37 protein-coding genes and 1 pseudogene are annotated in these 41,188 nt (G+C 71.0%); 10 read left to right on the top strand and 28 right to left on the bottom strand.

Annotation, left to right across the window (positions count from 1 at the left end; all coding sequences use genetic code 11):
- Window positions 1-61: 61 nt before the first annotated feature.
- From ACRWNP_RS32010 to ACRWNP_RS31975, 8 genes are all read right to left on the bottom strand, one after another.
- Window positions 62-403 carry a metal-sulfur cluster assembly factor gene (locus ACRWNP_RS32010; RefSeq protein ID WP_431967597.1) on the bottom strand — a complete coding sequence of 114 codons (342 nt, stop codon included), beginning with the start codon at window positions 401-403 and terminating at the stop codon, window positions 62-64.
- Window positions 400-864, bottom strand: coding sequence for a Fe-S cluster assembly sulfur transfer protein SufU (gene sufU / locus ACRWNP_RS32005; protein ID WP_326576995.1), 465 nt, complete (start codon window positions 862-864; stop codon window positions 400-402). The genes ACRWNP_RS32010 and sufU overlap by 4 nt, the downstream gene beginning before the upstream one ends.
- Window positions 865-883: 19 nt before the next feature.
- The gene (locus ACRWNP_RS32000; protein WP_431967594.1) at window positions 884-2,143 is read right to left on the bottom strand and encodes a cysteine desulfurase; all 1,260 of its coding nucleotides are present in this window, start codon (window positions 2,141-2,143) and stop codon (window positions 884-886) included.
- Window positions 2,140-2,904: a Fe-S cluster assembly ATPase SufC gene (sufC, locus tag ACRWNP_RS31995; protein WP_431967592.1), complete on the bottom strand. Its 765-nt coding sequence runs from the start codon at window positions 2,902-2,904 to the stop codon at window positions 2,140-2,142. The genes ACRWNP_RS32000 and sufC overlap by 4 nt, the downstream gene beginning before the upstream one ends.
- Before the next feature lie 7 nt (window positions 2,905-2,911).
- Window positions 2,912-3,241, bottom strand: a complete 330-nt coding sequence (locus ACRWNP_RS31990) for a non-heme iron oxygenase ferredoxin subunit (RefSeq protein ID WP_431967590.1) — start codon at window positions 3,239-3,241, stop codon at window positions 2,912-2,914.
- Window positions 3,238-4,410 (bottom strand): Fe-S cluster assembly protein SufD, encoded by a 1,173-nt coding sequence (gene sufD / locus ACRWNP_RS31985; protein WP_431967588.1) that lies wholly within the window; start codon window positions 4,408-4,410, stop codon window positions 3,238-3,240. The genes ACRWNP_RS31990 and sufD overlap by 4 nt, the downstream gene beginning before the upstream one ends.
- Before the next feature lie 198 nt (window positions 4,411-4,608).
- On the bottom strand, window positions 4,609-6,030 hold the full coding sequence (sufB, locus tag ACRWNP_RS31980; protein WP_431967586.1) for a Fe-S cluster assembly protein SufB: 1,422 nt from the start codon (window positions 6,028-6,030) through the stop codon (window positions 4,609-4,611).
- Window positions 6,027-6,776, bottom strand: coding sequence for a helix-turn-helix transcriptional regulator (locus ACRWNP_RS31975; protein ID WP_431967584.1), 750 nt, complete (start codon window positions 6,774-6,776; stop codon window positions 6,027-6,029). Before ACRWNP_RS31975 ends, sufB begins: the two co-directional genes overlap by 4 nt.
- Window positions 6,777-6,992: 216 nt before the next feature.
- Between ACRWNP_RS31975 and ACRWNP_RS31970 the strand changes: the two genes are divergently transcribed.
- Window positions 6,993-7,919, top strand: a complete 927-nt coding sequence (locus ACRWNP_RS31970; protein WP_431967582.1) for an ABC transporter ATP-binding protein — start codon at window positions 6,993-6,995, stop codon at window positions 7,917-7,919.
- A gap of 50 nt (window positions 7,920-7,969) precedes the next feature.
- Window positions 7,970-8,686 (top strand): ABC transporter permease, encoded by a 717-nt coding sequence (locus ACRWNP_RS31965; protein ID WP_431967601.1) that lies wholly within the window; start codon window positions 7,970-7,972, stop codon window positions 8,684-8,686.
- Here the strand turns inward: ACRWNP_RS31965 and ACRWNP_RS31960 are convergent.
- Window positions 8,673-9,953, bottom strand: a complete 1,281-nt coding sequence (locus ACRWNP_RS31960; RefSeq protein ID WP_431967580.1) for a glycosyl hydrolase family 28-related protein — start codon at window positions 9,951-9,953, stop codon at window positions 8,673-8,675. The two genes, ACRWNP_RS31965 and ACRWNP_RS31960, sit on opposite strands and share 14 nt — an antisense overlap.
- 60 nt (window positions 9,954-10,013) lie before the next feature.
- Between ACRWNP_RS31960 and ACRWNP_RS31955 the strand changes: the two genes are divergently transcribed.
- Window positions 10,014-11,030: a COX15/CtaA family protein gene (locus ACRWNP_RS31955; protein WP_431967578.1), complete on the top strand. Its 1,017-nt coding sequence runs from the start codon at window positions 10,014-10,016 to the stop codon at window positions 11,028-11,030.
- Window positions 11,031-11,159: 129 nt separating this feature from the next.
- Here the strand turns inward: ACRWNP_RS31955 and ACRWNP_RS31950 are convergent.
- The 4 genes and pseudogenes from ACRWNP_RS31950 to ACRWNP_RS31935 form a co-directional block, all read right to left on the bottom strand.
- Window positions 11,160-12,268: pseudogene (locus ACRWNP_RS31950) on the bottom strand (amidohydrolase family protein).
- Entirely contained in the window at window positions 12,265-13,617 is a 1,353-nt protein-coding gene (locus ACRWNP_RS31945) for a glutamine synthetase family protein (protein ID WP_431967576.1), read from the bottom strand. Before ACRWNP_RS31945 ends, ACRWNP_RS31950 begins: the two are co-directional and overlap by 4 nt.
- Before the next feature lie 72 nt (window positions 13,618-13,689).
- Window positions 13,690-14,052, bottom strand: a complete 363-nt coding sequence (locus ACRWNP_RS31940) for a hypothetical protein (RefSeq protein WP_431967574.1) — start codon at window positions 14,050-14,052, stop codon at window positions 13,690-13,692.
- A 24-nt stretch (window positions 14,053-14,076) separates the two neighbouring features.
- Complete coding sequence (locus ACRWNP_RS31935) at window positions 14,077-15,027, bottom strand: heme o synthase (protein WP_431967599.1); 951 nt, start codon at window positions 15,025-15,027, stop codon at window positions 14,077-14,079.
- A gap of 341 nt (window positions 15,028-15,368) precedes the next feature.
- Between ACRWNP_RS31935 and tkt the strand changes: the two genes are divergently transcribed.
- From tkt to pgl, 5 genes are read left to right on the top strand one after another with little or no spacing between them, the layout of a single operon-like run.
- The gene (tkt, locus tag ACRWNP_RS31930) at window positions 15,369-17,447 is read left to right on the top strand and encodes a transketolase (protein ID WP_431967572.1); all 2,079 of its coding nucleotides are present in this window, start codon (window positions 15,369-15,371) and stop codon (window positions 17,445-17,447) included.
- A gap of 40 nt (window positions 17,448-17,487) precedes the next feature.
- Window positions 17,488-18,606: a transaldolase gene (tal, locus tag ACRWNP_RS31925; protein WP_431967570.1), complete on the top strand. Its 1,119-nt coding sequence runs from the start codon at window positions 17,488-17,490 to the stop codon at window positions 18,604-18,606.
- 5 nt (window positions 18,607-18,611) lie between these two features.
- Window positions 18,612-20,135 carry a glucose-6-phosphate dehydrogenase gene (zwf, locus tag ACRWNP_RS31920; RefSeq protein ID WP_431967568.1) on the top strand — a complete coding sequence of 508 codons (1,524 nt, stop codon included), beginning with the start codon at window positions 18,612-18,614 and terminating at the stop codon, window positions 20,133-20,135.
- Window positions 20,132-21,145: a glucose-6-phosphate dehydrogenase assembly protein OpcA gene (opcA, locus tag ACRWNP_RS31915; protein WP_431967566.1), complete on the top strand. Its 1,014-nt coding sequence runs from the start codon at window positions 20,132-20,134 to the stop codon at window positions 21,143-21,145. The genes zwf and opcA overlap by 4 nt, the downstream gene beginning before the upstream one ends.
- Complete coding sequence (gene pgl / locus ACRWNP_RS31910; protein ID WP_431967564.1) at window positions 21,142-21,924, top strand: 6-phosphogluconolactonase; 783 nt, start codon at window positions 21,142-21,144, stop codon at window positions 21,922-21,924. Before opcA ends, pgl begins: the two co-directional genes overlap by 4 nt.
- 104 nt (window positions 21,925-22,028) lie before the next feature.
- Here the strand turns inward: pgl and pgi are convergent, their stop codons facing one another.
- From pgi to uvrA, 15 genes are all read right to left on the bottom strand, one after another.
- Window positions 22,029-23,690 carry a glucose-6-phosphate isomerase gene (gene pgi / locus ACRWNP_RS31905; RefSeq protein ID WP_431967562.1) on the bottom strand — a complete coding sequence of 554 codons (1,662 nt, stop codon included), beginning with the start codon at window positions 23,688-23,690 and terminating at the stop codon, window positions 22,029-22,031.
- Between the two features lie 46 nt (window positions 23,691-23,736).
- Window positions 23,737-24,990: an MFS transporter gene (locus ACRWNP_RS31900; RefSeq protein WP_431967560.1), complete on the bottom strand. Its 1,254-nt coding sequence runs from the start codon at window positions 24,988-24,990 to the stop codon at window positions 23,737-23,739.
- 78 nt (window positions 24,991-25,068) lie between these two features.
- Window positions 25,069-25,836: a sugar isomerase domain-containing protein gene (locus tag ACRWNP_RS31895; protein WP_431967558.1), complete on the bottom strand. Its 768-nt coding sequence runs from the start codon at window positions 25,834-25,836 to the stop codon at window positions 25,069-25,071.
- A gap of 131 nt (window positions 25,837-25,967) precedes the next feature.
- Entirely contained in the window at window positions 25,968-26,948 is a 981-nt protein-coding gene (locus ACRWNP_RS31890) for an N-acetylglucosamine kinase (protein ID WP_431967556.1), read from the bottom strand.
- Between the two features lie 112 nt (window positions 26,949-27,060).
- Window positions 27,061-27,396: an RNA polymerase-binding protein RbpA gene (locus tag ACRWNP_RS31885; protein ID WP_361803309.1), complete on the bottom strand. Its 336-nt coding sequence runs from the start codon at window positions 27,394-27,396 to the stop codon at window positions 27,061-27,063.
- 162 nt (window positions 27,397-27,558) lie between these two features.
- Complete coding sequence (gene secG, locus ACRWNP_RS31880) at window positions 27,559-27,795, bottom strand: preprotein translocase subunit SecG (RefSeq protein ID WP_018557252.1); 237 nt, start codon at window positions 27,793-27,795, stop codon at window positions 27,559-27,561.
- 118 nt (window positions 27,796-27,913) lie between these two features.
- Window positions 27,914-28,690 (bottom strand): triose-phosphate isomerase, encoded by a 777-nt coding sequence (gene tpiA / locus ACRWNP_RS31875; RefSeq protein ID WP_431967553.1) that lies wholly within the window; start codon window positions 28,688-28,690, stop codon window positions 27,914-27,916.
- 4 nt (window positions 28,691-28,694) lie between these two features.
- Window positions 28,695-29,906: a phosphoglycerate kinase gene (locus tag ACRWNP_RS31870; protein WP_431967551.1), complete on the bottom strand. Its 1,212-nt coding sequence runs from the start codon at window positions 29,904-29,906 to the stop codon at window positions 28,695-28,697.
- Window positions 29,907-30,035: 129 nt separating this feature from the next.
- A complete protein-coding gene (gene gap, locus ACRWNP_RS31865; RefSeq protein WP_431967549.1) occupies window positions 30,036-31,040 on the bottom strand; it encodes a type I glyceraldehyde-3-phosphate dehydrogenase in 1,005 nt (334 codons plus the stop codon).
- A gap of 173 nt (window positions 31,041-31,213) precedes the next feature.
- On the bottom strand, window positions 31,214-32,191 hold the full coding sequence (whiA, locus tag ACRWNP_RS31860; RefSeq protein WP_319136625.1) for a DNA-binding protein WhiA: 978 nt from the start codon (window positions 32,189-32,191) through the stop codon (window positions 31,214-31,216).
- On the bottom strand, window positions 32,182-33,189 hold the full coding sequence (locus tag ACRWNP_RS31855) for a gluconeogenesis factor YvcK family protein (protein WP_431967547.1): 1,008 nt from the start codon (window positions 33,187-33,189) through the stop codon (window positions 32,182-32,184). The genes whiA and ACRWNP_RS31855 overlap by 10 nt, the downstream gene beginning before the upstream one ends.
- Window positions 33,186-34,109 (bottom strand): RNase adapter RapZ, encoded by a 924-nt coding sequence (rapZ, locus tag ACRWNP_RS31850; RefSeq protein WP_431967545.1) that lies wholly within the window; start codon window positions 34,107-34,109, stop codon window positions 33,186-33,188. Before rapZ ends, ACRWNP_RS31855 begins: the two co-directional genes overlap by 4 nt.
- A gap of 28 nt (window positions 34,110-34,137) precedes the next feature.
- Window positions 34,138-36,165, bottom strand: coding sequence for an excinuclease ABC subunit UvrC (gene uvrC, locus ACRWNP_RS31845; RefSeq protein ID WP_431967543.1), 2,028 nt, complete (start codon window positions 36,163-36,165; stop codon window positions 34,138-34,140).
- A gap of 39 nt (window positions 36,166-36,204) precedes the next feature.
- Window positions 36,205-36,624, bottom strand: coding sequence for a Rieske (2Fe-2S) protein (locus tag ACRWNP_RS31840; protein WP_431967541.1), 420 nt, complete (start codon window positions 36,622-36,624; stop codon window positions 36,205-36,207).
- A gap of 74 nt (window positions 36,625-36,698) precedes the next feature.
- Window positions 36,699-39,614, bottom strand: a complete 2,916-nt coding sequence (uvrA, locus tag ACRWNP_RS31835; protein ID WP_431967539.1) for an excinuclease ABC subunit UvrA — start codon at window positions 39,612-39,614, stop codon at window positions 36,699-36,701.
- Window positions 39,615-39,823: 209 nt separating this feature from the next.
- On the opposite strand from uvrA, the gene ACRWNP_RS31830 reads away from it, so the two are divergent.
- Window positions 39,824-40,555 carry a maleylpyruvate isomerase family mycothiol-dependent enzyme gene (locus ACRWNP_RS31830; protein WP_431967537.1) on the top strand — a complete coding sequence of 244 codons (732 nt, stop codon included), beginning with the start codon at window positions 39,824-39,826 and terminating at the stop codon, window positions 40,553-40,555.
- Between the two features lie 4 nt (window positions 40,556-40,559).
- A partial coding sequence (locus ACRWNP_RS31825) for an MBL fold metallo-hydrolase (protein ID WP_431967535.1) occupies window positions 40,560-41,188 on the top strand: 629 nt, incomplete at its 3' end.

Raw genomic sequence — 41,188 nt, 5'->3', positions numbered from 1 at the left:
CCCCGGCCCCCCCCCCCCCGCGGTCGTGGTCCCTCGCGGGCCCGGTGCGGGCCCGCGAGGGTCAGACGTTGAAACCGAGCGCGCGCAGCTGCTCGCGGCCCTCGTCGGTGATCTTGTCGGGGCCCCACGGCGGCATCCAGACCCAGTTGATCTTCAGGTCGTTGACGATGCCGTCGGTGGCCGACTTGGCCTGGTCCTCGATGACGTCGGTCAGCGGGCAGGCCGCCGACGTGAGCGTCATGTCGAGGGTGACGACGTTGCTGTCGTCGATGTGGATGCCGTAGATCAGCCCGAGGTTGACGACGTCGATGCCCAGCTCGGGGTCGACGACGTCGTAGAGGGCCTCACGGATCTCCTCCTCGCTCGCCGGCTTCGTCGTCGTCACTTCTGCGTTGTCGCTCATGCGGACTCCCTGACCGCGCCATCGCCCAGCGCCTGGGCGGTGGCGTCCTTCCACGCCATCCAGCTCAGCAGCGCGCACTTCACGCGCGCCGGGTACTTGGAGACGCCGGCGAACGCGACCGCGTCCTCCAGGACGTCCTCCATCGCGTCGTCGGGCTCCAGCTTGCCCTTGGACTGCATCAGCTCCAGGAAGACCTCCTGGACCTTCACGGCCTCGTCGACCTGGCGGCCGACGAGCAGTTCGTTGAGCACCGAGGCGCTGGCCTGGCTGATGGAACAGCCCTGGCCCTCGTAGCTGATGTCCCGGATGGACGTGCCGTCGAGCTTGACGCGCAGCGTGATCTCGTCACCACACGTCGGGTTGACGTGGTGCACCTCGACGTCACCGTCGCGCAGGCCGCGGCCGTGCGGGTTCTTGTAGTGGTCCAGGATGACTTCCTGGTACATCGAATCCAGCTTCACAGGCTTCGCCGTCCGTCCCTCAGCCGAAGAAGTTCCGTACGTGCTCCAGGCCCTCGACCAAGGCGTCGACCTCGGACGGCGTGGAGTACAGATAGAACGACGCTCGCGTGGTCGCGGGAATTCCGTACCGCAGGCAGACCGGCCGGGCGCAGTGGTGCCCGACCCGCACGGCGATGCCCTGCTCGTCGAGGACCTGACCCACGTCGTGCGGGTGGATGTCGCCGAGCGTGAAGGAGATCGCGGACCCGCGGCCCTCGGGGGTGTCCGGGCCGATGATCCTCAGCTCGGGCACCTCCTTCAGCCGGCGCAGCGCGTACTCGGTGATCGCGTGCTCGTGCGCGGCGATCCGGTCCATGCCGACGGCGTTCAGGTAGTCCACCGCGGCGCCGAGGCCGACGGCCTGGGCGATCGGGGGCGTGCCCGCCTCGAACTTGTGCGGCGCGGGCGCGTAGGTCGACTCGTGCATGGAGACGGTCTCGATCATCTCGCCGCCGCCCAGGAACGGCGGGAGGTCCTCCAGCAGCTCCTGGCGGCCCCACAGCACGCCGATGCCGGTCGGGCCCAGCATCTTGTGGCCGGTGAAGGCCACGAAGTCGGCCTGCAGTGCCTGCACGTCCAGCACCATGTGCGGCGCGGCCTGCGAGGCGTCGATGAGCACCAGGGCACCCACCTGCTGGGCGCGGCGGACGAGCGCCTCGACCGGGTTGATCGTGCCCAGGATGTTGGAGACCAGCGTGAAGGAGACGATCTTCGTCTTCTCGGTGATGACCTGCTCGATGTCGCTCAGGTCGAGCCGGCCGTCGTCGGTCAGGCCGAACCACTTCAGCTTCGCGCCGGTGCGCTGCGACAGCAGCTGCCACGGGACGATGTTGGAGTGGTGCTCCATCTCCGTGATGACGATCTCGGTGTCGCTGTCCACGCGGTAGGGCTCGTCGGCCCAGCCCAGCATGTTGGCGACCAGGTTCAGCGACTCCGAGGCGTTCTTGGTGAATATCACCTCGTCGCGGCTCGGCGCGTTGATGAAGGACGCGATCTTGTCGCGGGCACCCTCGTACAGCGCCGTGGCCTCCTCGGCGAGCGTGTGCACACCGCGGTGGACGTTGGCGTTGTAGCGCTCGTAGTACTCGCTGAGGGCGTCGATGACCTGGCGCGGCTTCTGCGAGGTCGCGGCGTTGTCCAGGTAGACGAGCCTCTTCCCGTCGTGGACCAGACGGTCCAGCACCGGGAAGTCCTTGCGGATCGCCTCGGTGTCCAGCAGGCCCGGCAACTGCGGTGTCACGCGGACGCGCCTCCCTTCACATAGGCCTCGTAGCCCTCGGCCTCCAGCTTGTCCGCCAGCTCCGGACCGCCGGACTCGGCGATGCGGCCCGCGGCGAAGACGTGGACGTGGTCGGGCTTGATGTAGCGCAGGATCCGCGTGTAGTGGGTGATCAGCAGGGTGCCGACCTCACCGCTCTCGCGCACCCGGTTGACGCCCTCGGAGACGATGCGCAGCGCGTCGACGTCCAGGCCGGAGTCGGTCTCGTCGAGGATCGCGATCTTGGGCTTGAGCAGCTCGAGCTGGAGGATCTCGTGGCGCTTCTTCTCACCGCCGGAGAAGCCCTCGTTGACGTTGCGCTCGGCGAAGGAGGGGTCCATGTGCAGGCGCTCCATGGCCTCCTTGACCTCCTTCACCCAGGTGCGCAGCTTGGGGGCCTCGCCTCGGATGGCGGTGGCCGAGGTGCGCAGGAAGTTGGAGACCGAGACGCCGGGGACCTCGACCGGGTACTGCATGGCCAGGAAGACGCCGGCCCGGGCCCGCTCGTCGACGGACATGGCCAGCACGTCCTCGCCGTCCAGGGTCACGGTCCCACTGGTGACGGTGTACTTCGGGTGGCCCGCCAGCGAGTAGGCAAGGGTCGACTTGCCGGAGCCGTTCGGACCCATGATGGCGTGGGTCTCGCCCTGCTTCACGGTCAGGTCGACGCCGCGGAGGATCTCCCGCGGACCGTTCTCGGCCTCGACGGAGACGTGCAGGTCGTGGATCTCAAGCGTTGCCATGGGTGTCTCAGGACTCCTGGGTGACGGAGACGAGCACATCGTCCCCTTGGATCTGAACGGGGTACACGGGGACGGGCCGCGTCGCGGGCAGCCCGGACGGCTTGCCGGTCCTCAGGTCGAAGGAGGAGCCGTGCAGCCAGCACTCGATCTGGCAGTCCTCCACCTCGCCCTCGGACAGCGAGACGTTCGCGTGCGAGCAGATGTCGTTGATCGCGAACACCTCGCCCCCGGTGAGCACGACCGACACCGGTACGCCGCCGAGCTCGACACGCTTGGGCGTGTCCTCCTCGAGCTCGCTCAGCGCACAGGCGCGGACGAAGCCTTCAGCAGTGGTCATACGACGGACGCCTCCAGCTCCGCGTCGATCTTCTCCAGCAGGCGTTCCTGCAGGTCGGCGACACCGATCTGCTGGATCAGCTCGGCGAAGAAGCCGCGCACGACCAGCCGGCGGGCCTCGTCGGCCGGGATGCCGCGGGCCATGAGGTAGAACAGCTGCTCGTCCTCGAAGCGGCCGGTCGCCGAGGCGTGGCCGGCGCCGACGATCTCGCCGGTCTCGATCTCCAGGTTCGGCACCGAGTCGACGCGGGCGCCGTCGGTGAGCACGAGGTTGCGGTTGAGCTCGTAGGTGTCGGTGCCCTCGGCCTCGGCGCGGATGAGCACGTCGCCGATCCACACCGCGTGCGCGTCCCGCCCCTGCAGCGCGCCCTTGTACGCCACGTTCGACCGGCAGTGCGGGGTGTCGTGGTCGATGAAGAGGCGGTGCTCCTGGTGCTGGCCCTCGTCGGTGAAGTACAGGCCGTACAGCTCGGCCTCACCGCCCGGGGCACCGTAGACGACCCGCGGGTGCAGCCGCACCACGTCGCCGCCGAAGGTGACGACGACGGACTTGAAGGTCGCGTCGCGGCCGACCAGGGCGGTGTGCTGGGCGGCGTGCACGGCGGTGTCGTCCCAGTCCTGGACGGAGACGACGGTCAGCTTGGCGCCGTCGCCGATCAGGTACTCGACGTTGGCGGCGAGGGTGGCGTCTCCGGTGTGGTCGATCACCACGACCGCCTCGGCGAACGCCCCGACCTCGATGACCTGGTGGCCGAAGGCCACCCCGCCCTGGCCGTGCACGGAGATCCGCACCGGCTCGGAGAGCACCGCGTCCTTGGGGACGGAGACGACGCCGGCCTTCTCGAAGGAGCTGTACGCCTGGGCGGCGACCCGGTCCACCGGCTTGCCCGCCTTGCCGACCCGGGCGTCGTCCCGGCCGACGGTCTCGACGGTGACGCCCTCGGGGGCGCTCACCTCGACCTTGACGCCGCCGGTGGCGACGGCGGTGCCGTCGTGCAGACCGCGCAGCCGCTCCAGCGGGGTGAAGCGCCACTCCTCCTCGCGGCCGTGCGGCACGGGGAAGTCGGCCACGTCGTAGGACGCGGGCGCGCTGACCCGGGCGTCCCGGGGCTGGCCGACCTGGATGGCGCCTTCGGTGGTGGCACCGGCGGCCGGGATGGTTTCAGCCATGGCTGTCTTACTGCCTCTTTCTGTGTTCGCTCGCCTCCGGGCGCTGCGACCCGCCGCCGACGTTCCTCGACACTTCGCTCCCTCGTTCCTCGGTCGCTCGGTCTCGCGTCACTTTCGGCGGCGGCGCGCCCTTCGGCTCGCTCACGAGCTTGTCGGGGTTGCCATGCCAGGGGGTGGCCCCGGGCGGAGGGGGCGGCGTCAGCCGACCGCGCCCTCCATCTGCAGCTCGATCAGCCGGTTGAGCTCCAGCGCGTACTCCATGGGCAGCTCTCGCGCGATCGGCTCCACGAAGCCGCGGACGATGGTGGCCATCGCCTCGGTCTCCTCCAGGCCGCGGCTCATCAGGTAGAAGAGCTGGTCCTCGCTGACCTTGGAGACGGTCGCCTCGTGGCCCATCGACACGTCGTCCTCGCGGACGTCGACGTACGGGTAGGTGTCCGAGCGCGAGATCGTGTCCACGAGCAGCGCGTCGCACAGCACGTTCGACTTGGAGCCGGCGGCGCCCTCACCGATCTCGATCAGACCGCGGTAGGAGGTGCGGCCACCGCCGCGGGCCACCGACTTGGAGACGATCGAGGAGGAGGTGTTCGGCGCCATGTGCACCATCTTGGCGCCGGCGTCCTGGTGCTGACCCTCGCCGGCGAAGGCGATCGACAGGGTCTCGCCCTTGGCGTGCTCGCCCATCAGGTACACGGCCGGGTACTTCATGGTCACCTTGGAGCCGATGTTGCCGTCGACCCACTCCATGGTCGCGCCCTCGTACGCCACGGCGCGCTTGGTGACCAGGTTGTACACGTTGTTCGACCAGTTCTGGATCGTCGTGTAGCGGCAGCGGCCGCCCTTCTTCACGATGATCTCGACTACGGCGCTGTGCAGCGAGTCCGACTTGTAGATCGGCGCGGTGCAGCCCTCGACGTAGTGGACGTAGGCGTCCTCGTCGACGATGATCAGCGTCCGCTCGAACTGGCCCATGTTCTCGGTGTTGATCCGGAAGTAGGCCTGCAGCGGGATCTCGACGTGCACGCCCTTCGGCACGTAGATGAAGGAGCCGCCGGACCACACCGCGGTGTTCAGCGAGGCGAACTTGTTGTCACCCGCCGGGATGACCGTGCCGAAGTACTCCTGGAACAGCTCGGGGTGCTCCTTGAGCGCCGTGTCGGTGTCCAGGAAGATGACGCCCTGCTCCTCCAGGTCCTCGCGGATCTGGTGGTAGACGACCTCCGACTCGTACTGCGCCGCCACGCCCGCGACCAGCCGCTGCTTCTCCGCCTCGGGGATGCCCAGCTTGTCGTAGGTGTTCTTGATGTCCTCGGGCAGGTCCTCCCAGGACTCCGCCTGCTTCTCCGTGGACCGCACGAAGTACTTGATGTTGTCGAAGTCGATGTCCGACAGGTCCGAGCCCCACGTGGGCATGGGCTTCTTCTCGAAGAGCTTCAGGCCCTTGAGACGCAGCTTGAGCATCCACTCGGGCTCGTTCTTCTTCGCGGAGATGTCGCGGACGACGTCCTCGTTCAGACCACGACGGGCGGCGGCACCGGCCACGTCCGAGTCGGCCCAGCCGTACTCGTAGTTGCCCAGACCCTCGAGTTCAGGGTGAGCCGTCTCCAGGGGGGCAGTCATGCGGGGTTCCTCCCGGCGTTGCTTGCGGTGTTGGTTGGTGCGTTCGATCCGGCCGGAGGCGCGGCCTTCGGCACGAAGGTGGTGCAGACACCGTCTCCGTGGGCGATGGTCGCCAGCCGTTGTACATGGGTGCCGAGCAGGCGGGAGAAGACCTCGGCCTCCGCCTCGCACAGCTGCGGGAACTGCTCGGCGATGTGGGCCACCGGGCAGTGGTGCTGGCAGAGCTGCTCGCCGGCGGAGGCGGGCGCGTTGCGCGTGGTGGCAGCGTACCCGTCCTGGCTGAGCGCCTTGGCCAGGGCCTGTGTGCGCTCCTCGGGGCCGGCCGCCTCGACGACCGCCCGGTAGCGTTCGGCCTGGGCGGCGACCCGGGCGCGGGCGAAGGCGGACACCGCGGCGTCCCCCTGCTGCCCACCGCCCGCGGACTCGGCGATCCAGCGCAGGGCGTCGGCGGCGAGCTGGTCGTAGGCCTGGTCGAAGGCATCGCGGCCGCAGTCGGTCAGCGCGAACACCTTGGCGGGGCGGCCGCGGCCGCGGTTCCCGTAAACCCGCTTCTCACGCGGTTCGACCATGCCCTCGGCGAGGAGCGCATCCAGATGGCGGCGTACCGCCGCCTGAGTGAGCCCGAGACGTTCCGCCAGGTCGGCGGCCGTCGACGGCCCATGGAGCAGGACGGACCTGGCGACCCGGTTGCGGGTGCTCCGCTCCCCGGTCGTCTGCTCCTCCTGAGCCTCGGACGCGTTTTTCACAAGGCCAGTGTTGCGTAATTCATCTCGGAGAGGCAAGCGGCGGCCCCTCGGGCGCATGTCTGCTGCGTCACTTAGGGGAACCTGACCTGGCCTGCGGAAACGATCTCCCCGGTGCCCGCGCCGCGCCCGCCGCCCACCAGGAGCGACCCTGCGGCGGCGAGGCCAGGCACCGCCCTCCCGGCAAAGCACCCCGCGCGGGTTCGTAGACTTCCCGTCATGCGAATGGACCCCGCGGTCGAGGTGACGGGACTGGTCAAGCGCTACGGCGCCAAGACCGCGGTGGACGGGCTCGACCTGAGCATCGCCCGGGGCACCGTGACCGCCGTGCTCGGACCCAACGGAGCCGGGAAGACCACCACCGTCGAGACCTGCGAGGGATACCGCCGTCCCGACGGCGGCCAGGTGCGGGTGCTGGGGCTCGACCCCGTACGGGAGGCCGCCGCGCTGCGGCCCCGGATCGGCGTCATGCTGCAGTCCGGCGGCGTGTACGCCGGCGCCCGCGCCGAGGAGATGCTGCGGCACACCGCCAAGCTGCACGCCGACCCCGTCGACCCCGCCCTGCTGATGGAACGACTCGGCCTGGAGTCCTGCGGCCGCACCCCGTACCGCCGGCTCTCCGGCGGCCAGCAGCAGCGCCTGGCGCTCGCGATGGCGGTCGTTGGCCGCCCGGAGCTGGTGTTCCTGGACGAGCCGACGGCCGGACTGGACCCCCAGGCCCGCCGCACCACCTGGGAACTGGTCCGCGAGCTGCGCACCGACGGGGTCACCGTCGTCCTGACCACGCACTTCATGGACGAGGCCGAGCAGCTCGCGGACGACGTCGCGATCATCGACAAGGGCCGCGTGATAGCGGGCGGCACCCCCGAGGAGCTGTGCCGCGGCGGCGCGGAGAACACCCTGCGCTTCTCCGGCCGCCCGGGTCTGGACCTGGCCTCCCTGCTCAAGGCGCTGCCCGCCGACTCCGCCGCGGTGGAGCTCACCCCGGGCAGCTACCGGATCGAGGGCAAGGTCGGTCCGCAGATGCTGGCCACCGTCACCTCCTGGTGCGCTCAGCACGGCGTGATGCCGGACCGCCTCGCGGTCGAGCGGCGCACCCTGGAGGACGTCTTTCTCGAGCTCACCGGCAAGGAGCTGCGTTCGTGACCGCCACCGGCACCTTCACCCCGGCCCCCGGCGCGGCCCCGCTGCCCCGGATGATCGGCGCGCAGACGGCACTGGAGACCCGGATGCTGCTGCGCAACGGCGAGCAGCTGCTGCTGACCGTCGTCATCCCCACGCTGCTGCTGGTCCTGTTCAGCGCCGTCGACATCGTCGACACCGGCGCCGGCGAGGCCGTCGACTTCCTCGCCCCCGGCATCCTCGCGCTGGCCGTGATGTCCACCGCCTTCACCGGCCAGGCCATCGCCACCGGCTTCGAGCGGCGCTACGGGGTGCTCAAGCGGCTCGGCGCGTCACCGCTGCCGCGCTGGGCGCTGATGACCGCCAAGACCGGCTCCGTGCTGGTCACCGAGATACTGCAGGTCGTACTGCTCACCGTGATCGCGTTCGCGCTGGGCTGGTCGCCGCACGGCGATCCGCTCTCGGTGCTCCTGCTGCTCGCCCTGGGCACGGCGGCCTTCTCCGGCCTCGGCCTGCTGATGGCGGGCACCCTGCGCGCCGAGGCCACGCTCGCCGCCGCGAACCTGGTCTTCCTGCTGCTACTCGTCGGCGGCGGGGTGATCGTGCCGCTGGACAGGTTCCCGGCGGCGGCCCGCTCCGTCCTGGAGCTGCTGCCGATCTCGGCCCTGTCGGACGGCCTACGCGACGTCCTCCAGCACGGAGCGGGCGTGCCGTGGGGCGACCTCGGCGTCCTCGCCGCGTGGGCCGTGCTGGGCCTCGGCGCGGCGGCGCGCTGGTTCAGGTGGGATTGACGCAGTCCACGAAGCGGGCGAAGCCGGTGCCCTGCCCCTCGTCGAGGGCGAGGAAGCCGCTCTCCGGAGCATGACTGGCCAGCAGGCACATGTCGTAGCGGACGGTCGTGGGCAGGTCGGCGGAGCCGTCGGTGCGGTACCGGTGGGCGCCGGTGAGCTGGCAGGAGTCGTAGCGCACCAGCGGCCCGCGCGGGCCCAGCGTGTAGCGGTGGGCCCGCAGCCCGGGGGCGAAGGACTTGAAGGCGTTGGCGGTGTCGTCGCAGTCGTTGAAGTGGACGGTGCCGGCGCCCCACTCGCAGTCGATGACGACCGTGTCGGCGTTGCGCAGTTCGAAGCGGATGTCCTCGGCGTGGAAGCGCTGCACCGAGCTGAAGTGCTGCTTGCGGGGGAAGCGGAAGAAGGCGCTCTCGTAGCCGTAGTCGGGGTGGGGGGCGGGGCGGCGCCCGGTGACGATGTAGCTCCCGGCGCGGCAGGTGACCGAGCCGCCGTAGGGGAACTCCAGGAAGTTGCCCCACTCGTAGGTGACGTTCATGTCGGTGAACCAGTAGTTGAGGAACTGGTCCTGCTGCTCCGGGTTCTCCGAGCGCTTCGACAGGCCCGAGTAGAGGAACGCCCTGCGGTAGGCGCCGCCCACCCGGCAGGCCTCCCAGCGCATCTCGGAGTTGGTGTTGGTGCCGTCGAGGGCGATGCCGTACTCCCACTCCCCCATCCACTCGCAGTCGGTGAAGCGGTAGTTCGCCGCTCCGCCGGTGGAGTAGGAGGAGAAGAAGGAGGCGCCCGGGGTGCCGGAGGTGAAGCGCAGGCCCTCGAAGGCGAGGTTCTGCCACATGTCGTCGTTGCGGCACAGGAAGGCGTCCGCGGGCTCCCGCGGCGCGAAGACGATCTCGCTGATCCGCAGACCCGCGCCGCGGAAACGCAGGCCGTTGGCGGCGTTGGCCGGGTCGTCGCCGTCCAGGAGCGCGCCGGGCTCGGTGATCAGGTACTTGCCGGGCGGGACGTCGATCACCGTACGGCCGGTGTGGTCGTCCAGACGCGACTCGGCGTACCGGTAGGCGTCCGCGAAGGCCTTGCTGTCGTCGGTGCTGCCGTCGCCCTTGGCGCCGAAGTCGGCGACGACGTCGACCACGCCTGGGTGCGTGGTGCTCCGCGGCTGCCGTACGGCCTCGGCGGCGGGCGTTCCGGCGGCGGAGTACGCGGCCGCGCCGATCCCCGTGAGCGCCGCGGCGGCTCCTCCGTAGAGCAGTTTCCGCCGGTCGACATCGGTCATGTCCCCATCCCCTCCCCTGGGCGTCCCCCTCGTGAAGGATTGCACAAGGAGGCGCCTACGATGGTGGTCGTGCCGAATCTCAGCCAAGCAGGCCAAGCCGTGCGAAACCCCCTGGCCTTCATCGCCCAGCGCTGGACCCCGTCCCCGGAGACGGTCCGGCGGGCCGCTCTGGCCGCGCTCGTGATGAGCGTCGTCATCGTGGTGACCGGCGGTGCCGTCCGGCTGACCGGTTCGGGCCTCGGCTGCCCGACCTGGCCCAAGTGCACCGACGAGAGCCTCACCGCGACCGGTGAGATGGGGCTGCACGGAGCCATCGAGTTCGCCAACCGCATGCTGACGTACGTGCTGTGCGCCGCCGTGGGCTGGGCGATCATCGCCGCGCGGGCCGCCAAGCCGTGGCGGCGCGGGCTGCCCCGGCTCGGCTGGGCCCAGTTCTGGGTCGTCATGGGCAACGCCGTGCTCGGCGGCTTCACCGTCCTGACCGGTCTCAACCCGTACACCGTCGCCGCGCACTTCCTGCTCTCCAGCGCGCTGATCGCCGTCGCGCTGCTGATGTGGCAGCGTGCCGACGAGGGCGACGCGGCACCGCGCCCCCTGGTCGGCAAGCCGGTCAGGCAGCTGGCGTGGGTGCTGATCGCCACCTCCGGGGCGCTGATCGCGGTCGGCACGCTCGTGACGGGGGCCGGGCCGCACGCCGGCGACAGCAGCGATGTGCCGCGCGTCCCGGTGAAGTGGGAGACGGTCTCGCAGCTCCACGCCGACCTGGCGTGGGTGGTGTGCGGGCTCACCATCGCGCTGTGGTTCGTGCTGCGCGCCGTCGACGCCCCCGCGGGGCCGCGGGGGCGGGTGCGGGACCTGCTGGTCGTGCTGCTGGCGCAGGGCGTCATCGGCTACGTCCAGTACTTCACGAAGCTGCCCGAGGTCCTGGTGGCCCTCCACATGCTCGGCTCGACGCTGGTGTGGATCGCGGTGCTGCGGGTGCTGCTCTCGATGCGCGAGCGTCCGGCGACCGAGCCCGGCGAGGCGCCGCTCCCGGTGTCCGCCGCGTCGGCCCCGGAGCCGGCACCGGCCGGGTAGGGGCCTGCCTGCCCCTAGCACCGGGGCTGGGGCAGCGGGCGGCTGTCCCGGTGCCTCGCCGCGGGACGAACCCGCACCCGCCCAGCGGCACTGGCACCGGCATACCGCAAACGCGCCCACCGGCGCCGCTCACGGGAGCCGGTACAACCGTCGCGCGTTGTCCGCCGCCACCATGGCCGCGACGCGCCGGGCGTCGGCCGCCGACCAGGCGCCGTCCGCGACCCAGCCGCCCAGTACGTCGCGCACCGCGCCGCGGAAGGCCTCGGCGCCAGTCACATAGAGTTCGGGCAGCCCGTAGGCGTCCGTCGAGAACAGCAGCTTCCCGAACGGCGCCAGCTCAAGGAACTCCGCGAGGATTGCGCCGGCCCGCGCCCCCACGTGGGTGAGGGCGAGGCCGACGTCCGCGTGCACATGGGGGAAGACGTTGGCCAGGTACGCCGCCTGACGGTGGTAGGGGTAGCAGTGCAGCAGCACCAGGTCGGTGCCGGTGCCCGCGGTCGCCCGGGCGAATTCCGTCAGCAGCGCCGGATCGGCGTGGTCGAGTCGCAGGTCCGGATCGCCGAAGCCGGTGTGCAGCTGCAGCGGCAGCCCGGTCGCGACGGCCGCCCACAGCAGGTGCCGCAGCAGAACGGGGTCGTCGAGCCGGGCGCGGCCGGCGCGGCGCGCGTCCAGCCAGGCCCCTGCGGCGTGCCGGACCTCGCCGGGCGCCGGAGGATCCGGGGCGAGGCCGAGGCCGTGGCGGTATGCCGCGATCGACTTGAAGCCGGCGGCGGTGCGCGCCGCGGCGTGGACGGCCTCGGCGATGCCCTCGACCAGTGCCCCGGCCGAGTCGCAGTTCGCGGCGACGTCCTCAGCGAGCCGCTCCAGCCGCACGATCTCCCGCTGCGCTCCCCCGCCCGCCGCGGCGAGCTCCGCGGGAGTCGTCAGGTCGCCGGGCAGACCGGTGTCGACGAGGTACGTGCCGATCCCGCTGCCCCGCAGCAGGCGGCGCGTGGTCTCGTACGCCCCGAGTTCGCGCCGCCGGGCGAGGTAGTTCACCGGCGGGCAGTGCGGCTCCAGACCGAGCAGCGGCGGGCACCAGCGGCGGACGGCGAAGCCGGTCTGGGTGTCGAAGAAGGTGGTCCGGGCGCCGCGGGCGCGTCGGACTCGGTGAGGTACCCCTCGAAGGCCGCGATGCCGGGCTCGCCGCGGACGACACCGTGGCAGTGGTGGTCGACCAGCGGCGGCGGCTCGATCACCACCGCCACCGGGTGGCCTCCGCGAGCTCGGCGGGACCGTACTCGGCCAGCGCCTCGGACTCGGCCCGCCGCACCGCGACCACCGCGCCGAACAGCGCCTCCCCCAGTGCCTCCTTCAGCGCCGCGCTGCGCACCAGGTGCGAGACGGCCTCGCTGAGCGAGGTCGGCAGCCGTTTCTGGTCACCGCGCTCGACCGGGTCCCCGCTGACCGGCGGGGGCAGGGTCCCCCCGCCGTCGCGCAGGCCGGCCAGGCCCGCCGCGATGACGGAGCCGACCAGCAGATAGGGGTTGGCGGCGGCGTCGAAGGGCTTCAGCTCGGCGTGGCCGCCGTCGGGGTCGTCGGATTCGCCCGGGACCAGGCGCAGCGCCGCCTCGCGGTTCTCCACGCCCCAGCAGCGGTGCACGCCGGCCCAGCGGGAGGGGACCAGGCGCAGGTAGCTGGCCGGGGACGGGGCGCCGATGCCGCAGAGGGCGGGCAGGGCGTCGAGCACGCCGGCCAGGAAGGCGTTCGCGGCGGGCGCCAGGCCGTACGGGGCGGTGGGGTCGCGGTGCAGGTTGTGCCCGTGCTCGCGCAGGCTCAGGTGCAGGTGGCAGCCGTTGCCCACCTGCCCGGCGACGACGGTCGGGGCGAAGGAGGCGCGCAGGCCGTGGGCGGCGCTGACCGCCCGTACGGTCTCGCGGACGAGGACGACCTCGTCGGCGGCGCGCACCGGGTCGGCGGGCGCGGTGGAGACCTCGAACTGGCCGGGCGCGTACTCGGGGTGCACCTGCAGGACCTCGATGCGCTGCTCGGCGAGCGCGTCGTGGAGTTCGAGCAGGTAGTCCGAGAGTTCGATCACCCCGGTCAGGCCGTAGGCCGGGCCGCGGGACGCCCAGTCGCCGCTGCCGTCGTCCTTGACCACGACCCATTCGGTCTCGAAGCCCATCCGCAGCTCCAGGCCGCGCTCGGCGGCCCGCTCCGTCATGCGGCGGGCGAACAGCCGCTGGCAGGCGGGGTGCGGGCGGCCGTCCTGGTCGTAGCGGTCGGCCGGGGCCCAGGCCCAGCCGGGCCGGGCGGCCAGGACGGTGAGCCGGTCCAGGTCGGGGAAGAGACGCAGGTCGCCGTCGGGGCCGCCGATGAGCGCGGAGGAGGTGATGGAGTCGTCGGAGGTGAAGACGTCGAAGACCGGCGACATACCCACGCCGCGGTGCGCCGCGTGCGGCAACCGGCCGGTCGGCACGGTCTTCGCTCTGCTGATGCCCGCGTTGTCGACCCAGCTGACGGCCACGGCGCGCACGCCCTCCGCGGACAGCCGCGCCGCTTCCCGGCGGGCCGTCAGCCGCCGCTCGTCGCGTTCCTCGGTCTCCACCGGCGCCTCCTCGTTCCCGCGCGTCAACCGGACCACTCCCATGGTCCATGGTCCCGGCGGACGGGCCCGGCGTCAGGTGTTGGCGGGGCCGCCGATCTGGATTCCGGCCATCCGCGACCACTCGTAGCGGCCGGTGCGCACCTTGGCGGCGAAGTCGCCGTCGAAGGACTCGTGCGCGGTGATCCCGGAGCGCTCCACGGCGCTGCGGGCGATGTCGTACGTGGGAGCCACCAGGTCGCCCCACTCGCCGTCCTCGCCGACGAGCACGATGCGGGTGCCGACCTCCCCGATGTAGGCGATCTGGCCCTCGGCGCCGCCGCCGTGGCTCTTGGCGAACGCGCTGATCTGCCTCGCCAGGCGGGCGGCGCGGCGCTCGGCTCGGGCCGCGGCCCTGCGGTCCGCGGCCTGGGTGACTGCTTCCTGGGTCTCTGCCATGGCAGGAATGCTACCCGCCGGTAATCAGCGCAGGAAGGGGTCCACGGCCACGGCGACGAACAGCAGCGTCGCGTAGGTGATGGACCAGTGGAACAGCCGCATCTCCTTGAGCTTGGCACCCACCACGCCGGCCTTGGCCCGCGCGTACAGGGCGTGTGCCTCGACCAGCCAGAAGGCGCCCAGCAGCACGGCGGCGGCCGCGTAGAACCAGCTCGCCGCGCCGAGCGGCCACCACAGGGTGAGCGAGACCAGCACCATCACCCAGCTGTAGATGACGATCTGCCGGCCCACCACGACGTTGCCCGCCACGACCGGCAGCATGGGCACGCCCACCCGCTCGTAGTCGTCCTTCACCTTCATCGACAGCGGCCAGTAGTGCGGCGGCGTCCAGAAGAAGAGGACGAGGAAGAGCACGAACGGCGCCCAGGCCAGCTCGTTCCGCACCGCCGACCAGCCGATGAGCACCTGCATGCAGCCGGCGATCCCGCCCCAGACGATGTTCTGGGCGGTGCGGCGCTTGAGGCCGAGGGTGTAGACGAATACGTAGTAGAGGATGGCCGCCAGGGACAGCGCCGCGGACAGGGGGTTGACCAGCACCCAGAACCAGGCGGTGGAAACCACCGAAAGCGTGACGCCGAAGACCAGGCACTCCCACGGCGCGACCATGCCGGTGACCAGCGGACGCTGCTCCGTACGGTGCATGAGCGCGTCGATGTCGCGGTCGATGTACATGTTGAGGGCGTTGGCGCCGCCCGCCGACATGTAGCCGCCGATCATCGTCGCCGCGACCAGCCACAGGTCGGGAACGCCGCCCGCCGCCAGGAACATCACCGGAACCGTCGTGATGAGCAGCAACTCGATGATGCGCGGCTTGGTCAGCGCCACGAACGCCATCACACGGGCACCGAACGGCCGGTGGCCGTGGCTCGACCCGATGGCTCCGGCGGGCCGGGATTCGACGGCCGTCACGAACACCCCTGAGGAAAAGTCCAGCAAGCGGCTCCGCTTGCGCGTACCACGCCACTTTAGACGTAGCGGATACTCCGGCCGCGCTCGGGGGTGCCACGTGTTGGCCTCCATAGCGCAAGAGCGCGGCAACCTGAAGGTGTTCCGTGTTCAACAGGCGAAGAAACGCTGACCAGGGCACGCTGGTCTCACCACCGGTGCCGGGGAGGGAATGCCGCTGCCCGGGGATCGGTTGCCGCAGCCGTCGAGCCCACACTCGAAAAGGTGCACGTACGTGCAGGGGTAGGCTCGGCAACGCCCGGTGTGCACTTCGTCACCGGCGTAATACATGTGGAGAGGAGCCCTCTCAGGTGAGCACCGAGCCGACCACCACCGAGCTGGAGTGGACCGAGCTGGACAAGCGTGCGGTTGACACCGCCCGGGTTCTGGCGATGGATGCCGTGCAGAAGGTCGGCAACGGCCATCCGGGTACGGCGATGAGCCTCGCCCCCGCGGCCTACCTGCTGTTCCAGAAGCTGATGCGGCACGACCCCTCGGACGCCGGGTGGACCGGTCGCGACCGCTTCGTCCTCTCGCCGGGACACACATCCCTGACGCTGTACACGCAGCTCTTCCTTTCGGGGTACGGCCTGGAGCTGGAGGACCTCAAGGCCTTCCGCACCTGGGGCTCGCGCACCCCCGGCCACCCCGAGCACGGTCACACGACGGGTGTGGAGACCACCACCGGCCCGCTGGGCCAGGGCATCGCCAACGCGGTGGGCATGGCGATGGCCGCCCGCTACGAGCGCGGCCTGTTCGACCCGGACGCGGCTCCCGGCGAGTCGGTCTTCGACCACACCATCTGGGCGATCGTCTCCGACGGCGACCTGGAGGAGGGCATCTCCGCCGAGGCGTCCTCCCTGGCCGGGCACCAGAAGCTGGGCAATCTGATCGCCCTGTACGACGACAACCACATCTCGATCGAGGGCGACACCGCGACCGCCTTCTCCGAGGACGTGCTGAAGCGCTACGAGGCCTACGGCTGGCACGTGCAGCGCATCGACCAGGACCCCTCGGGCGACTTCGACGTCCAGGCCCTGTACGCCGCCTTCGAGAAGGCGCGGGCCGTCACCGACCGCCCCTCGATCATCGCGGCCCGCACGATCATCGCCTGGCCCGCCCCGAACGCCCAGAACACCGAGGCCGCCCACGGCTCGGCGCTGGGTGACGCCGAGGTCGCGGCCACCAAGAAGGTGCTCGGCTTCGACCCCGAGCAGGACTTCGAGGTCGCCCCCGAGGTGCTGGCGCACGCGCGCAAGGTCGCCGACCGCGGCCGCGAGGCCCACGCGGAGTGGACCAAGCGGTTCGAGGAGTGGCGCTCCGCCAACCCGGAGCGGGCCCGGACCTTCGACCGCGTCCACGCGGGCGAGCTCCCGGCCGGCTGGGAGGACGCCGTCCCCGAGTTCCCCGCGGGCAAGGACGTCGCCACCCGCAAGGCCTCCGGTGAGGTCCTCAAGGCGCTGGGCAGCGTGATCCCCGAGCTGTGGGGCGGCTCCGCCGACCTGGCCGGCTCGAACAACACCACCATCGACGCCTCGTCCTCGTTCCTCCCGGCGGACAACCCGCTGCCAGAGGCGAGCCCGTACGGCCGCACCGTGCACTTCGGCATCCGCGAGCACGCCATGGGCTCGACGATGAACGGCATCGCGCTGCACGGCAACACCCGCGTCTACGGCGGCACCTTCCTGGTGTTCTCCGACTACATGCGCCCGGCGGTGCGCCTGGCCGCGCTGATGAAGCTGCCGGTCTCCTACGTGTGGACGCACGACTCCATCGGCCTGGGCGAGGACGGCCCGACCCACCAGCCGGTCGAGCACCTGTCCGCGCTGCGCGCCATCCCCGGCCTGAACGTGGTCCGGCCGGCCGACGCCAACGAGACGGCGATCGCCTGGGCCGAGATCATGCGCCGCCACACCGCCAAGCCCGCCCCGCACGGCGTGGCGCTGACCCGCCAGAACGTGCCGACCTACCCGGCCAACGAGAACGCGGCCAAGGGCGGGTACGTGCTGCTCGACGCCGAGGGCGGTCAGCCGCAGGTCATCTTGATCGCGACCGGTTCCGAGGTGCAGCTGGCCGTGGAGGCCCGCGAGCAGCTGCAGGCCGACGGCATCCCGGCGCGCGTGGTCTCCATGCCGTCCGTGGAGTGGTTCGAGGAGCAGGACCAGGCGTACCGCGAAGGCGTCCTGCCGCCGAACGTCCGGGCGAGGGTCGCCGTCGAGGCCGGCATCGGGCTGACCTGGCACCGCTTCGTCGGTGACGCGGGACGGATCGTGTCCCTGGAGCACTTCGGGGCAAGCGCCGACTACAAGGTCCTCTACCGCGAGTTCGGTCTGACCTCAGAGGCCGTGGCCGCCGCCGCACGCGACTCGATCGCCGCCGCCGCTCGCTGACGCACAGACGCATACGACGTACCGAGGAGATGCAGAACCCATGACAGACGCACTCAAGCGCCTCTCCGACGAGGGCGTGGCGATCTGGCTCGACGACCTGTCCCGCAAGCGGATCACCTCCGGCAACCTGGCCGAACTCATGGACCAGAGCCACGTGGTCGGCGTCACCACCAACCCTTCGATCTTCCAGAAGGCGATCGCCGGCGGTGACGGCTACGAGCAGCAGCTCGCCGACCTCGCCGCCCGGAAGGTGACGGTGGACGAGGCCCTGCGCATGATCACCACCGCCGACGTGCGCGACGCGGCCGACGTGCTGCGCCCGCTGTACGACGCCAGCGGTGGCCAGGACGGCCGGGTGTCCATCGAGGTCGACCCGCGCCTGGCCCACAACACCGCCGCCACCGTCGCCGAGGCCAAGCAGCTGGCCTGGCTGGTGGACCGGCCCAACACCCTGATCAAGATCCCGGCGACCAAGGCGGGCCTGCCGGCCATCACCGAGGTGATCGGCAGGGGCATCAGCGTCAACGTCACGCTGATCTTCTCGCTGGAGCGCTACCTCGAGGTCATGGACGCCTACCTGGCGGGCCTGGAGAAGGCCCGGGCCGCGGGCCTGGACCTCTCCCTGATCCGCTCGGTGGCCTCCTTCTTCGTGTCCCGCGTGGACACCGAGATCGACAAGCGCCTGGAGAAGCTGGGCACCGACGAGGCCAGGGCCCTCAAGGGCAAGGCCGCCGTCGCCAACGCCCGGCTGGCCTACCAGGCGTACGAGGAGGTCTTCTCCTCCGACCGCTGGCAGGCGCTGGAGCACGAGGGCGCGCACAAGCAGCGTCCGCTGTGGGCCTCCACCGGTGTGAAGGACCCGGCCTACCCGGACACGCTGTACGTGACCGAGCTGGTCGCCCCGGGCATCGTCAACACCATGCCCGAGGCCACGCTGGACGCGGTGGCCGACCACGGCGAGATCACCGGTGACACCATCCGCGGCACGTACGAGCAGTCCCAGGGCGAGCTGGACGCGATCGGCGCGCTCGGCATCTCGTACGACGACGTCGTCCAGCTGCTGGAGGACGAGGGCGTCGAGAAGTTCGCGGCGTCCTGGAACGAGCTGCTCGGCTCGACCGAGGCCGAGCTCAAGCGCCTGGCGCCGAAGGAGGCGTAAGCACGTTGAGCAGCGCCAACCCGCTGCGTGACGCATCGGACCGACGGCTCCCGCGCATCGCGGGGCCGTCGGGCCTGGTGATTTTCGGCGTCACGGGTGATTTGTCACGTAAAAAGCTGATGCCTGCCGTGTACGACCTCGCCAATCGCGGACTGCTGCCGCCGGGCTTCTCGCTCGTCGGCTTCGCGCGCCGCGACTGGGCGGACGAGGACTTCGCGCAGGTCGTCCACGACGCCGTCAAGGAGCACGCGCGCACCCCCTTCCGTGAGGAGGTCTGGCAGCAGCTCTCCGAGGGGATGAGGTTCGTCCCCGGCGACTTCGGCGACGACCAGGCCTTCGAGAAGCTGCGCGCGACCGTCGACGAACTGGACAAGGCCCGCGGTACGGGCGGCAACTTCGCCTTCTACCTCTCGGTGCCGCCCAAGTTCTTCCCGAGCGTGGTCCAGCAGCTGAAGAAGCACGGGCTGTCCGATCCTCCGGAGGGCTCCTGGCGGCGGGCCGTCATCGAGAAGCCCTTCGGCCACGACCTGGCCAGCGCCCAGGAGCTCAACCAGGTCGTCCACCAGGTCTTCCGCTCCCAGGACGTCTTCCGGATCGACCACTACCTGGGCAAGGAGACGGTCCAGAACATCCTGGCGCTGCGCTTCGCGAACACGATGTTCGAGCCGCTGTGGAACCGCTCCTACGTGGACCACGTGCAGATCACGATGGCCGAGGACATCGGCATCGGCGGCCGCGCGGGCTACTACGACGGGATCGGCGCGGCACGCGACGTCATCCAGAACCACCTGCTGCAGCTGCTCGCGCTGACCGCGATGGAGGAGCCCGCCTCCTTCGACGCCAAGTCGCTGGTGCAGGAGAAGCTGAAGGTGCTGCAGGCGGTCAAGCTGCCGGCGGACCTCGGCAGGCACACCGTGCGCGGCCAGTACGCGCACGGCTGGCAGGGCGGGGAGGAGGTGCTCGGCTACCTGGAGGAGGACGGCATCGACGCCAAGTCCAAGACCGACACCTACGCCGCGATAAAGCTGGGCATCGACAACCGCCGCTGGGCCGGCGTCCCCTTCTACCTGCGCACCGGCAAGCGCCTGGGCCGCCGCGTCACCGAGATCGCGGTCGTCTTCCAGCGCGCCCCGCACTCCCCGTTCGACAACACGGCCACCGAGGAGCTGGGGCAGAACGCCCTGGTCATCCGCGTCCAGCCGGACGAGGGTGTGACGATCAGGTTCGGTTCCAAGGTGCCGGGCACCTCGATGGAGATCCGGGACGTGACGATGGACTTCGCCTACGGCGAGTCCTTCACCGAGTCCAGCCCGGAGGCCTACGAGCGGCTGATCCTCGACGTGCTGCTCGGCGACGCCAACCTCTTCCCCCGGCACCAGGAGGTGGAGGAGTCCTGGCGGATCCTGGACCCGATCGAGGAGTACTGGGACCGGCACGGCAAGCCGGAGCAGTACACGGCGGGCACCTGGGGTCCGAAGGCGGCGGACGAGATGCTCGCACGAGACGGCAGGAGCTGGCGCCGGCCATGAACATCGACCTGACCGAGACCACCTCAAGCAAGATCAACTCCGCGCTGATCAAGGCACGCCGCGCGATCGGCAGCCCGGCCGTCGGCATGGTGCTGACCCTGGTCATCGTCACCGACGAGGGCAACCACTACGACGCCCTCAAGGCCGCCTCCGACGCCTCGCGCGAGCACCCCTCGCGCATCCTGGTCGTCATCAAGCGGCCCGGCCGCTCCCCCCGCGACCGCCGCGGCGCCCGCCTCGACGCCGAGGTCCGCGTCGGCGGCGAGTCCGGCACCGGCGAGACGGTGCTGCTCCGCCTGCACGGCGAACTCGCCGACCACGCCGAGAGCGTGGTCCTGCCGCTGCTGCTGCCCGACGCCCCCGTGGTGGTGTGGTGGCCCGAGGACGCCCCGGCGAACCCCGCCGAGGACCTGCTGGGCCGGCTCGCGGCGCGCCGGATCACCGACGCGGGGGCAACCGAGGACCCGGTCGCCGCCCTGGGCTTGCGGGCCGAGACGTACACCCCCGGCGACACCGATCTCGCCTGGACCCGGATCACCCCGTGGCGCAGCGTCCTGGCCGCGGCCCTGGACCAGAAGCAGGCCGCGGTCAAGGGCGCCGTCGTCGAGGGCGAGGCGTACAACCCGAGCACGGAGCTGCTCGGGCTGTGGCTCGCCCGGCGGCTCGGTGTGCCCGTCAAGCGGAAGATCTCCGACGGCCCCGGCATCACCGCCGTACGGCTGGCGACCGCGGACGGCGAGATCTGCCTGGACCGGCCGACCGGCTCGCTGGCCGAGCTGGCCATCCCCGGCCAGCCGGACCGGCACGTGGCGCTGCAGCGGCGGGCGACCTCGGACTTGATCGCCGAGGAGCTGCGCCGACTCGACCCCGACGAGGCGTACGCCGCCGCGGTCAAGTTCGGCGTGGACCAGCTGCTGCGGGCCGAGGACGCGACCGCCGAGCCGGCCGCCGCGGCAGCGGCGGGCCCGGGCCGGAACGGCGGCTCGGGCAAGAAGGCGGCCGCCCAGTGACCGCACCCCAGGTGGTCGTCCACCGGGACAAGGAACTGATGGCGCAGGCCGCGGCGGCCCGGCTGATCACGAAGATCGTGGACGCCCAGGCCGCCCGCGGCTCCGCCTCGGTGGTGCTGACCGGCGGCCGCAACGGCAACGCCCTGCTCGCCGCCCTGGCCGCCTCGCCGGCCCGGGACGCGGTGGACTGGGCGCGGCTGGATCTGTGGTGGGGCGACGAGCGGTTCCTGCCCTCGGGCGATCCGGACCGCAACGACACCCAGGCCCGTGAGGCATTGCTCGACGCGGTCCCGGTCGAGCCCGCGCGGGTGCACGTCATGCCGTCCTCGGACGGGCCGCTCGGCAACGACGCGGACGCCGCCGCCGAGGCGTACGCGCAGGAGCTGGCGGCGGCGGCCGGGCCCGAGGACCACGGGCCGGTGCCCTCCTTCGACGTGCTGATGCTCGGCGTGGGGCCGGACACGCACGTGGCCTCGCTCTTCCCCGGGCACCCGGGGGTCCGCGAGACCGAGCGCACGGTGGTGGGCGTGCACGGCTCCCCCAAGCCGCCGCCGACCCGGATCTCGCTCACCCTGCCCGCCATCCGTGCCGCCCGCGAGGTGTGGCTGCTGGCGGCGGGCGAGGACAAGGCGGGCGCCGTGGCCATCGCGCTGTCCGGGCCCGGCGAGATCCAGGCTCCGGCGGCGGGTGCCCACGGGCGGGCCCGCACGTTGTGGCTGCTGGACCGTACGGCCGCGGCGAAGCTGCCCCCGCAGCTGTACCCGCCGTCCTCGCCGTGAGGCGATAACCGGCGCGGGAGGCGACGCAAGACGCCGGGCGGGCTCCTCGGAGCCCGCCCGGCGTTCTCTTTCCGGCGTTCCTCGGCGTCCGGGCGTCAGACGCCTCAGCGGCCGCGCAGCGACCGGTAGGTGGCCACCAGGGCCTTGGAGGACGCGTCCAGGCCGGGCACCTCGGCGCCCTCGGTCAGGGCGGGCTCCACGCGCTTTGCGAGGACCTTGCCCAGCTCGACGCCCCACTGGTCGAAGGAGTCGATGTTCCAGACCGCGCCCTGCACGAAGACCTTGTGCTCGTACAGCGCCACCAGCTGGCCCAGCACCGACGGGTTGAGCTCCTTGGCGAGGATGGTCGTCGTCGGGTGGTTGCCGCGGAAGGTGCGGTGCGGTACCTGCGCCTCCGGGACGCCCTCGGCACGGACCTCCTCGCTGGTCTTTCCGAAGGCCAGTGCCTGCGTCTGGGCGAAGAAGTTGGCCATCAGCAGGTCGTGCTGGGCCGCGAAGGCCGACTGCAGCTCGTCGACCGGGTTTGCGAAGCCGATGAAGTCCGCGGGGATGAACTTCGTGCCCTGGTGCAGCAGCTGGTAGTAGGCGTGCTGGCCGTTGGTGCCGGGCGTGCCCCACACGACCGGGCCGGTCTGCCAGTCGACGGGCCGTCCCTCGCGGTCCACGTACTTGCCGTTGGACTCCATGTCGAGTTGCTGCAGGTAGGCCGTGAACTTCGACAGATAGTGGCTGTACGGCAGGACCGCATGCGCCTGCGCGTCGAAGAACTGGCCGTACCAGACGCCCAGCAGGCCCATCAGCAGCGGCGCGTTGGCCTCCGGAGGGGCGGTGCGGAAGTGCTCGTCGACCAGGTGGAAGCCGGCCAGCATCTCCCGGAACTGCGCCTCGCCGATGGCGATCATCAGCGAGAGCCCGATGGCGGACGGGTACGAGTAGCGGCCGCCGACCCAGTCCCAGAACTCGAACATGTTGTCGGTGTCGATGCCGAACCTGGCGACCTCCGCCGCGTTCGTGGACACCGCCACGAAGTGGAAGCGCACCGCGTTCTCGTCGCCGCCGAGCCCGTTGAGCAGCCATTCGCGCGCCGAGGTGGCGTTGGTGATGGTCTCGATGGTGGTGAACGTCTTGGACGCGACGATGAACAGCGTCTCGGCGGGGTCCAGGTCGTGCAGCGCCTCGTGGAGGTCGGCGCCGTCCACGTTGGAGACGAACCGGAAGGTGAGCCCGCGGTCGGTGTACGCGCGCAGCACCTCGTAGGCCATCGCCGGTCCCAGGTCGGAACCGCCGATGCCGATGTTCACCACGTTCTTGATGCGGCGTCCGGTCGAGCCGACCCACTTGCCCGCGCGGACGGAGTGGGCGAAGCTCCCCATCCGGGTGAGCACATGGTGGACACCGGGCACCACATTGACGCCGTCGACCGTGATGTCGGACGACTGCGGGGCGCGCAGCGCCGTGTGCAGCACGGCGCGGTCCTCGGTGACGTTGATCTTCTCGCCGCGGAACATGGCGTCCCGCAGCCCCGCGACGTCGGTGGCCGCCGCGAGGTCTCGCAGCAGACGCAGCGTCTCGTCGGTCACCAGGTGCTTGGAGTAGTCCAGATGGAGATCGCCGACCTGCACGGTGAAGCGCCGGGCGCGGTCCGGGTCGGCGGCGAACAGCTCCCGCAGGTGGGTGGCGCCCAGCTCCTCGTGGTGCCTGGCGAGCGCGTGCCACTCGGGCCGCTGGTCGAGACGGGTTCGGCCCTGCGTGTTGGTATCGGACATCAGTCCACTTCTCCTCGTCCTCCTGCTGCAGGTCCAAACTAGTTGATTACGTGGGCGTCGTTGTTTCACGTCCGCGGTCCGGCGCGGTGACGATCGGGCGAAGAGCGGGCAACGCGCAGCCCAGCAGCACGGCCGCGAGCAGCAACGGGGTGTTCGGCCCCAGGGTCTGCGCCGCGGCGCCGCCCAGCAAGGCGCCGAGCGGGGCCCCCGCGACTCCCAGGGTGCGCATGGCCGCGCTGACCCGGCCCAGCAAGTTCTCGGGGGTGCGCTGCTGCATCAGGGTGGTCTCGTTGACGTTCCACACGGTGCCGAGGGCGCCGAAGACGGCCAGGGTGCCCGCGGTCACCGGCAGGGAGCGCACGGTGCCTGCCAGGACCAGGCAGCCGGCCTGCAGGGCCAGGCCCGGCGCGAGGCTCCTGACGCGGCCGCCCAGCAGCGCGGACAGCCGCCCCGCGGCCGCGCCTCCGGCCACGCTGCCCGCCCCGTAGGCCACAAGCACGACGGCGTATCCCGTGTGCCCCGCGTGGAGCCAGCCGGTGACCTGGAGGACCAGGGTCGCCACCAGGGCGCCGATGCCCACGTTGACCACGGTGTTGGCCGTGCACAGCGCCCGCAGCACGCGATCCCGCCACAGCGCCCGTATGCCCTCGGCGATGTCCTGCCGGAGCGTGCGGCCCGCGGCCCGCGCGGCCCGTTCGGGCGCGGGCCGCCGCAGCGACGCCACCAGCCCGGCCGCGACGGCGTAGGTGAGCGCGTCCACCCCGAAGGGCAGCGCGGCCGTGAGAGCGAACAGCACCGGCACCAGCGGCGCGGCGAGGAAGGTCGCGGCTATGCTCTGATCGGTCATCAGCCGGGCGTTGGCGCGTCCCAGGGCACGGGAGGGTACGACCGCCGGCAGCAGGGAGGTCGCGGCGTTGTCGAAGAGGGTCTGCAGCGTGGTCAGTGCGAACGCCAGCACGAGCAGCAGCCCGATGCCCGCCCGGTCCAGCCACACCGCGAGCGTGAAGGCGGCCGTGAGCGCGCCCCGTACCGCGTCCACGGCCCACATGGCGCGCCGCTGGTCCACCCGGTCGGCCACCGCCCCGCCGAGCAGTCCGAAGACGATCCAGGGCACGAAACCGGCGGCGGTGACCAGCGAGACCAGCAGCGGCGAGTCGGTCAGGCCCACGGCGAGCAGCGGCAGCGCGGCCGCGCGCAGCCCGTCACCGAACCGCGAGACCGCCGCGGCCGTCCACAGCCGCCCGAACCCGCCTCGCCACCCGGGCACGCGCCCCTGCCCGTACGCGATGCCGACGCTCATCGATCCCCCCGCTCACCGGTCCTCGACCTTCGTCACAGACCGTAGCGGGGGCCACTGACAATGCCGCGTCCGCCCGGGTCAGAAGCCCCCGCGGTGCAGTCGCTCCCCGTAGTGGCGCTCCAGGACGAGGTTGCGCTCGAAGCCGCCGGGAACGTTGGCCGAGACGTACACCGGCGCCTGGTGGCCCTCGGCGGTCATCAGGCCGACGGCCTCGGCAACGGTCATCTGGACGAGCATCGCCGAGGTGATCGTGGAGATCCCGCACAGCGAGCCGCCGTCGGGCAGCGGGAGCAGGGCGTCACCGGTCGGCGCCCCGTTGTCCAGGACGACGTCGGCCAGGTCGGCCAGGTGCTTGCCGCTCGCGTGCAGCGCCGGGACGGAACGGGTGTGCCGCAGCGAGGTGAGGGCGATCAGCGGGTGCCCGGCATCCTTCACGTGGAGTGCGAAGTCGACGATCGAGTTGTTGACGCCGGAGTTGGAGATCACGACGAAGACGTCCCGCGGATGCGGGGCGGCCAGCTCGTACAGCCGCTTGCCGAGCCCCGGCGAACGCTCCAGCAGCGGGTCGGAGAGCACCGAGAGGTCCTCACCGCCCCGGAGCACCAGGTCGGACAGCCCGATGCGGTTGGTGGGGATGAGCCCGCCGGCACGTCCGGCGATCTCCAGCGCCGTGGCCTGCGAGTGGCCGGTCCCGAAGGCCTGGACGATGCCGTCCGCGGCGACGCAGTCGGCGAGCAGCCGGGCGGCGGCGGCCACGGAGTCCTTGTTGGCGGCGACCACGCGGTCGATGACCGTCCTCGCCTCGTCGGCGAAGCGTGCGGCGGTGGTCGTCACGTCGTCGGCCATGGCCGAGTCCCCCTGAGTCCAGTGATCCGGCGGATGCTCCCCCGAAACGATGGACGAGAGGTCTAGTCCACGTCAATCCCCCGGCGCGCACGTCCTGTCGGGGCCGTCCGAACCGTCCGCTTCGTTCCCGCTCAGTCCCCGTTCACCCGCAGCCGGGCCAGCGCCAGCGCGCCCGCGCCGCCGTCGTGCACCGGCAGGACGTTCAGATCCATCTCCTCCGCGCGGGCCACGACCCGGCCGAGCAGCGGCCCCGTCGGCCCCAGCAACCCGCCAGTGACGACCAGGGGTTCGCCCGGGCGCGGATCGAGCGCGGCGACGGTGACGGCGAGTTCGTCGGCGGCGTCGTCCAGCAGGGCCGCGGCGACCTCGTCGCCGTCCCGGTCGGCGGCGACCGCGAGCGGGCTCAACCGCGCCAGCCTGACGGGGGGTTCGGCGTACACCATCGGCACCAGACGGTTGCGCAGCACATGGCACTCGTGTCCGCCGGGACGCTCCTGCGCCAGGTACGGGCCTCCGGGAGAGCCCATGTAGTGGGAGAGCACGGCCTCGACGAGGATCGTCCACGGCCCGCGACCATCCAGCGCGCGCAGGGCGGCACGCATGACCTCGCGGCCCAGCCAGAAGCCGCTGCCCTCGTCGCCGACCAGCCAGCCGTTGCCGTCCGCGACGAGGGTCTGGCGGCGCTTCTCGATCCGCGACGCGACGGCCCCCGTCCCGGCGACCAGGGCCAGACCGTCCGCCGGCGTGCCCGGCGCGGAGGCGAAGGCGACCTCGATGTCGCCGCAGACCGTCACGTCGGAAGTGCCGACGCCGTGACCGTCGAGCGCCGCCCGCAGACAGGAGGTGGCCAGTTCGTGCCCCGTCTCGGGGCCGGTGCCGAGGGCCGCGCCGGCGAAGCCGCCCACGACGGCCGTGACCTCGCCCCTGCGGTCCTCCGGGACCGCGCCGCGGATGGCGTCCGCGAGGTGCTGCGTCAGCGCCACGCGCTCGACGGTCATCGCGTTGCCGGGCCCGCCCTCACCCTCGCCGAGCACCACGCCGTCGGGCGTCGCCTCGGCCAGGTAGGCGCGCGTCCGGGTTCCGCCCGCATCGATGCCGATCACCAGAGACACGACACGGAGTATACGTTTTGGTTACGCACAGTCGAAGGGACGCGACGGGCCCGGTCCGCGAAAGAAGGGTCTTCCTCGCGGGCCGGGCCCGTGGAGCTTCTGCCGGGACGGCTCAGATCTCGCCGCGCAGCTTGGCGAGCGCCTCGGCGAGGATCGCCTCGCCGTCGGCCGCGCTGCGCCGTTCCCGCACGTACGCCAGGTGCGTCTTGTACGGCTCGGTGCGCGGTGGCGCCGGGGGGTTCTCCTCGTCCTGTCCGGCCGGGAAGCCGCAGCGCGGGCAGTCCCAGGTCTCCGGGATCTGCGCGTCGCTCGCGAAACTCGGCCGGGTCTCGTGCCCGTTGGAGCACCAGAAGGAGATGCGCAGCCGCGGCGCGGACTCGCCCCGCTCGGCCTCTCCCATCGGCCCCGCCCCGACCCGACTGCCACGGATCGCGTTGCCACTTGCCACGGTCGTAACTCCCTGCGTGATGGTGCTGCGAGGTCGCCCAGTTTACGGAGACCGGTTCACCCCCGCGCCTGCGGGGAAAGGGCACCGTATCCCATGACGCGCTCCCATGATAAGCCGCGCCGGCGACGAGGCGTCAGTTCTCCCCGGAAGCCGGGGACTCGGTCACTTCTGGAACTTCAGCAGAAGGCCGAGAGCGACGATGCAGGCAAACCACAGCAAACCGATGACAACCGTGATCCGGTCGAGGTTGCGTTCGGCCACCGAGGAACCGCCGACGGACGACTGCATGCCGCCGCCGAACATGTCGGACAGACCGCCGCCCTTGCCCTTGTGCATCAGCACGAGCAGCAACAGCAGCAGGCTGAAGATGATGAGGGCGATGGAGAACCCGATGACCACAGCTGGACCAACTCTCTCGGTGACCTAGGACGACGCGGGGGCCGGGCCGCTGCCGCGCAGCGCTCCGACCCCCGACAGAGTACTTCGGGCAGGGCCCGACAGCCTACTGCCGCGAAACTTACTGGTCGCGGAAGCGGATGATCCTGACGAACTCCTCCGAGTCCAGCGCCGCGCCGCCGACCAGGGCGCCGTCCACGTCCGGCTGCGCCATGATCGCCGCGATGTTGCCGGCCTTGACCGAGCCGCCGTACTGGATGCGGATCGCGTCGGCCACCTCCTGGCCGTACAGCTCGGCCAGACGACCGCGGATCGCCCCGCAGACCTCCTGGGCGTCCTCGGGAGTGGCGACCTCGCCGGTGCCGATGGCCCACACCGGCTCGTAGGCGATGACCAGGGTCCCGGCCTGCTCGGCCGGAATGTCCTTCAGCGCGCCGTCGACCTGGGCGAGGGTGAACGCCACCTGCTCGCCGGACTTGCGGACGTCCAGACCCTCGCCGACGCAGACGATCGGCGTCAGCTCGTGCCGGAACGCCGCCTTGACCTTGGCGTTCACCTGCTCGTCGGTCTCATGGTGGTACTGGCGGCGCTCCGAGTGGCCGATGACCACGTACGAGCACTTCAGCTTGGCCAGCATCGCGCCGGAGATCTCACCGGTGTAGGCGCCGGAGTCGTGCGCCGACAGGTCCTGGGCGCCGTACTTGATCTTCAGCTTGTCGGCCTCGATCAGGGTCTGCACACCCCGTAGGTCGGTGAAGGGCGGCAGCACGACGGCCTCGACGGCGTCGAGGTCCTTGTCGTTGAGCGCGAAGGCGAGCTTCTGGACGTGGGCGATGGCCTCGAGGTGGTTGAGGTTCATCTTCCAGTTGCCCGCCATGATCGGCGTGCGCGTGGTCATCGGATCAGTCCTCCAGTGCGGCGAGGCCGGGGAGCGTCTTGCCCTCGAGGTATTCGAGGCTCGCGCCACCACCGGTCGAGATGTGGCCGAAAGCGGTCTCGTCGAAGCCCAGGATGCGGACGGCCGCGGCCGAGTCGCCGCCGCCGACCACGGTGAACGCTGGACTGTCGATGAGCGCCTGGGCGACCGCGCGGGTGCCCTCGGCGTAGTCGGGGTGCTCGAAGACGCCCATCGGGCCGTTCCAGAAGACGGTGGCCGCGTCGGCGAGCTTCGAGGCGAAGAGCTTGCGGGACTCCGGACCGATGTCCAGGCCCATCAGGTCGCCGGGGAAGGCGTCGACGGGCACGGTCACGGGGTTGCCGGCGACCGGGTTCTTCAGGTCCGGGAAGGACGGCGCGGCGACGACGTCCACGGGCAGCACGAACTCCACGCCCTTGGCCTTCGCGCGCTCCAGGTACTCGGTGACCGCGGGGAGCTGGTCCTCCTGCAGCAGGCTGCTGCCCACCTCGTGGCCTTGGGCCTTGAGGAAGGTGTAGACCATGCCGCCACCGATCAGGATCCGGTCGGCGCGCTCCAGCAGGTGGTCGATGACCCCCAGCTTGTCGGAGACCTTGGCGCCGCCCAGCACCACCGCGTACGGACGGGACACCTCCTCGGTGAGCTTCCTCAGCACCGCGACCTCGGTGGCGATCAGCAGGCCGGCGGCGTGCGGCAGCCGGGCTGGAAGGTCGTAGACGGAGGCGTGCTTGCGGTGCACCGCGCCGAAGCCGTCACCGACGTACAGCTCGGCCAGCGCGGCCAGCTGCTCGGCGAAGGCACCGCGCTCGGCGTCGTCCTTGCTGGTCTCGCCCGGGTTGAAGCGCAGGTTCTCCAGCAGCGCCACCGAGCCGTCGGCGAGGGCGGCCACCGTCGCGCGGGCGCTCTCGCCGACCGTGTCGGCTGCGAAGGCAACCTGCGTGCCGAGGAGTTCGCCCAGGCGCGCCGCGACGGGAGCGAGCGAGAACTGCGGGTCGGGCGCACCCTTGGGGCGACCCAGGTGGGAGGCGACGATCACCTTGGCGCCGGCCGCGGCCAGCTTGGCGATGGTCGGCACGACGGCGCGGATGCGGCCGTCGTCGGTGATGGTGGTGCCGGACAGCGGCACGTTGAGGTCGGCGCGCACGAACACGCGCTTGCCACCGACCCCCTCGTCGACGAGTTCGTCGATCGTCTTCATGGTGGAGGCTCCCCTGCCTTGGTCCTGACGGGTCGGATCGCTCGCACCGCCACGTCATGGGACAGGGCCCGGACGACAGCACGTCGTTCGGACCCTGTCCTCATCGCATGACGGGTGGTCGAGCGGGTGTCAGAGCTGGCCGCCGACGAAGACGGTCAGGTCGACGAGACGGTTGGAGTAGCCCCACTCGTTGTCGTACCAGCCGATGACCTTGACCTGCTTGCCCTGCGCCATCGTCAGCGAGGAGTCGAAGGTGCAGGAGGCCGGCCAGTTGACGATGTCCGAGGAGACGATCGGGTCCTCGGTGTACTCCAGGATGCCCTTGAGCTGGCCCTCGGAGGCCTTCTGGAAGGCGGCGTTGACCTCGTCCTTGGTGACCTCGCGCTCGAGCTCGATGACCAGGTCGGTCACGGAGCCGGTCGGGACCGGGACGCGCATGGCGATGCCGTCCAGCTTGCCCTTCAGCTGCGGCAGCACCAGGGCGGTCGCCTTCGCGGCACCCGTCGAGGTCGGGATGATGTTCTCCGCGGCGGCACGAGCGCGGCGCAGGTCCTTGTGCGGGAAGTCCAGGATGCGCTGGTCGTTGGTGTACGCGTGCACGGTGGTCATCAGACCCTTGACGATGCCGAAGTTCTCGTCGAGGACCTTGGCCATCGGCGCCACGCAGTTGGTGGTGCAGGACGCGTTGGAGATGATGTTGTGCTTCGCGGGGTCGTACTTCTCGTTGTTGACGCCCATCACGATGGTGATGTCCTCGTCCGAGGCCGGCGCCGAGATGATGACCTTCTTGGCGCCGCCGTCGAGGTGCTTCTTGGCGTCGGCGGCCTTGGTGAAGATGCCGGTGGACTCGATCACGATGTCGACCCCGAGCTCGCCCCACGGGATGTCGGCGGGGTTGCGCTCGGACAGCACCTTGATGGTGTGGCCGTCGACGGTGATGGAGTCGGCGGTGTGCGAGACCTCGGCCTTGAGGCGGCCCAGGATCGTGTCGTACTTGAGCAGGTGGGCGGTGGTCGCCGTGTCACCCAGGTCGTTGACAGCCACGATCTCGATGTCCGCACCCTGGTCCAGGGCGGCACGGAAGAAGTTGCGACCGATGCGACCAAAGCCGTTGATGCCTACGCGGATCGTCACGAACCGATCTCCTCGCTGGTGTGCCGGAGGCCATTTCGCTCCGGCTGCGACGTATTGGGATGTCCCCGACCAAGGACGACCCTACCTCCCCGGGCACCCGCCGGTGACATCGGCGCCACGGGTGCCCGCCGTACGGACCGGTAACCGGACGGGGCGGGCAGGCCGCGACGGGCTCAGCCCACCATCTCCTCGGTCAGGTTGGACTCGGTGCCCGGGATGCCGAGGTCCGAGGCGCGCTTGTCGGCCATCGCCAGCAGTCGCCGGATCCGGCCCGCCACCGCGTCCTTGGTGAGCGGCGGTTCGGCGAGCGAGCCGAGCTCCTCCAGCGAGGCCTGCTTGTGGTCCATGCGCAGCCGGCCGGCCGCCGCGAGGTGCTCGGGCACGTCGTCGCCGAGGATCTCCAGCGCCCGCTGCACGCGCGCGCCCGCGGCGACCGCGGCGCGGGCCGAGCGGCGCAGGTTGGCGTCGTCGAAGTTGGCGAGCCGGTTGGCGGTGGCGCGCACCTCGCGCCGCATCCGCCGCTCCTCCCACGCCAGCACGGACTCGTGCGCGCCGAGCCGCGTCAACAGCGCGCCGATGGCGTCACCGTCACGGACGACCACCCGGTCGACGTTGCGGACCTCGCGCGCCTTGGCGGCGATCTGCAGCCGGCGGGCGGCACCGACCAGGGCAAGGGCCGCCTCGGGGCCGGGGCAGGTGACCTCCAGGGACGAGGAACGGCCCGGCTCGGTCAGCGAGCCGTGGGCCAGGAACGCCCCGCGCCAGGCGGCCTCGGCGTCGCAGGTGGCCCCGGAGACGACCTGCGGGGGCAGGCCCCGGATGGGGCGGCCGCGGCCGTCCACGAGCCCGGTCTGGCGGGCCAGCTGGTCACCGCCGGCGACCACCCGCACCACGTACCGGCTGCCGCGGCGCAGCCCGCCGGGCGCCATGACCACCAGGTCGGAGGAGTGCCCGAAGATCTCCAGGATGTCCTTGCGCAGCCTCCGCGCGGCGATACCGGTGTCCAGCTCCGCCTCGATCACGATGCGCCCGCTGACCAGGTGGAGTCCGCCCGCGAACCTCAGGATCGCCGAGACCTCCGCCTTGCGGCAGCAGGTCCGGGTGACGGGAAGCCGGGAGATCTCGTCCTTCACCGCTGCCGTCATCGCCATGGGCCGATCCTTCCATGCATACGAAAAATCCGGTCGAACGCGGCCGCCAGCAGTTCCGGATCGTGCCGCGGCCCGTCGGGGGCGGCGATCCGGGCCAGCTCCACCGTGCCCGACAAACGCTCGGCTGCCTGTATGAGGCTGTCGCGGTCGAGTACGGCGGCCTCGTCGGCCAGCACCACGTCGATGGTGAGTTTAGGGGCGTGTCGGGCCAAAACCTCCAAGTGACGCTGCGGAGAAAAGCCCTCGGTCTCACCCGGTTGCGGTGCGAGGTTGAGCGCGAGCACCTTGCGGGCCCGGGTCTCCATGAGCGCGGCCACCAGATCGGGCACCAGCAGGTGGGGCATCACGGAGGAGAACCAGGAACCCGGGCCGAGCACCACCCAGTCCGCGTCGAGCACGGACTGCACCGCCTCGGGGACGGCCGGCGGGTCGTGCGGCACCAGTTGCACCTCCTGCACCTCACCGGGGGTGAGGGCGACGGTGGCCTGGCCGTGCACGGTCGTGACCTCGTCCGGCTTCGCCGGGTCGTGGCCTCGTACCAGGGCGGTGAGCTCCAGCGGCACAGCGGACATGGGCAGCACCCTGCCGTGGGCGCCGAGCAGCCGGCCCACCCACTCCAGGGCCGCCACGGGGTCGCCGAGCTGCTCCCACAGGGCCACGATCAGCAGGTTGCCCACGGCGTGGCCGTGCAGTTCGCCCTGGCTGACGAAGCGGTGCTGGACGACCTGGGACCAGGTGCGGCCCCACTCGTCGTCCCCGCACAGCGCGGCCAGCGCCTTGCGCAGATCTCCGGGCGGCAGCACCCCCATCTCCTGACGCAGGCGGCCGCTGGAGCCGCCGTCGTCGGCGACCGTGACCACCGCGGTCAGGTCCTGGGTGATGCGGCGCAAGGCGGACAGGGAGGCGGACAGTCCATGCCCGCCTCCCAATGCCACGACCTTGGGCGTGGCCCCACTGCGCCCTGCCGACCGGCGCAAGCGCCGAGTCGTCCTGATCACTCGCGCCCCATGTCCCGGTGGACGACCACCGTCTCCACTCCGTCGGCGGACAGTCGCGCGGCGAGACGCTCGGACATGGCGACGCTGCGGTGCTTGCCACCGGTGCAGCCGACCGCGATGGTCACATAGCGCTTGCCCTCGCGGCGGTAGCCGGCGTTGACGATGTGCAGCAACTCCGCGTAGCGGTCCAGGAACTCCTTGGCGCCGGGCTGGTTGAAGACGTAGGTGGCGACCTCGTCGTTGAGACCGGTGTACGGGCGCAGCTCCGGCACCCAGTGCGGGTTGGGCAGGAAACGGCAGTCGGCGACCAGGTCGGCGTCGACGGGAAGGCCGTACTTGAAGCCGAAGGACATGACGGTGGCCCGCAGCTCCGGCTCCTCCTCGCCGGCGAACTGAGCGTCCATCTTGGCCCGCAGCTCGTGGACGTTGAGGCTGGAGGTGTCGATCACCAGGTCGGCGTCCCCGCGCAGCTCGCTCAGCAGCTCCCGCTCCTTGGCGATGCCGTCGACGATGCGTCCGTCGCCCTGCAGCGGGTGCGGGCGGCGCACCGACTCGAAGCGGCGCACCAGCGTCTCGTCCGAGGCCTCGAGGAAGAGCACCCGGCGCTTGACGCCCTTGGAGTCCAGGTCCGCGAGGGACTCGCGGAGGTTGTCGAAGAAGCGCCGGCCGCGGACGTCCACGACCACGGCGATCCGTGCCACGTTGCCCTGGGAGCGGGCTCCGAGGTCGACCATGGTGGGGATGAGGGCCGGCGGCAGGTTGTCCACGACGAACCAGCCGAGGTCCTCCAGGCACTTGGCCGCGTGGCTGCGGCCGGCACCCGACATGCCCGAGATGATCACGAGTTCGGGGATGGCCTCGGCCGCCTCGCCCGCTCCTCCGGTCGTCACCTGTTCTCCGTCTCCGTCGTTCGCGTTCATGAGTCGTGCCCCCGTTCCGTGGGGACGGTCACCGGACCGGCCGTCCCTCTTCCTCAATGATCTCTCCTGTGGCGGTGTTCACCGCCGGTCCGGCCGGGGCGGCCCCGGCCAGCGCGGCGAGCACGGCCTCGGCGGTGCGCCGGCCGACCCCGGGGACCTCGCAGATCTGCTCGACCGTCGCCACCCGCAGCCGCTTGAGCGAGCCGAAGTGCTTCAGCAGCGCCTGCCGGCGGCTCTCGCCGAGGCCCGGCACCGAGTCCAGGGCACCGGCCTTCATCGACTTGGAACGCTTGTTGCGCTGGTAGGCGATGGCGAAGCGGTGGGCCTCGTCACGGACCCGCTGCAGCAGGTACAGGCCCTCGCTGGTGCGCGGGAGGATCACCGGGTCGTCCTCGCCGGGCAGCCAGACCTCCTCCAGGCGCTTGGCCAGGCCGCACACGGCCACGTCCTCCACGCCGAGCTCGTCCAGGGCCCGCCGGGCGGCGGCGACCTGCGGCTGCCCGCCGTCGACGACGACCAGTTGCGGCGGGTAGGCGAACTTGCGCGGCCTGCCCGTGTCCGGGTCGATGGGACCGCCGGCGACCTCGCCGCCGTTCCCCTCGCCGCCGTTCCCCTTGCCGCCGTCGCCGTCCCCGTCGACCCACTCGCCGGTCTTCTGCTTCTCCAGCAGGTAGCGGCGGAAGCGCCGGGAGACCACCTCGTGCATCGACCGGACGTCGTCCTGGCCGGCGAAGCTCTTGATCTGGAAGCGGCGGTACTCGCTCTTGCGGGCCAGCCCGTCCTCGAAGACCACCATCGAGGCCACGACGTCGTCGCCCTGGAGGTGGGAGATGTCGAAGCACTCGATGCGCAGCGGGGCCGAGTCCAGGTCCAGCGCCTCGGCGATCTCCTCCAGTGCGCGTGAGCGCGTGGTGAGGTCGGAGGCGCGCCTGGTCTTGTGCAGCGCCAATGCCTGCTGGGCGTTGCGCTGCACGGTGGCCATCAGGTCCTTCTTGTCACCGCGCTGCGGTATCCGCAGGCTGACCTGGGAGCCTCGGCGCCCGGTGAGCCACTGCTGCACCGGCTCGTACGGCTCGGGCAGCGCGGGCACCAGCACCTCCTTGGGCACCCCTTCGCCCCGCTCGTCGCCGTACAGCTGCTGCAGGGCGTGCTCGACCAGCTCGGCGGTGCCGACCTCCTCGACCCGGTCGGTGACCCAGCCGCGCTGACCGCGCACCCGGCCGCCGCGGACGTGGAAGATCTGGACGGCGGCCTCCAGCTCGTCCTCGGCGACGGCGATCAGGTCGGCGTCGGTGGCGTCGGCGAGGACGACCGCGTTCTTCTCCATGGCTCGCTTGAGCGCCTCGATGTCGTCGCGGAGCCGGGCCGCCTTCTCGTACTCCATCGCGGCCGCCGCGTCCCTCATCTGCTGCTCCAGGCGGCGCAGGTAGGTGCCGGTACGGCCGGCCATGAAGTCGCAGAACTCCTCGGCCAGTTCGCGGTGCTCCCCGGCGCTGACCCGGCCGACGCAGGGGGCCGAGCACTTGCCGATGTAGCCCAGCAGGCAGGGGCGGCCGATCTGCGCGGAGCGCTTGAACACCCCGGAGGAGCAGGTGCGTACGGGGAAGACCCGCAGCAGCAGGTCCACGGTCTCGCGGATCGCCCAGGCGTGCGCGTAAGGGCCGAAGTAGCGCACGCCCTTGCGCTTGGGGCCGCGCATCACCTGGACGCGGGGGAACTCCTCGTTCAGGGTGACGGCGAGCGAGGGGTAGCTCTTGTCGTCCCGGTACTTCACGTTGAAGCGCGGGTCGAACTCCTTGATCCAGGAGTACTCCAGCTGCAGCGCCTCGACCTCGGTGGTCACCACCGTCCATTCCACGGAGGCGGCGGTGGTGACCATCGTGCGGGTGCGCTGGTGCAGGTTCGCGAGGTCCTGGAAGTACGAGGAGAGCCGCTGGCGCAGGCTCTTCGCCTTCCCGACGTAGATCACCCGGCCGTGCTGGTCCCGGAACTTGTACACCCCGGGAGAGTCCGGAATCTGTCCCGGCTTGGGGCGGTAGCTGGAGGGATCGGCCATGCCCCCACCCTACTGATTGACGGTGACATTCCCGCCGTGTCAGCCCCCTGTCACGGCGACGAGCCTGCCGCCCTTGACCTGGACGTCGACCTTGCTCAGCGGCTTGGTCGCCGGGCCCTGGCGGACGGCGCCGGTGGCGGCGTCGAACACGCTGCCGTGGCAGGGGCAGGACAGGGCGGTGTCCTCCACCTTGTCGCAGGTGCAGCCCTGGTGGGTGCACACGGCGCTGAAGGCCTGGTAGCTGCCCTGCGTGGGCTGTGCGACGACGATCCTGGCCTCGCGGTAGAGCTTGGCGCCGCCGACCGGGACCTCGGTGGCCGCGCCCAGTTCGACGGGGCCGTCGGAGACCGCGGCGCCGGAGCCACCGCAGGCGGTGAGGCCGACCCCGGCCACGCCCGCAAGGGCCGCGCCCTTCAGGACGGTACGACGGCAGGGGGGCAGTTCGGTGACGTCAGCCATGGGGGACTCCGCTTCGGCACGTAAGGAAAGAGCTTGAAACCTGCACCTTACGTGCCGAAACTCTGAGCCGGCTGTCAGGCCTTCGCCGCCGCCCGCTTCCGCGGGGCCGCCCGCTTCTTCGCCGGGACGGGCGGGGCGTCGGAGACCCGCTCGGCGCCCAGGATGTCCCTGAGGAACTTGCCGGTGTGGCTCGCGCCCACCCCCGCGACCTGCTCGGGGGTGCCCTCGGCGATCACCAGACCGCCGCCGCTGCCGCCCTCGGGGCCCATGTCGATGACCCAGTCCGCCGTCTTGATCACATCGAGGTTGTGCTCGATGACGATCACGGAGTTGCCCTTCTCGACCAGTCCGGAGAGCACCTTGATCAGCTTGCTGATGTCCTCGAAGTGCAGACCCGTCGTCGGCTCGTCCAGCACGTAGACCGTGCGGCCGGTGGAGCGCTTCTGCAGCTCGGAGGCGAGCTTCACGCGCTGCGCCTCGCCACCGGACAGGGTCGTGGCGGACTGGCCCAGCCGCACGTAGCCCAGCCCGACCTCGGTCAGGGTGCGCAGGTGCCGTGAGATCGTCGGGACGGCCTCGAAGAACTCCAGCGCCTCGGAGATCGGCATGTCCAGGACCTCGGCGATGGACTTGCCCTTGTAGTGGACCTCCAGGGTCTCCCGGTTGTACCGGGCACCGTGGCAGACCTCGCACGGCACATAGACGTCCGGGAGGAAGTTCATCTCGATCTTGATGGTGCCGTCGCCGGAGCAGTTCTCGCAGCGGCCGCCCTTGACGTTGAAGGAGAAGCGGCCCGGCAGGTAGCCGCGCACCTTCGCCTCCATCGTCTCCGCGAAGAGCTTGCGGACGTGGTCGAAGACCCCGGTGTACGTGGCCGGGTTGGACCGCGGGGTGCGGCCGATCGGCGACTGGTCGACGTGGACCACCTTGTCGACCAGGTCGTCCCCGGCGACCCGGGTGTGCCGACCCGGGACGCCCCTGGCGCCGTTCAGCTCACGGGCCAGATGGGTGTAGAGGATGTCGTTGACCAGGGTGGACTTTCCGGACCCGGAGACCCCGGTGACCGCCGTGAAGACGCCCAGCGGGAAGGACACGTCGATGTCCCGCAGATTGTTCTCCCGGGCGCCGTGCACGGTCAGCCGGCGCTCGCCGTTGACCGGGCGGCGCATCTCCGGGATCGGGATCTGGCGCTTGCCCGCCAGATACTGGCCGGTCAGCGACTCCTTGTTCCGCAGCAGTTCCTTGAGTGAACCGCTGTGCACCACCTTGCCGCCGTGCTCGCCGGCGCCCGGACCGATGTCCACGACCCAGTCGGAGGTCTTGATGGTGTCCTCGTCGTGCTCCACCACGATCAGGGTGTTGCCGAGGTCGCGCAGCCGCACCAGGGTCTCGATGAGCCGGTGGTTGTCGCGCTGGTGGAGGCCGATCGACGGCTCGTCCAGCACATAGAGCACACCCACCAGACCCGAACCGATCTGCGTGGCCAGCCGGATGCGCTGGGCCTCACCGCCGGAGAGGGTGCCGGCCGCCCGGTTGAGCGAGAGGTAGTCCAGGCCGACGTCGACCAGGAAGCGCAGCCGCTCGTTGACCTCCTTGAGCACCCGCTCGGCGATGGTCCTCTCGCGCGCGCTCAGCTTCATGCCACGCAGGAACTCCGCGCAGTCGCTGATGGACATCGCGGCGACCTCGGCGATGGACTTCCCCTGGACGGTGACCGCCAGCACGATCGGCTTGAGGCGGGTGCCCTCACAGGTGGGGCAGGGCACCTCGCGCATGTATCCCTCGAAGCGCTCGCGGCTGGAGTCACTCTCGGACTCCGCGTGCCGGCGCCGGACGAAGGGGATCGCGCCCTCGAAGGAGGTGGTGTAGGAGCGCTCGCGCCCGTAGCGGTTGCGGTAGCGCACCGCGATCTGCGTCTTGTGACCGTTGAGCAGGGCCTTCTTCGCGCGCTGCGGCAGCCCGGCCCAGGGGATGTCGGTACGGAAGCCCAGCTCGTCGGCGAGCGCGCCGATCAGGCGCTGGAAGTAGTCCCGGGTGTGACCGAGCGACCAGGGGGCGATGGCGCCCTCGTCGAGGGACTTGTCCTCGTCGGGGACGATGAGCTCCGGGTCGACCTCCATGCGGGTGCCGATGCCGGTGCACTCCGGGCAGGCGCCGAAGGGCGAGTTGAAGGAGAAGGAGCGTGGCTCCAGCTCTTCGAAGGACAGGTCGTCGTACGGGCAGTAGAGGTGCTCGGAGAACATCCGCTCACGCTGCGGGTCGTCCTCGGGCAGGTCGACGAAGTCCAGGATCACCATGCCGCCGGAGAGGCCCAGGGCTGTCTCGACCGAGTCGGTCAGCCGGCGCTTGGCGCTCTCCTTGACGGTGAGGCGGTCGATCACCACCTCAATGGTGTGCTTCTCCTGCTTCTTCAGCTTCGGCGGGTCGGTCAGCTGGACGGTCGCGCCGTCCACCCGGGCCCGGCTGTAGCCCTTGGTCTGCAGGTCTGAGAAGAGGTCCACGAACTCGCCCTTGCGCTCGCGCACCAGCGGCGAGAGCACCTGGAAGCGGGTGCCCTCCTCCAGCTCCAGCACCCGGTCCACGATCGCCTGGGGCGACTGCCGGGAGATGGGCCGGCCGCACTCGGGGCAGTGCGGCTTGCCGATGCGCGCGAAGAGCAGACGGAGGTAGTCGTAGACCTCGGTGATCGTCCCGACCGTCGAGCGCGGGTTGCGCGAGGTGGACTTCTGGTCGATCGAGACCGCGGGCGACAGGCCCTCGATGAAGTCGACGTCCGGCTTGTCCATCTGGCCGAGGAACTGCCGTGCGTAGGAGGAGAGCGACTCCACGTAACGGCGCTGGCCCTCGGCGAAGATCGTGTCGAACGCCAAGGAGGACTTGCCCGACCCCGAGAGGCCGGTGAACACGATGAGCGAGTCCCGTGGCAGGTCGAGCGAGACGTTCTTCAGATTGTGCTCGCGAGCGCCACGGACGGTGAGACGATCGGCCACGCCAGTGCGCACCTTTCAAAAGGCAGACAAGGGGACAGCACCCCCAGACAGCGTAAACGGGGCGCCGACGAGTTTTCTTCCGGTTGCGATGACAGCGAGCCTATAGCACGCACATTCGATTTCCGGCATCGGTGCGGCAGCTTCACCCGAATGAGTGTCCCGCGCTAGCGTCTGCGTGGCGACGTCGACCGGTCCGACCAGGAGGCCCCGTGTCTGTCCAACGACCCGACCCCGACCACGATGCGGCCGAGCTCCGAGAGGCCACCGAACGACTGATCGACACGGTGGCCGCCATGCCCCCCGCGTGCGTCGCCGAGCCGTCACGGCTGCCCGGCTGGACCCGCGGCCACGTGCTGGCCCACCTGGCGCGCAACGCCGACTCCCTGGTGAACCTGATGACCTGGGCGCGCACCGGTGAGGAGACCCCGCAGTACGAGAGCACCGACAGCCGGAACAAGGACATCGAGGAAGGCGCCGGCCGCACGCTCGCCGAGCACCTGGACGACCTTCGCGTCTCGGCGGACCGGCTGGCGCTGGCCATCGAGGAGCTCCCGGCCCAGAACTGGGCCGCGCAGGTCGTCATGCGCTCCGGCCGGGTGATCGCCGCCGCGGAGATCCCGTACCTCCGGCTCATGGAGATCTACTTCCACCACGTCGACCTCGGCCTGGAGTACACCTGCGCGCACCTCCCCGAGGACTTCGCGACCCGGGAACTCGGCGCCATCATCGACGACCTGGCGGGCCACGAGGGCGTCGCCGCCGTGCGCATCCACGACACCGACAGCGGCGAGAAGTGGGTGATCGGTGCCGCCAACGAGCCCGAACTCACCGTCGCCGGGCCCCGCCACGCCCTGCTCGCCTGGGTCAGCGGCCGCTCCGAGGGCGAGGGACTGACCGCCCGGCCCGACGTGCCCCTGCCGGTGCTGCCGCCACTAGGCTGACGCCATGACGTACAGCGGCGAGGTCACGGTCGGGGGCGCGCCCGACGTGCACGAACTCAAGGACCTCATCATCACCAAGGTCGCGGTCGGCCCCATGGACAACAACGCGTACGTGCTGCGCTGCCGCGCCACCGACGAGCAACTGCTCATCGACGCGGCGAACGACGCGCACACACTCCTGAAGGTCGTCGGCAACGACGGTCTCGCGTCCGTGGTCACCACGCACCGGCACGCCGACCACTGGCAGGCGCTGCAGGCCGTGCTCGACGCGACCGGCGCGCGCACCTACGCGGGCCGCCACGACGCCGAGGGGATCCCCGTCCCCACCGACGTGCCGGTCGGGGACGGTGACCGGATCCGGGTCGGCCAGGTCGAACTGACCGCCCGGCACCTGGTCGGTCACACGCCGGGCAGCATCGTCCTGATCTACGACGACCCCCACGGGCACCCGCACGTCTTCACCGGGGACTGCCTGTTCCCCGGCGGCGTGGGCAACACGCACAACAACCCGGACCACTTCTCGAGCCTCTTCGAGGGGGTCAAGGCCAAGCTCTTCGACCGGCTCCCGGACGAGACCTGGGTCTACCCCGGTCACGGCAAGGACACCACGCTCGGCGACGAGCGCCCGCACCT

Source organism: Actinacidiphila sp. bgisy160 (assembly GCF_965342435.1).
GTDB lineage: Bacteria > Actinomycetota > Actinomycetes > Streptomycetales > Streptomycetaceae > Actinacidiphila.
This window is presented reverse-complemented; position numbering and strand designations above follow the sequence as displayed.

Coding starts and splice junctions, on each gene's coding strand:
- ACRWNP_RS31840 (WP_431967541.1), bottom strand. CDS start 36,624: ATGGCTGACGTCACCGAACTGCCCCCCTGCCGTCGTACCGTCCTGAAG.
- ACRWNP_RS31955 (WP_431967578.1), top strand. CDS start 10,014: ATGGTGGTCGTGCCGAATCTCAGCCAAGCAGGCCAAGCCGTGCGAAAC.
- whiA (WP_319136625.1), bottom strand. CDS start 32,191: ATGGCGATGACGGCAGCGGTGAAGGACGAGATCTCCCGGCTTCCCGTC.
- ACRWNP_RS31870 (WP_431967551.1), bottom strand. CDS start 29,906: ATGAAGACGATCGACGAACTCGTCGACGAGGGGGTCGGTGGCAAGCGC.
- ACRWNP_RS31970 (WP_431967582.1), top strand. CDS start 6,993: ATGCGAATGGACCCCGCGGTCGAGGTGACGGGACTGGTCAAGCGCTAC.
- ACRWNP_RS31895 (WP_431967558.1), bottom strand. CDS start 25,836: ATGGCCGACGACGTGACGACCACCGCCGCACGCTTCGCCGACGAGGCG.
- rapZ (WP_431967545.1), bottom strand. CDS start 34,109: ATGAACGCGAACGACGGAGACGGAGAACAGGTGACGACCGGAGGAGCG.
- ACRWNP_RS31900 (WP_431967560.1), bottom strand. CDS start 24,990: ATGAGCGTCGGCATCGCGTACGGGCAGGGGCGCGTGCCCGGGTGGCGA.
- ACRWNP_RS31965 (WP_431967601.1), top strand. CDS start 7,970: ATGATCGGCGCGCAGACGGCACTGGAGACCCGGATGCTGCTGCGCAAC.
- ACRWNP_RS32010 (WP_431967597.1), bottom strand. CDS start 403: ATGAGCGACAACGCAGAAGTGACGACGACGAAGCCGGCGAGCGAGGAG.
- tpiA (WP_431967553.1), bottom strand. CDS start 28,690: ATGACCACGCGCACGCCGATCATGGCGGGCAACTGGAAGATGAACCTC.
- ACRWNP_RS31940 (WP_431967574.1), bottom strand. CDS start 14,052: ATGGCAGAGACCCAGGAAGCAGTCACCCAGGCCGCGGACCGCAGGGCC.
- pgi (WP_431967562.1), bottom strand. CDS start 23,690: ATGTCCGATACCAACACGCAGGGCCGAACCCGTCTCGACCAGCGGCCC.
- sufC (WP_431967592.1), bottom strand. CDS start 2,904: ATGGCAACGCTTGAGATCCACGACCTGCACGTCTCCGTCGAGGCCGAG.
- ACRWNP_RS31960 (WP_431967580.1), bottom strand. CDS start 9,953: ATGACCGATGTCGACCGGCGGAAACTGCTCTACGGAGGAGCCGCCGCG.
- ACRWNP_RS31990 (WP_431967590.1), bottom strand. CDS start 3,241: ATGACCACTGCTGAAGGCTTCGTCCGCGCCTGTGCGCTGAGCGAGCTC.
- opcA (WP_431967566.1), top strand. CDS start 20,132: ATGAACATCGACCTGACCGAGACCACCTCAAGCAAGATCAACTCCGCG.
- sufB (WP_431967586.1), bottom strand. CDS start 6,030: ATGACTGCCCCCCTGGAGACGGCTCACCCTGAACTCGAGGGTCTGGGC.
- sufD (WP_431967588.1), bottom strand. CDS start 4,410: ATGGCTGAAACCATCCCGGCCGCCGGTGCCACCACCGAAGGCGCCATC.
- tal (WP_431967570.1), top strand. CDS start 17,488: ATGACAGACGCACTCAAGCGCCTCTCCGACGAGGGCGTGGCGATCTGG.
- uvrC (WP_431967543.1), bottom strand. CDS start 36,165: ATGGCCGATCCCTCCAGCTACCGCCCCAAGCCGGGACAGATTCCGGAC.